Source organism: Rhodococcus ruber (assembly GCF_027270735.1).
In the GTDB taxonomy this organism is placed as follows: Bacteria; Actinomycetota; Actinomycetes; order Mycobacteriales; family Mycobacteriaceae; genus Rhodococcoides; species Rhodococcoides rubrum_A.
In genome coordinates, this window is record NZ_JAPWIJ010000002.1 from 632,152 (window position 1) to 689,822 (window position 57,671).

Genomic DNA, 57,671 nt, shown 5'->3' on the forward strand with positions numbered 1-57,671 from the left:
TCAACGTCAACGGCACGAACACCTGCGTCAGCGAGAGATTGGCCAACCACACCCGGTAGTCGCCGCCCGCATGCGGGAGAAACAGCAGTACCAGCACGACGACGACCCAGTAGGCCGGCAGGATACGTACCGCGCGCGACCAGAAGTAGCGGCGAGCAGACTGCGCCTGCGTGAGCCCCCTGGCCTGCGCGGCATGGGGACGCCACAGCAGAAACCCCGAGAGCGCGAAGAAGATCGCCACGGTGAGATCGAACCTGCCCCAGATCCGACCCATAAGCGGGGATTCGGCGGCACCGGTCTGGAAGGCCACGTGGGTGACTACGATGCCGATCGCGGCCAGCGCGCGCATTCCCTCGAGAGCAGGGACGAACGCACGCAGCGGTACGACGGATGCCGAATCGACTCGAGTACTCATGGTGGCTCAAGTGTGCCGTGTCGAACCGGCTCGGACGAGACCGGCACCACTGTCGACTGTTACTGTCACCTGCGACGTGTCGTAAGAAATCGGGCATCGGGTCGGGGGCGCACGCTGGTCTCGCCTGCGGTGTCTTCCAGTGAAGCGGTCGACTAAGGAGAATCAGCATGGCGGAGCGCTCAGGGCCGAGCCGGATATTGGCTCTTGTACTCATCGGCTTGGGTGCATTTCTGGTGGTCGCCGCCATCCTCATACCTACCTATACGGTCTCGGCGCTCGAGAAGACGCCGCTGGACCTCGAGGTAACCACCGTCTCCACCGGCGAAGGCAGTGTGCTGAACGCAAGCTCCCTCGCCGCCGGCCGCGCGGTCGTCGACCAGAACGTTCCGCTCGTCTCACAGCGATTCGTCACCGTCGAGGATCCCTCCGACGCCGACATCATGACGCTGCAGGCCGGTCAGACCCTGCGCCGCAGCGACAAGCAGGCCGACACGGGACTGCTGACCGCCAGCGTCGACCGCGTCACCATCGACCGCAAGACCTCGATGCCCGTCGAGAGCCCGATCGGCACCATCCAGGTGGCCGGCGACAAGCCCGCCGAAGAAGTTGCCCACACCGGTCTGCAGTACAAGTTCCCGTTCAACTCCGAGCAGAAGAGCTACCCGTACTTCGACGTCAACGCTCGTGCGTCCAAAGACATCGATTTCGTCGAGGCCACCGAGATCAACGGCACGCCGGTGTACCAGTACCAGCAGACCGTCGGTCCGGTCGACCTGTCGACGGTGGTCAATCTGCCGACCAACAAGGTGACCCTGCCCGCCGACACGTGGGGCGTCGAAGGCGGAGCAGCGCCGGTGACGATGACCCGCTGGTACGAGAACACCCGCACCCTGTGGGTCGAGCCCGAGACCGGTGTCGTCGTCAAGGGTGAAGAACAGATTCACCAGTACTACGGACGTGAAGCAGGCAAGCCCGAGGTCGACGTGCTCAACGCACCGATCACGTTCGACGAGAACACCGTCGAATACCAGATCCAGCAGGCCAAGGACGGCCAGGACAAGCTCTCGCTCTTCGGCCGTACGGTTCCGATCGTCGCGGGCATTCTCGGTGTCATCTCCCTGATCGCCGGAGCGTTCCTGCTCCTGCGCGGCGGAAACGGTGGACACCGTCAGCCTGCCCGCACGGACGCGGCTCCGCGCCCGACCCCGAGCGGCGGAACCGCACCGAACCGCGACTGGACCACGGATCGCACGGAAGAAATTCCGAGGACGAACCTCAACAAGGAGTAAGTGCGCTACGCGCAGTGGCGTGGTTGAGTGCCCGTGAATGCACACAACCACGCCACTCGTCTATGCAGGGACGGGGACCGAACTCTGCGATGCTCCTCGAATCGGTACGGTCGTGTTGGCCGGGTCTCGTAGTCGACGGCCCGTTGCCCGGTGGTGTGCGAAACGACATCTGGTCCGGACAGCTCGACGGCGTCCGCGTTGTCATCCGGCACTCACGTCGCAGTCCGGATTCCCGATCCTGGGAGTGGCACCTACTGCGCCACCTCCACGAATGCGGCATCCATGTGCCTGTGCTCATTCCGTCAGCGGCGGGCGACGTGGACGTCGACGGCTGGCACGTCTACGAGTACGTGGAAGGCTCGCACCCCGAACCGAAAGACTCTCGGATCACCGACGCACTGGTAAAAGTCCACGCTGTCACCGTGGGCTGGCCACAGCGCCCAGGGTCGGCGAGTTCGATCGATCTCCCGGTACTCCAAGTCGGTGGCGACGTGAACCTGACCGCTATGCCGACCGTTTTGGCCGGCCAGATCGTCGATGCCTGGAGACGTGCACGGAAGCCGTCCGCCACATGCGTTGTCCATGGCGATGCAAGCGCCCGCAACGCGATCATCGACGAGCACGGCAGCTGCGTGTTGATCGATTGGGACGAAGCGCGGGTAGACCAGCCTCATTTCGATCTACCGGTCGGGCCGACCGAGCTCCGAGCGAACCTGGCGTGGGAGATCGCCACGTGCTGGGTACCCGAGCCCAACTACGCCAGGTCCTTGGTGCAGGACTTCACCGGTGCGCCCCTACCTTGAGCGACTTCGGATTCCGTTGTAGCCGAATGCCTTCCGAACCGGAACTGCGAACAGACCTTTCGATATGGGCGCAACGCACACGACGGGTCGACTTCAAGATCCCCAGCGAGATCCGTCCCTCTGCCGACTGACGGGCCCTTCCCACAACACCAGTGCACACACCACCACCATGGTCACCGCGGCGGTGGCTGCGGCGACGGTGACGAACTGGGCCAGCGTCGAGGCCACGAACAGCAACAGCAACACCTCGGCGGCGAGGGCGAACCAGGCGACAAAAGCAAGGTGGGTGCGCTCGCCTGCGATGGCCCACAGCAGAGCGCTCTGCAACACGGCCAGACATGCGCCCTGCAACACGAACAGCCAGACATAGTTCTGCACACCGGAATACGTGTCGCCGACCACCAGCGGCAGCAACGGCGACGCCAGTGCCCCGCCGATCACCAGCACCGTGCCCAGACCGGCGACGACGGCCAGAGCCGAGCGCACCGCGGCCGCAGAATGCAGGGGGTTCGCCATTCGCGGGTACAGCACCACCCCTACGGCCTGCGGCAACCAGAACGCCGCTTTGGACGCAACGGCACCGACGGCGTACAGCCCGGCCTCGTTGCTACTGAGCAGAGTACGAGCAAGGACCAGATCCAGTGCCGACATCGCGATCAGCACCAATTGCACCTGGGATGCCTGCAGTACGGCCAGGACGGTGACCTTGGTTTCCGACACCGAGCTCACCGGCACGCCTGCCGTCCATCGCGCACCGATGGCCACCGCGCCGATTCCGGCCGCCGTCGCCAGGAGGACCGAACCGGGTCCGCCGCCGAGTGCGAGCACCACCACCGCGGGTGCCACCTTGCCGAAACCGGCCGCAGCCAGCACGAGGCTCAGAGCCCCGAAGCGCCCCCGCCCCTGCAACAGCCCCTGCTCGGCGGCAAGCAGCACCAACACCGGTGCCGCGATGACCGCCGACACGGTTGCGGCCATCGAGATGTCCATGGCGGCGGACAGTGCGGGAGCGAGCGCCACCGCCAGCACGCCCACGACCGCCGCACACCGATACCCGACGGTCCGCAACTCCCTCGAACTGCGCCCGCGCACCACCTCACGCGCGACGACGGACTGCAACGCCAACGCCGGAACAGCGAGAACCAGTTGCGCAGCAAGCAGACTCGCGAATTCGCCGTAACCCTCGACGCCGAGCATCCGACTCGCAAGCACCTGCAGCAGATACGCCGCAACGTTCGCGAACATCGAACCGGCCGTCACCATCCCCATCCCGGCGACCGACGCACCCGGCGTGTGGTCTGCCTCGGACGAGGCGCGGAAAGACATGAGCCCACGGTATAGGGTGCCGATCATGGCGCGGTCGAGGTCGAGGTGGACGCCACCGCTCTACAGTCTGCTGCTCGCGCTGGTGATTCTCGGGCCACTCCTGGGCCCCGGCTACCTCCTGCTGCGCGACGCCGTCAGTACTCCACGTTCCTACTTCACCGACTCGGCCTGGGGAATCGCCGACGCGGCCGCGCGGGCCGTCCCGCAGGACGCCGCAATGGCAGCGTTGACGACGGTGTTCGACGGTGGTCTCGTCGTCAAGATCATCCTGCTGCTGGCGCTGTGGCTGGCCGGTTGGGGCGCCGCCGTCATGGCTCGGGCGGTATTGCCGACGGCCCCATTGCCCGCGCTGCTCGTCGCGTCGACCGTGGCGATGTGGAACCCCTACGTCGCCGAGCGTCTGCTGCAAGGACATTGGAGTCTGATCGTCGGCTACGCCGCCCTCCCCTGGACCGTGGTCGCCGCACTCGCAGTCAGGCGGGCTCGTTCCTGGTGGGCTCTTGCCGTCTGCCTCGCTGCCGCCGGCCTCACTCCCACCGGCGCGCTGCTTGCCGCGACCGTTGCGTTGGTGATTCTCGCCCTCCCCGGGGGTGCCCGACGCGGCCTGCGCGTTTTCGGTTTCCTCGGACTGGCGGTGGTGGCGTCGGCGCCGTGGCTGGTGGCGACAGCGGTGTCCGGCAGTGGCGTCGAGCAGACGGATCCGGCGGGGTGGGCAGCGTTCGCGGCTCGCGCGGAGCCTGGCCTCGGCACCCTCGGCTCATTGGCCGGCCTCGGCGGAATCTGGAATTCCGATGCCGTACCCGTCTCCCGTACAGGCATTTTCGCGTTCGTGGGCACGGCGCTGCTGCTGATCGTCGTCGCGTTCGGTGTTCGGCCGCTGATCAGGCGTCGAAGAAATCCGGTGGTCCTGGGACTCGCTGTCGTTGCGTTGCTCGCCATCGCAGCCCCTGCGCTGGCAGCGACGGGGCCGGGGCTGGCAGCGGCCCGTGCACTGGGTGAGACGCTGCCCGGTGCCGGTCTGCTCCGGGACTCGCAGAAATGGGTCGCGCTGGCGATGCCGATCTATGCCTTGGCCGCCGCGGCTGCGTTTTCTCCCCGGCGTCGACCGAATCCGGTGCAGCCAACCGCGCTGAGCGCGGTCCAGCGCACCCGATTCGGCAGCGTCGTTGCGATATTGGCCCTACTGATCGCACTACCCGACCTGGCCTGGGGCGTCGGGAACTCGATGCGGCCGGTGGCGTACCCGGCGTCCTGGCAGGTGGTCGCAGCCGAATTACAGAGCAGCGCAGGCGATGTTGCGGTACTACCGGCCGGGATGTTCCGCCGCTTCCCCTACAGCGGCACTGCACCCGTTCTCGATCCTGCGCCGCGAATGTTGCCGCTGGACGTGTTGCAGACCGGCGAGCTCATCGTCGCGGGCGGAACGGTGCGGGGCGAGGGCACTCGCGCCACCGGCGTCCAAAATGCTCTTCTCGCAGGTGAATCCGCGGAGACACTCGCAGAATTGGGCGTCGGTTGGGTGCTGGTGGAGAACACGACCCCCGGAGAGCTGGGCGACTCCGCGCAGACGCTGGACCTGTTGGACGCCGTGTACGAGGACGAGCAGCTCACGCTCTACCGAGTACCCGATCCGGTCCTCACCGAGAGCCGATCGAACACGGCCGTCGTTGTCGCCCACCTGGCCTGGGCGCTGCTGCTCCTCGGAGGTCTAGCGATAGGACTGCTGGGCCGAATCCGAGTGCTGCGCACCCACCAACCCTGACGACCACGCTCCACGCGTCGTCGCGTCGAGCACCGAGTAGACGCCTTCTGCGCACTGCTCCCAGGAGAATTCCCCCGCGCGGACGCGCGCTTTCTCACCCAAACGAGTGCGGGCTTCGACGTCCTGCAGCAGCTCCGAAACGGCAGCGGTCAGACCCGAAACGTCGCGGTCCTCGACCGACTGTCCGCCCACCAGAACACCGGTGACGCCGTCGATGACCGAATCGGTCAGCCCTTTGGAGCTTCGATAGCCGACCGTGGGAACGCCGTGCTGGGCGGCTTCGACGACCGCGAGGCCCCAACCCTCCTTGCGCGAGGGCATGACGTGCACCCACGAACGGCCGAGCAGCTGGTGCTTGCGCTCCTCGGCGACGTGGCCGTGGAAGGTTACGTACTGCTCGATCCCCAGCTGGCTCACGTAGTCACGGAGGTTCTGCTCCCACCAGCCGCCACCGATGACGTCGAGGTGGATGTCGGGGATCCGGCCGCGCAGGGCCGCGACGACGTCGAGAGCGTCCTCGATCTGCTTGTGCGGAACCAACCGGGACAGCACGGTGAGCGACGGATACGCGGTGCGGGTGCGCTCGTCACCCTCGGGGACCGACTGCGGGATCTCGTCGGCCCCGTTGCGGACCACGGCGATGCGCTCGCGGTCGACGCCGAGGGCGATCAGCTCGTCCGCGGACGGCAGGGACACCGTCAGGTACTGATTACGACGGTGCACTCGGGGAGACACCGTCGATTCGAGCCACCAGCCGAGCTTGGCCATCATCGGTCCTGCGACCGGCCACTGCTCGCGATGGCAGTGGTGCACCAGCAACGTGACGGGAACGCCGAGCGCGGCACGGGAGAAGAAGGGAATGCCGTTCTGGGTGTCGATCACGGCGTCGGGTGCGATGTCTTTGAGCGGGCCGAAACCGAGTCGCCCGGCCGCGATGGCGGCCAATGCGCGGGGATACACCGACAGGCGGCCGCCACCTCGGCTGATGCGGATGCCGTCGACGATCTCCTCGGCGGGAGCTCCGGGGTACGACGCCGTCCTCAGCGTGACGCGGACGCCGCGTCGAGCCAGACCTGCGCCTACCTGCTCGAGGTAACGCTCGCTGCCGCCGCCCTGCGGGTGCCCGGTATCGCGCCAGCACAGCAACAGAACCTCGCGCACAGCTCGCTTCACCCAATTTCCGCATGCTCGTCTCGACCGCCGTCGATTACCGCTGCCACAGTAACCGCTAGGGTTCGTTTTCGTGACTTCCGCCGTGACACGTCTGTTCGCCTCTCGCGCGACACTGCGCCGCTCGGTGAAGCTACTGAAGGACTTCGGCCACGAGCAGAGCGAGCCGGACATCTTCTACGGCGCCCTGGCGCGCGATTCGGTCGAGCTGATCGGTGATCTGTACCGGGGTCTGACCGGCACGGACATGTCTGCCGCGACGGTGTTGGACGTGGGCGGCGGACCCGGCTACTTCGCCGAGGTGTTCGGAGCGAGCTGCGCACGCTATCTGCCCGTCGAACCCGATGCCTCGGAGATGCATGCGGCGGGACTGCAGATTCCCGGTTCGGTGCGCGGCTCCGGCATGGCACTGCCCTTTCGCGACAACAGCGTCGACATCTGCTTTTCGTCCAACGTCGCCGAACACGTACGCGAGCCATGGACCATGGCCGAGGAGATGCTCCGTGTCACCAAACCCGGGGGTCTCACGGTGCTCTCGTACACCATCTGGTTCGGCCCGTTCGGAGGCCACGAGACCCGGCCCTGGCACTATCTCGGCGGCGAATACGCGGCCCGCCGCTACGCCCGCAAGACCGGACACGAACCGAAGAATCGCTTCGGCGAATCACTGTTCGACATCAGCGCTTCGGACGGATTGCGTTGGGCACGAAGCACTCCCAACGCAACGCTGCTCGCTGCATTTCCGCGCTACCACCCACGCTGGGCATGGTGGATGATGCGCGTTCCGATATTCCGCGAGTTCCTCGGCAGCAATCTCGTCCTCGTTCTCGAACCGAGCGCATAACCTGGATCGATGACGGCACTCGCGCTCGACATCGGCGGCACCAAGATGACAGCGGCACTCGTCGGCGAGGACGGTCGACCGCAGAACCCGGTCACGGTGCCGACTCCCGAGTCCGGGGTATGGGCGGTGTGCGCGGCGCTGCTGCGTGACGTCGCCGAAGGCCACACCGTCGAATGCATCGGCGTCGCCTGCTCCGGGCCGGTGAACCTCGAGACCGGATCGGTCGCCCCGATCAACATCGACGAGTGGAAGAACGGATTCGGTTTGGGCGAGCACATCGCCGCCGTGCTTCCCGATGCCGAAATACGTCTGGCAATGGACGGCAGCGCAGCGGCATTGGGTGAGTATCGCTTCGGTGCCGCCGTGGGGGTGCCCGACGTACTGAGCCTGGTCGTGTCGACCGGCATCGGCGGCGGGTTGGTGCTGGGCGGCCGGATCGTCGCCGGAGCCAGCGGCAATGCCGGTCACATCGGCCACATCGTCGTCCCCGGTTCGACGACGCCCTGCGCGTGCGGCGGAATCGGGTGCGTCGAAACGGTGTCGAGTGGGCCGTCGGCGGTGCGGTGGGCACGTGAGCAGGGGTGGCCGGGGAGTACTGGTGTCGAACTGGCCGCGGACGCCGCCGCAGGCGAACCACGCGCCATCACCGCGCTGCAGCGCGCCGGAGTTGCTCTGGGCCAGGCGATTGCCTCGGCCGTCGCGCTGACGGACGTTCGCATGGTGGTGATCGGCGGCGGCTTCGCTCAGGCCGGCCCGCCGCTGTGGGACCCGATACACGAGTCGATCGCCTTGCACGCCCGGTTGACATTCCTCGACGGCCTGCACGTAGTGCCCGCTGCACTCGGTGGCATGGGAACCCTGTCCGGGGCAGCCGCTCTTACGACCTGACCCACACAGCCAGAACGGGGCCCACCCCTCGGTGAGCCCCGTTCCGTGTCGTGAATACTACGCGCCCAAACGCTGCTTGAGGGCGTCGAATTCGTCCTGAATTCCGGTCGGCAGTTTCTCGCCGACGAAGTCGAACCACTCCTGGATCAGCGGAATCTCTGCCCTCCACTCGTCGGTGTTCACCGCGAGTGCCTCGGCCACGTCGTCGACGGTGGTGTCGAGACCGTCGATGTCGAGTGCCTCGGCCGTGGGGACCACGCCGATCGGAGTCTCGATGCCGGCAGCCTTGTGCTCGATGCGCTCGACGATCCACTTGAGCACGCGCGAGTTCTCACCGAATCCGGGCCACAGGAAGCGCTTGTCGTCGCCGCGGCGGAACCAGTTGACGTAGAACACCTTCGGCAGCTTCGACTCGTCGGCGTTCTTGCCGAGGTCGATCCAGTGCTGGAAGTAATCGCCCACGTTGTAGCCGAGGAACGGCAGCATCGCCATCGGGTCGCGTCGGACGGTACCGACGGTGCCCTCGGCGGCAGCGGTCTGCTCGGATCCGACGGTGGCTCCCATGAACACGCCGTGCTGCCAGTCGCGAGCCTCGGTCACCAGCGGAACGGTGGTCTTGCGACGTCCACCGAACAGGATTGCCGAGATCGGCACGCCCTGCGGGTCGTCCCACTCGGGAGCCATCGACGGGCACTGAGCCATCGGCACGCAGTAACGCGAATTGGGATGTGCGGCATCGGTTCCGGACTCTGGCGTCCAGTCGTTGCCCTTCCAGTCGATGAGGTGATCGGGCTTGCCTTCGAGGCCTTCCCACCACACGTCTCCGTCATCGGTCAGGCCGACATTGGTGAACACCGAGTTGCCCTGATCGATGGTCTTCATCGCATTCGGGTTCGAGTCCCAGTTGGTGCCGGGCGCGACGCCGAAGAAACCGAACTCGGGGTTGACGGCGTAGAGACGACCGTCCTCACCGAAGCGCATCCACGCGATGTCGTCGCCGATGGTCTCGGCACGCCAGCCCGGAATGGTCGGCTGAATCATCGCGAGGTTGGTCTTGCCGCACGCGGACGGGAATGCCGCCGCTATGTAGTAGGCCTTGTCCTCGGGCGAGATCAGCTTGAGGATCAGCATGTGCTCGGCGAGCCAGCCCTCGTCGTGGGCCATCGCCGAGGCGATACGCAGCGAGTAGCACTTCTTGCCCAGCAGAGCGTTTCCGCCGTAACCGGATCCGTAGCTCCAGATCTCGCGGTCCTCGGGGAAGTGCGTGATGTATTTGGTGTCGTTGCACGGCCACGGCACGTCGGCCTGGCCCTCGGCGAGCGGTGCGCCGAGCGAGTGCAGCGCCTTGACGTAGAACCCGTCCTCGCCGATCTTGTCCAACGCGGCCTGACCCATGCGGGTCATCACGCGCATGGAGATGACGACGTATTCGGAATCGGTGAGCTCGACGCCCAGCTTCGGATCGGCGGCATCGAGCGGGCCCATGCAGAACGGAACGACGTACATGGTGCGTCCGCGCATGCAGCCGCGGTAGAGATCGGTCATCAGCGTCCGCATCTCGGACGGGTCCATCCAGTTGTTGGTGGGACCTGCGTCGATCTCTTCCTTGGAACAGATGTACGTGCGCGATTCGACACGAGCGACGTCCGACGGATCGGAGTTGCCGAGGAACGAGTTGGGCTTCTTCTCGTCGTTGAGACGAGTGAAGGTGCCTGCCTCGACCAGCTTGTCGGTCAGGCGCTCCCACTCGGCGTCGGATCCGTCAGCGAACACCACGGAATCCGGTTCGGTCAGTTCGGCTACCTGAGCAACCCAGGCAAGCAGTTCTTTGTGTCGAGTCGGCACGCTGTCGGTGCCGCTCAAACCGGGAATGGTCGCTGAGGTCATCTAACTCTCCTGGGGTTAGCCGGAACCGGGAAGAATTCGCACGATCGCTGTGGGCAAGCACGCACGAGTTGATCTCGGTTTTCCCCTCTCGGCGGGGCGCTGCTCGACCGTTCGAGCTGCAGTACACCATGTTACTGGGTACGGCAAGCCGAGGACCGAGCGCCGGATGTCCTGTTCATCAGGTTAACGCCGAGCGACGTGAATCCAGAAACAGGGTGTTGTCCGATTGGTCACAAGACCGATTCAGATTGGGAAAGATCCGCGCAAGAAGGCCTCGACCAGGGGCGATGCGGTGTCCGTGCCGTGGCGTTACAGCTCGCCCGAATCGGACATTTCACCCCTGCCAATACCGTTCGCCTCGCGAAAAATCTCCCAGCTTCGGTATTGGCCGTCACGTCCGAAGGCGGTGAACTTGTCTGTCACACCATCCCCGTCGACGTCGGTCGCCACTGTGATCCCGGCATCGGTATGCCGCACGGTGGTCTCGTAGTGACCGTCGCCGTCGAGATCCAAGAGATCAGCCGCGACCACGGGCGCACCCGCGTCGAACTCGTGTTGCGCCACGTCATCCGTGGGAAAACCTTCTGCCGCGAAGCCATCCACCGCGATCATCGACGCCCCTCACCCAGTTCGACCGACACTGCACCTACTGACTCCGACGCACGGATACATCGAACGGTTCCACCGGACCGCGGAATCGCTCCAGCCCCCGTTCGAGTGCAGAGAGATCGCGATCGCACGCCGACAGCAGCGCCGATCGGTGATCGGCAAGCCTGCGCAGTTCGACATCCACCTCGGCAAGCGCGACATCGATGCGGGCCGCGGCCTCCCGGTCCGCGATCGCGACGGCGGCCGCGAGCACGGACTCGGCTTCGAGAATGCGCGAGAGCAGCCGCTGCTCCACCGCGGACTTCACCCGGGCCAGGCACTCCTGCGTCCAGCTCCGCAGGTGTGTCCGATCGGCCACCAGCGCCCGCGACCGCGTCAACCACCACGCGAGCGCACCGCCGAGAACAAGGGTGATCACGGTGTTGGCCAGCGCCCATGCATGCACCAGCGCCAACGGGGAGACGATCAAGCGTCCGAGGCCGACCCCAGCCGACGCCCCGACCACGATCATGATGGCGTCCTCGATGCCGCGCCGCCGCGACGGTGCCTCGATGTCGAGCGACGCGTCCTCCATGCTCGCCTGTGCCACCGTCGGGTCGAGCCCCAGATCGGACTCCACCGCTCGCAGTCCCGCGGTCAGCGCAGCGTCGGCTCGACTCTGCGCACCTCGCGCCGACTCGGCGACGTGCGCGGGCAGGTGCTTCAGCTCGGCCCGCCGGGCCCCGTCGATCGACCGCCGCACCTCGACGCCCAGTTCGCGAAGATCCTCCGCGGCGGCATGGAGCAACTCCACCCGAACCCGTTGAATCCGATTGTGCAACAGTGCACGCCGATCCACACCGAGGCTCTCTCGTTCACCGACCAGAGCAGCTCGCCGCGCCCGAAGTGGAACGGAGTCGCTACCCGCGGTCACTGCCCGTGCTTTCGCGACGATCGACGCCCTGGCTCCGACAGCGCAATCCTGCACCGCTGCAGCGTATTTACGCTGCGATCCCAGAGCCGCGGCGTCCAGCAGCAGTGCGCCGAGCCGGTCCGTCACAGCCTCCAAGCCGGATTCGGCGCACATTGCCGCGTCGCCACTGTCCCTCCCCACCCGTGCCAACCGGACCGAGATCGGGTGAAACGTGCACTCCACCGCTCGCGGAACACACTCGGCAACCACGTCACCGTCGGCGGTCATCACCTCACGCCAGTGCCTGTGCACGTCGATCTTGTTCACCACGAACACGACCGGCGTGGATTCGAGTGCCCCTCGCCATCGCTCGATTTCGACACGGCCGACCGGAGCCGACGCGTCGACGACGATCAGCACGACGGCTGCGTCGGTTACCGAATCCGAGAATTCGATGCCACCGAGTCGGGACAGCTCGCGGCGCAGTTCCGACTTCCCCGATCCGGCCGTGCCGGTGAGGTGCACCCCAGCAGGTCGGCTCTCGCGCGCCCGGGCGATCCGGTCGAGAGCCTCCGAGTTCCAGCGCCGAAGAACGCTTTTCATGTCCTCCGACAACGGCGTCATCGCCGCAGCATCCGCACGTAGCCCCGACACAACGCGAGCGCCGACCGACGCACTCCCGAGTCCCCGGCGGCGGCCGCGCGCTGTTTCCACAGTGCTGCCTGCTCCACCACGACCTGCTCGGACCCGGTCTCGATCGGCACGCCCAAATGCAAAGCAGCGCAGCGCATTTCCGCTGCCACGGCCTCGTCCGAGGCCAGGTACGACTCGACGGCACCGCGCACCTGTCGATGCCGAGCGCCGATCTGCTGCAGGCTCCGGTGCAGGTCCGCATCGCGCCCCGCTGCGGCTGCCGACACCGCCGTCGACACCCCGGCCACCACCGCGTCGACACCGGTGGCATCGGTCAGCTCACGCAGCGCATCACCGTCGGACGCAGCGGTTCGCCGGCGCAGCACGTCGATCAGCAGGGCCGCGCCGCGCAGTTCGATGCACTCGATCAGTGCCTCTCGGCGACGCGTCGAGACGGTGATGTCGGCGGCGAGGAAGCGATCCACGGTCAGCAGGTCTGCCGGGCCCACCTCGCTCGCAGCGACGGCGCGCGCATCGGCCATGACGAGCGACACACCGGGTCGCCCCGTGCCGCGCAGTCCCGCTGCGGTGGCACCCATCACCGGCAGCACCGTCCGCGCGAGCTGTTGCGAGGCCGCCGCAGCCGCTGCCGCTGGATCGTCCAGGGTGTCCGCCTTGGTGAGCACAACGACCGTCCTGTCCGACGCGCCGCCGGTAGGAGAACTCAGGAACGCGGTGTCGACCGGCGACACCGCGCCTGCGATCACGTAGACGAGAACGTCGAAGCCCGTGCTGTCGGTGCCGCTGTCTTCACGAACCCGCACATCGAGGCCGTCCGCGTCGAGGTGTGTCGATTCGAGGATCGCGAGGATCGCAGATTTGCCCACTCCGGTTCGACCCGTCACGCGCACGATCACCGGGCGCAGTCGATCCTGCAGCGCGGTGTCGACAGCCTCCCGGGCATCGTCGTTCACCGGTCCCTCGCACGAGCTCGCTGCGGTGCGGTCACGCAATCGGCCGAAACCCGCCACGCTCATGTTCGATCCCCCCAGAACGACCGCCGTCTGCCCCCGGACGCGGCGCACAGCCCCCTGCTGCGGCACCGATTCTGGCACATCTGTGAGCTGTACGACCCGTCCCGGAGAATTGCACCGTTGTAATTAGCCCCGCGCTTCCTGCCCCTGATCAGCGGCAGGACGCCAAGTCTCAACTTCAACTCGAGACCCACGTGTCACACGCCCCGTCGATGCGCGACAATGGAGCCGTGAACGAGTCTCAGGACACCTCTGTCGACACCGAGGAGAACGCAGCGCGCACCCACGAACGGGGCTCACGGCTGTACCCACGAGTGACGAGCTTCCGCTCTCGGCGTGGAGCGCTGACCGAGGCTCAACAGACCACCTGGGACAGTCTGTGGCCGCGAATCGGCCGAGATGTCGCCGACGAGCAGATCGACATCGACGCCTGGTTCGGCCGCAGTGGACCGGCGATTCTCGAAATCGGGTCGGGCACCGGCACGGCCACCACGGCGATGGCCTCGGCCGAGCCGCACGTCAACCTCATGGCCGTCGAGGTCTACCGTCCCGGCCTGGCCCAGACGCTGCAGCAGATCGAACGAGAAGGCATCGAGAACATCCGGCTGCTCCGCGGTGACGCAATGGACGTACTCGAGAACATGCTGTCGTCGGAGTCGTTGACCGGAGTCCGGGTCTTCTTCCCCGATCCCTGGCCGAAGGTTCGCCACCACAAGCGTCGCCTGCTGCAAGGGCCGACCTTCGCGATGATCGCAGACCGACTGAAGCCGGGCGGCGTTCTGCACGTGGCCACCGACCATGCCGAATACGCTGAGTGGATTGCCGAGGCCGGGAACGCCGAACCCGGCTTGACCGTTCTCGATTGGGAATCGCCCATGACGCACGAGCGGCCGGTGACCAAGTTCGAGGGCAAAGCACAGCTGGTCGGCAGCTCGGTGACGGAATTGATCTGGGGAAAGAAGACAGCATGAGCGTCAGTACGGACATGCCCGACACCGTGGTCGACCCCTCCGAACTCGGCGCGATCGGTGAATCGCGCCACAGTAAGCGCGTGCTGCTGGTCTGGGACGCCCCCAACCTGGACATGGGGCTTGGCGCAATTCTGGGTGGCAGACCCACCGCCGCCTACCGCCCACGGTTCGATGCACTGGGCCGTTGGCTGCTCAGCCGCACCGCCGAACTCTCCACCTCGGGCACCGCGACGCTCGAACCCGAGGCGACGGTGTTCACCAATATTGCTCCCGGTAGCGCCGATGTCGTCCGACCCTGGGTCGAAGCATTGCGTAACGTGGGCTTCGCGGTGTTCGCCAAGCCCAAGGTCGACGAAGACAGCGATGTCGACGCCGACATGCTCGACCACATCGACTTCCGCAACCGTGACGGCGGCCTCGCCGGGGTCATGGTCGCGTCCGCCGACGGTCAAGCGTTCAAGGGCCCGCTGGAGGCCATCGCAGCAACCGGAGTGCCGGTCCAGGTACTCGGCTTCCGGGAGCACGCAAGCTGGGCTGTCACGTCGGACATCCTGGAATTCCTCGATCTCGAGGACATCCCGGGCGTGTTCCGTGAGCCACTGCCACGGGTGAGTCTCGATTCGCTCCCCGACGAGGGCGCGTGGCTGCAGCCCTTCCGACCGCTGTCCGCCCTGCTCGTCGGGCGCCAAGGAGTTTCTTAAGTGTTCGCCAGATGGGGAGACATCGTCTACCGGCTGCGGTACACCGTTATCGGTGTCATGGTGGCCGGGCTGCTGGGCTTCGCAGCCTACGGTCTCGATCTCAACAGCCATCTCAGTCAGAGCGGTTGGGACGATCCGACCTCGGAATCGGCCCAGGCTGCCCGTCTGGCGGACACCACGTTCGGTCGCGACAAGCAGGGTGACGTCATCCTGCTCTACACCGCCCCTGCGGGGTCGACCATCGACGACCCTGATTTCCAGTCCAAGATCGTCGCCAATCTCGACTCCCTCGCCGCCGACCACCCCGACCAGATCGAGAAGGTCAACGGCAGCTACTTCCGGACGGCGACTGCTCCGAACCTCGCCGCACTCGGCACCACCGACAAGCAACACGCCATTGCCAGCGTTGCCATCGCCGGTGCCAACGACACCGAGCTGACCAACAACTTCCAAGCCGTCAAGGACGTCTTCTACATCGACGGCGTCGACGTGCAGGTCACCGGACTGCAAGCCGTGGCGGGCGCACTGCAGTCGACCATGGCCGGCGACATCCACCGTATGGAGCTACTCGCGATCCCCGCCGTCGCGGTGCTGCTGTTCTTCATCTTCGGTGGCGTGGTCGCAGCCGCGCTTCCACTGATCATCGGTGGCCTGACCGTCGTCGGAGCCAACGGCATCGTGAAGGTGTTCACCAACTTCACCGAGGTCAACTCCTTCGTTGCGCCCGTGGTCTCACTCGTCGGCCTCGGTCTGGCCATCGACTACGGGCTGTTCATCGTGTCGAGATTCCGAGAAGAACTCGGCGACGGCTATACGACGCCGCAGGCCGTGCGCCGCACCGTCATGACGGCCGGTCGCACCGTGGTGTTCTCCGCGACGATGATCGTCGCGTCCCTCGGTGGACTGCTGCTGTTCCCGCAGGGCTTCCTGAAGTCGGTGGCCTACGGCTCCATCGCCACCGTCGCGCTCGCGGCACTGACGGCCATCACGATCCTGCCCGCCATGCTCGCGATCCTCGGCCCACGAGTGGACGCACTGGGTCTGAAGTTCATGCGCAAGACCAAGTCGAGCGAGGAGATCGAGAACGGCATGTGGGGCCGCCTCACCCGCTGGGTGATGCGCAACCCCGTCAAGGTCACCGTGCCCATCGTGCTCGGTCTGGTGCTGCTGACGCTGCCCGTCGGCAACATCAAATTCGGCGGCATCAACGAGACCTACCTACCTCCAGACAACGTCACCCGCGTCGCGCAGGGCGAGTTCGACACCCTGTTCCCGGGTCAGCGCACCGAGCCGATCAAACTCGTGATCAGCAATGCGCAGGGTCCCAACCTCGCCGCGATCACCACTCAGGCAAACAACGCTCCCGGGTTGGTCGAACAATTCTCCCCGGTCGGTGCCAGCAAGGACGGGATCATCGTCTTCAAGGCCGGTCTGGTGGATCGTAACGATTCCAAACCCGCCATCGACTTCCTGCGCAGTATCGACGTGCCGGACGGAGCGTCGGTCCTGGTCGGCGGCACACCTGCCATCGAGCAGGACTCGATCAGCGCACTCATCGACAAATTGCCGCTGATGGCCGTCCTCGTGGTGTTCATCGTGACGCTGCTGATGTTCCTGACGTTCGGATCGTTAGTGTTGCCGATCAAGGCGGTGCTCATGACCGTCCTCGGCCTCGGTGCGACCATGGGCATTCTGACGTGGATATTCATCGACGGCAACGGTGCGGGGCTGATGAATTTCACCCCTGGTCCGATCATGGCTCCGGTGTTGGTGCTGATCATCTCGATTGTGTTCGGCTTGTCCACCGACTATGAGGTGTTCCTACTCTCCCGCATGGTCGAGGCACGCGAAAAGGGTGCCAGCACAAGCGAAGCCATCCGAATCGGAACATCGCACACCGGTCGCATCATCACCGCTGCGGCCCTGATCCTCATCGTCGTGACCGGAGCGTTCGCATTCTCCGATCTGGTGATGATGAAGTACATCGCGTACGGCATGATCGCCGCACTCATCATCGACGCCACCCTCATCCGCATGTTCCTCGTGCCCGCCACGATGAAACTGCTCGGCGACGATTGCTGGTGGGCTCCGCAGTGGATGAAGCGAATTCAGCGCAAGCTCGGACTCGGCGAGACCATCCTCGAAGACGAACTCCTCCCCATCGCCGATGTGCCAGAGCTCGCCCTCGCCGGGGGTGCGCCGTCCACCACGGTCGCACCGCCGCTGCGTCCGGCACCGCGGCGCAGCGAACCGCTCACCGAGCCCATTCCTGTTGTGGCGCCCCATGGTTCGGGCCCTATCCGGGCGACCCACGCCGCGAAAGAAGAGTCCAGGCGCAGTGTGACGGGACGGCCGGCAACACCACCCGAGCCGACCCGCGAAACTCCAGCAGCGCCCCCGACGGCATCACGTCCACGTCCGACTGCGGCGCCACGTCCGACCGTCGAGCCCGAACCTACCCAGGCCGCAGGCGTAGTTCGGCCCGTGCCGGCGGTCGATCCGGTTGCAGATGCTCCGTCGGCCGAGCCGCCGCGCGCACCGAGTGCACCGCGTCCGCCGGTAACACCGCCCAGCCGACCCCGCCCGGCTCGAGCACCTCGAGCCGAGGAACCGGATTCACGGTCCATCGAGAGCTGGCTCGCCGATCTGCGAGCACCCAGCGCGTCGCCACCGAGTCGGCCGAACACGCCCGTGAACGGTTCCAATCGGAACGGTCGCGGCGAGAGCGGCCCTACACGGAACGGCTCTGCACAGAACGGATCCGACGAAAGCAGCTCGAGTCGAAACGGCAACAGCAGCAACGGATCCGAACACAACGGCAGCAACGGCAGCAACGGCAGCAACGGCAGTGAGCATCGCGTCGCCAACGGCACCGAGCACAACGGCACCAATGGATCCGAGCATCGTGGGCCCGACCGCAACGGCACCAACGGATCCGCTCCGAGCGAGTCGGACAAGCCGTCGGGCCGTCGAGCGGCACCCGCAACCGAGGGCGGCGACAGTGGCCGTCATCGCGGCGGTGAGAACGGCCAGGTACTCAGCGTCAGCGAATTGCTTGCGAGGGAACGCAACCGTTCACGGTGACGGAGCGCCGCCGCGCATGTGAGTGGACCCCTCTCTCCAACTCGTTGCGCAAGCTACACTCTCGCCCGTAGTGGGGGTCGAAGTTCACTCACGTGGCAACGACGCCGCGTACACCGAGGGGGAGTCACACACACGTGTTCGTTCGATGGGGAAACTTCGTCCACCGGCTTCGGTACACCGTTCTCGGGGTGATGGTCGCTGGGCTGGCGATCTTGGCGGCGTACGGCTGGGATCTACCGGATCACTTGAGCCAGAGCGGATTCGACGATCCGACGTCGCAATCGGCCGCGGCCAGCAATCTTGCGGACGAGACGTTCGGGCGTGACACCGAGGGCGACGTCATCGTGCTGTACACCGCTCCCGAGGGCTCGAACATCGATGACCCGTCGTTCGATGCGGCGATCACCCAGAACCTCGACTCGCTGGTCGTCGACCAGCCGGACCGCATCGCGAAGATCAACGGCAGCTATTTCAGAACCGCGGGAGCACCCGTGCTCGCGGCGCTCGGCACCGCCGACAAGCAGCACGCCATCGCGAGCATCGCGATCGTCGGCAGCAACGACACCGAACTGACCGAGAACTTCCAGGCCGTCCGGAACGCCTTCTATATCGACGGTGTCGATGTGCAGGTCGCCGGCCAGCAGGCAGTAGCTGCCTCCCTGCAGTCGACGATGACCGACGACATCCATCGCATGGAGGTCCTCGCCATCCCCGCCGTCGCGGTGCTGCTGTTCTTCGTTTTCGGCGGTGTCGTTGCTGCTGCGCTTCCCCTGATCGTCGGTGCGCTGACGGTCATCGGAGCCAACGGCATCGTGAAGCTCTTCACCCACGTCACCGAGGTCAACACCTTCGTCGCGCCGGTGGTGTCGCTGGTGGGGCTCGGCTTGGCGATCGATTACGGCCTGTTCATCGTCTCCCGTTTCCGAGAGGAGCTGGGCGACGGCAGATCGACGCCCGATGCGGTCCGTCGAACAGTCATGACTGCCGGTCGTACGGTGGCGTTCTCGGCGACGATCATCGTCGCGTGCCTCGGTGGCCTGCTGCTGTTTCCGCACGGGTTCCTGCGGTCGGTCGCCCTGGGTTCGATTGCGACGGTCGCTCTCGCGGCACTGAACGCGATCACCATCCTGCCGGCCATTCTGTCGATTCTCGGCCCACGCGTCGATGCCCTCGGCCTCGCGTTCATGCGCAAGACGAAGTCCTCGGAGGAGATCGAGAACGGCAGGTGGGGCAAGCTCACGCACTGGGTGATGCGCAATCCCATCAAGGTGGTCGTCACCATCGTTCTCGGACTGCTGGCCCTGACGTTGCCCATCGGCAATCTCGCGTTCGGCGGAATCAACGAAACGTATCTGCCACCGGACAATCCGACGCGAGTGGCGCAAGAACAGTTCGACGAGCTGTTCCCCGGCCAGCGCACCGAGCCCATCAAGCTGGTCATCCAGAACGCGCAGGGTCCCACACTCGGGGCCATCACCACCCAGGCCAACAACGCACCCGGCCTGATCGAGCAATTCACCCCTGTCGGTGCCAGCAAAGACGGCATCATCGTTTTCAAGGCCGGGTTGATCGATCGCAACGACAGCGCGCCCGCCATCGAATTCCTGCGCAGCATCGACACTCCGGACGGCACGACGATGCAGGTGACGGGAACGCCTGCGATCGAACGGGATTCGATCGATGCGATGGTCGACCGCCTACCACTCATGGCGGCACTGGTCGTCATCGTCGTCACGGTACTGATGTTCCTGACGTTCGGATCGCTGGTGCTGCCCATCAAGGCGGTACTGATGACGACGCTCGGGCTCGGGTCCACGATGGGCATTCTGACGTGGATCTTCATCGACGGCCACGGAGCCGGTTGGATGAATTTCACACCCGGACCGATCATGGCGATGATTCTGTTGCTGATCGCGGCAATCGTCTTCGGACTCTCCACCGACTACGAGGTATTCCTCCTGTCCCGGATGGTCGAGGCTCGCGAAAAAGGCTCCAGTACAAGCGAAGCCATCCATATCGGCAGTTCTCACACCGGACGCATCATCACCGCTGCGGCCTTGATCCTCATCGTCGTCACGGGGGCGTTCGCGTTCTCCGATCTGGTGATGATGAAGTACATCGCCTACGGCATGATCGCCGCTCTGATCATCGACGCGACCGTCATCCGCATGTTCTTGGTGCCTGCGACGATGAAACTGCTCGGCGACGCCAGCTGGTGGGCGCCGGCTGGAATGAAGCGTATGCAGCGCAAGCTCGGACTCGGCGAGACCGTCCCGAAAGACGACTGACGCGCCTGCCCCCGGGCCCCCACACCGCGTGAATGAACCACTGCACCGCCGAGACGTATGCAATGGTCCATTGACGCAGCAGGGGATCAGGAGGACGCTGCCGCACTCTCCCGATCAGCGAACACTTTGGCGTATCGGGTTCCCGCGATCAGCAGCAGCAGACCTACTGCGATGAAGGCGATGACGCGGAACAGTCCGTCCAGCGCGACAAGGTCGAACAGGAACAGTTTTGCGATGGCCGCCGCTGTCAAGGCCAGTCCGGCCACGAGTGCTACATGGGCGTGCGTGACGCTACGCAACCCGAAGGCCAGGAGCGCGAAGGCTGCGATCATCCACTCGATGGTGGCCGCAGTGTGACCTGCCGTGAATCCTGTTGATTCGCCGCCGATTCCGATGCCGAGCATGACCGTTGCCGCCGTCAGTCCGTAGAGCGCGAGTACACCGCCGACGATGGCGAGGGTCTGCATTCCGTCGTCGACCAGGTCCAATTCGGCCAGTACATAGGCGAAAGCGAAGGCCGTTGCTGCCAGCAGGATTCCACCGACCACGATGCCGGCACTGCCGACGGCGAAATCGGAGTCCAACAGCGCCCGGGGCGGGCAGACAGAGACGAACATCAGTGCACCGATCACGCCGAATCCGCTACCGATCAGGTACGCAAGTGTCGAGCGAGTGCTGTGCGCCACGGCGAGCAGAGCGAGGGCGACAGCGAACAGCGCGACCGGACGGATCTCGAGGCTCGTCGACTCGACTGCAGCCTGCAACGTGGCGAGGGCACCGATCAGCGCGACCGTGATGCGAGCATGTTGCGGCAACCAGCTCACCACAGCCACGATCGCCACTGCTGCAGCAGCAAGGAGCAGTTGGAGGGTGACGGTGATATCGCGGTCGAAGATGTCGACGGAGAGCAGGACCGGCAGCGCCGGCAGGGCGATCATCACGGTCGCAACCACATCGGAGACGTTGCGGCGCAGCAACTCCAGCGACATTCCGATGCCCAGGACAGCCGTGAGCACGATGGCCAGAAGCAGCCAGTAGTTATCGGTCGAGCCGTTCATGTCGGCAGTCGCGACCGCAGCCGACACCGCGCCGACGAGGGGCACGGTCCGAACAATTTGCAGGATCTGCCAATTCCGACCGATCTGGGCGGGGAAGCTGGCGACGTAGGTGGCGATGAAGAATGCGATCAACGCCAGGGTGAGACCCTCGGTCAGTACCGGGCCGCACACCGCGACGCCGGCCAGAATCAATACTGCCATCGGCTGCGACTTCCACTGCACCGCCAGAGCTGTTCCGGCAGCTGCAATTCCGAATGCAACGATCAGTCCGATCACGGGATCGAGCCAGCCGTACAGAACGGACGTCGCAAGCACGTCGAGGTACAGGCCCGCGATGCCGGTGGCAGCGAGAGCAATTCCGCCGACCCGTCCACCGGAACGCCCGAACACCCGAACGCCCGCACCGATCAGCGCGAGTGAGAAGACGGCTCCGGCCGCAACCCGCAGCGGCGGCCCGAACCACCCGGCCTGTGCCGCGAGCACCAACAGCATCACGACACCGACGAGGGTGACGCCGGCCCCGGCAACGGCCAACAGACGACTGATGACCCCGTCGCGCTGCCACCAGGGCTCCCTCGGCGGAGCGGGCGGACGCGGCGCAACAACCGGCCCACGCGGCGCTGCGACCGGCCCAGGGGCAGCAGGCTGAGTGCGACCCACCGGCTGGCTCGCGGGCTGCCCCAGGGTTCGGTACATCGGCTGACCGTAGTTCTGCGGCGGGAGCTGCTGCGGCACGAAAGGCGGCGCATAGGACACCGCAACGGGAGCGGGCGGCATCGGGGCAGGAGCCTGAGAAGCAGGAGCCTGGGGAGCAGGAGCCTGGCGAGCGGCACCGAGTTGCGACTGCAGGGTCTGCAGATCGACGGCCACCTGACGCATGTGGTCGCCCAGGGAATCGAAACGACTGGACAGTCGGGCGACGAGTTGCGGATCCAGCCCGGAGTTCTGGGAAGAAGTCATGGGTTAGATACTGCGAGCATTGCCGCAGAAAAGCGTGAGTAGTGCTACTCGAATCGCTCGAGTAGTCGACCTGTCAGCCGAACATCCTGCGAATCGAACTGCCGAAGGGATGTTTTGCGGTCACCGAGCCCAAACGAACCTTGCCCGACACGACCAGATGCAGCGGCCCGTAGGGCGGGCCGGTTCGGACCTTGTTGGTGGCGCTGCCCGCCACCGTGTCGACACCGTTGAGGTCGACGGTCGCTTCGGTGGGCACGATCAGTGTCACGGTGCTGCAGTAGTCGTCGACGTGTATCTCGACCACTTGCGTCGACATGACTGCCTGGGTGAAGTCGAGCGTCACCGTGGACATGCGGGTGGAGACGCGCAGGCTCGGCGGCACGTTCCACGGTCCCTTGCGGGTGATGGTGGACATGGTGCCGCGCAGTGTGTCCGACGCGCCGCTGCCGTGCCCCCAGTGCTCCTGAACAACACGATGCGGTGCGGACTTCGGGGTCTGCCCAGCCAGAGGCTTCGCGGACGGCCGATGCTCCTCGGCGATCTGCATCCCGGGCAGGTCGGCGAGTACCGAGTTCAGCTCACCGCGGGTCTTCGACGCCAGAGCGGTGTCCATACGCTCGGTGAACTCACCGAGCGAGAGCATGCCCTGCCCCACGGCGCGTTGCAGCAATTGCCCGACGTGTTCACGTTCGGCATCGGACACTCGCAGATCCCTTGCCTCCATGCACTCAGGGTAGCGAAGATCAGGCTGCGCGACCGCCGAGAACCGACAGCATTCCGGACACCGACGCGGGCCAACCGAACTCTTCGGCGCGCAGTCTCGAGGCGGCGCGGCGGCCGTCGACCGGCAGTTCGAGCACTCGCTCGATCTCCGTAGCGAATCCATCGGCGGTGTTCTTCGAGGATCCCCCGCACTGCGGGGTGACGATCTGGGCCAATGCCGAGGATTCCGAGACGACGACGGGTGTACCCGCCGCCAGTGATTCCAGCGCGGCGAGTCCGAAGGTCTCGTGCGGTCCGGGTGCGAGAGCGATGTCGGCCGAGGCCAGCAGCGCGGCGACGGTCGATCTGCCTGCTACGAAACCGAGGAAGTCGACGGGTAGGCCGCGGGCGCGCCGTTCGAGGCCGGCCCGGCGGGGACCGTCGCCGGCGATGACCAACCGAGCACGTATGCCCGAAGCATTGAGCGCCGCAAGAGAATCGATACTTCTCTCGACGTGCTTCTCCACCGACAGCCGGCCACAGTGCACCAGCAGGCGATCGGCGTCGCCCAACCATGCCGATCGGTCGACCACGCGCCGCCGTCGCGGGTGAAACAGGTCGAGATCCACCCCGAGCGGCACCCGATGAACGTTGCCGACGCCGATACGCTCGAACTCCCGTTGCGCGAACTCGGTGGTGCACACAACGGCGTCGTACTGCTCGGCGGTGCGAAAATTCGCCAGATCGGCACAGGGCCGGGCACAGCGCATCGGCATCGTCTGCGCGAGCAGACGGTCGAGGCGTTCGTGGGAGATCATCACGCTCCGCACATCTCGCCGAGCGGCCCACCTACCCATGCCGCGCAGCGTCAGCCGGTCCGACACTTCGATGACGTCGGGCGTCAGACCGCCCGCCACTGCGGACACCCGGCGCGGGTCGGCCACGCGGTAGCCGCCGGTGCCCGGGATCTGCGGTGCGGGCACCTCGATGCGCACCACTCCCGAGGGCAACTGTTCCTCGCTCCACTGTGCTCCTGGCACGATCAGCGTCACGTCGTGACCAGCAGCGACATAACCCGATCCGAGCTGGTCGACCGCCGTCCGCAAACCACCGGACCGCGGGCCGTAGAAGTTTGCCACTTGGACGATGCGCACCCGCTCAGTCTTCTCGTCCGCGCGTCCACCGGGCACCGCGGCGATGGACAGTGGCCCAACCCTCGCCGAATTTCTGTGTGGAGATCGCTACCAGCGGGTAGGTGGAACAGATGCGAGTAACACTGCAATCCACCGGAAACGCCGCAGCGCCCGAGGTCTGGGAGCGCTACATGGAGCCGACGGCATGGAAGACCTGGGCTCCCCAGATCATCGGCGTCGAATACCGCGGGGAGCGACTCACCGCGGACAGCACCGGCCGAGTGCTGGGGCCGCTGGGATTGCCGATCGATTTCAGGGTGCATTCGGTCGACGAGCGATCGTGGACCTGGGCATGGTCGGCGTGGTTCCAGAACCACGCCATCGGGGTCGACCTGACGCACGGCGTCGTCTCACGGCCCAGCGGCACCAGAGCCTGGCTGACGATCGACGGCCCGATGCCCCTGGTCCTGCCGTACGTACCGGTCGCCAAGTTCGCGCTCGGCAAACTGTGCGCGCAGTAGCGCTACTCGGAGCGCGTGACGGTCTTCTCGTCGGATTTGTCGGCGACGTGGGTCGGTTCGGGCGTCGGTAGGGAAGGCTCCTCACCCGATCCGTCGAGATGGCCGTCGAACTCGTCGATCGCCTCGTCGCGTTCGGCACCGGTCTGATCGAGGTCGGCGTCGACACCTTTCGAGTGCTTCGCCGGGTCCACCGTGGAATCCACTGCTTTGTTGTCGGTCATGGAGTCAAGAGTGCCCGTCGGCCCGGGACGCAAACCCCTACAGGCCCTTCTCGATGGCGTAGCGGGTCAGTTCGACGCGGTTGGCCAGCTGCAATTTCCGCAACGTCGCCTGCACATGATTCTCGACGGTGCGGTGACTGAGAGTCAATCGCGTCGCAATCTGCTTGGCGCTCAAACCCTTTGCCACCAGTCGGAGTACCTCGGTTTCCCGGTCGGTCAGCGTCGGGCGAGCGTCGGATTCAGCTTCGGGGGACGACGACATCCGCCGGAACTCCCCGAGGACCAGACCTGCGAGGCCGGGAGTGAACACCGCTTGCCCGGCCGATGTCGCGCGGACGGCGTCGAACAGTTCCTCCGCCGATGCACTCTTGACCAGGTAACCCGTCGCACCTGCCTTGATCGCGTCGAGCACATCGCTGCGTTCGGCAGAGGCGGAGAGCACCAGGATCTTGGTCTCGGGCGACGCCTCCAGGACGGCCACGGTGGCGTCGGCCCCGTTGCCGTCGGGCAGGTGCATGTCCATCAGCACGACGTCGGGAGTGGTGGCTCGGGCGCGGCGCCCGGCAGCGGCGACACCGTCCGCGGTGGCGACGACCCTGAATCCGGCGGCCTCGAGATCACGGGCGACGCCGTCGCGCCACATCGGGTGATCGTCGACGACCATCACTGCGATCTCGGCATTCGTTTCCTCTGTCATCGAAGTCCCTTCGTTCGAGGAAGACGAATCTCCCATTCGGTTCCCTCGCCGTCGGCGGTATCGAGCAATGCTGTGCCACCGAGAGATTCGACGCGACCCAGTATCGATTTCGAGACGCCCATCCGGCCCTCGGCTTCGGCGGCAGCGAGGCGTCCGGCAGGAATTCCGTGGCCGTCGTCGCGGATACTGACGATCAATTCCCCGTCGACGTCCTCGAGCAGCACGTAGGCCTTGGCATCGACACCGGCGTGGAGTTCGACGTTGGACAGCGCTGTGGCCACGACAGCGGCGAGTTCCTCGGCCACCTCGGATTCGACGAGAACCGGATCCGCCGGAGTCGATACGGAGACAGCGGTACTCGCCTGCGTGCGCAGCAGCGCTCGAACGTCGACGATCGAGCCGGTGTGATCGCCGCGCGGAGCGGCCTGTTCCGAGATCAGCACCCGCAGAGCGACTTCCTGCTCACCGGCAAGGTTCGCGAGTTCGGCTGCAGACCCGCCTATTTCGAGTCCTCTTCGGCGCACGAGAGCCAGTACCTGCAGCACCCCGTCGTGCACCTGCCGGGCGAGTCGTTCACGTTCCTCGGTGATCGCGGCCGATCGAGCTGCGCGTTGCAGCTCCTCGTGAGCGCGCCGAGCGGTGTTCGATGCCATCCCCAGCGCCAGCCCGGCCGAGAGCAATACCGGAGCGGTGGCGTCGGACCAGAGGTCCGAGTCGAAGCGGTCGCGAACGAGCGCGCTGACCACCGACATCACGACACCGGACGCAATCCCGCCCTTGGGGCCCAACAGGATTGCCGCGGAGATGACGGCGTTGGTGGCCCACAGCGTGGTCGGCAGGGTCTGGCGGGTGCTGTACCAGTCGTAATCGGCCACCAGTCGCGTCGACGCCATCAGCGCGATGACGATGATCTGATCGGCGAGCACCACCTGCCAGCGCGGAAGCGATGCGCGCGCGAGCATCAACGCCGAGGCCCCGGACCACACGGCCATCAGGGCAACGAACACCCAGCTCAACCGTGGGTTGGTGTAATTGTCGACGGTGGCAGCCTGATAGCTGACGGCGTAGACGAGGGTGATCAGGCGAAAGGCCTGCGAGGCCCGCCACAGCGGGGTGTCGGGATCGGACGAGGTGAGCGTGGTCCGCACCCGATCAGTCCGCATCGGTGTTCTGGCCCGAGGTTTTCGAATCCGAGGTCATCGAGTCCGAGGTCATCGAGTCCGGAATCTTCAGTTCTCCCTTGGCAAGTCGATCGGGCTCGTCGGCACCGGGAGGTGTGTGCGGATCACTGGCGTCGGCGGCGTACAGCGGGTCGGTCGGTTCGAGTTCCTCGTAGACCTCCTCCGGATCGTCGGCGAGCAGCGACCGGACGGCGGTGTTGAGAACTGCGACGATCGGGACCGCGAGCAGGCCCCCGACGATGCCGGCGAGCAGAATTCCGACGGTGATGGACAGCACCACCGCCAGTGGGTGCAGCCGTACCGCACGTCCGAGCAGAAGTGGTTGGAGCACATGCCCTTCGAGCTGCATGACGGCGACCACGATGCCGAGGGTGATCACTGCGGTGATCAGGCCCTTGGTCACCAGGGCGATGAACACGGCCACGAATCCGGTCAACACGGCACCGATGATCGGGATGAACGCGCCGATGAACACCAACGAAGCCAGCGGCAGGGCCAGCGGTACACCGAGAATGGCAAGGCCTGCACCGATGCCGATGGCGTCCGCGGCCGCCACGGCAACCGTCGCGCGCACGTATCCCACCAGGGACCCGAAGCCCTGGATGCCCGCGGTGCGGATCTTTCTGCGGGCTCCGGTCGGCGCGAGCCGGGTGACGAACTGCCAGATCTGATCGCCGCCGTACAGGAAGAAGATGAGGGTGAACAGTGTCAACAGTGCGCCGGTGAGAATCTCACCGATCACCGCGGCAGTCGTCAGCGCACCGCTGGTGACGGCTTCCTGGTTGTCTTGGATGACCTTGACCAGGTTGTCGGTGGCCTGCCGAATCTGGTCCTCGCTGATGTGCAGCGGTCCGTTGCTGAGCCATTCCTCGACGCCGTTGATGGATTGGGTGAATTGATCGCCCACCTGCGGCAGACCTTCGATGAACTGCTCGACGATGAAGGTCATGATCCCGGCGACGACGCCGATGCTGGCGATGATCACGATGATCACCGCGACGGCCCGCGGCACTCCGCGTCGATGCATCCAGTCGACGACCGGCACGAGCATTGCCGACGCCAACAGTGCGAGACCCAAGGGAATGACGACGGTGCTCAGCTTCGCCACTACATACGCGAAGGTGATGAATCCGGCGAACAGGACAAGTAGTCGCCACGTCCATTCCGCCCCGACCCGCACCAGCGGGTGCACCGAATCTGCCGCCGAAGTGGGGCCCGGGGACGCCCCCGTACCTTGCGCCCGCAACTCGTCGGTGCTCACCCGCTAAATTTAACCTGTGCTGGCATCTTTCCGAGCGGTCTCGCTCACCCTGAAGAGTCGCTGGCCGCTCTATATGTTCTCGATGCTCATCGCCAATGTCTTCGGGGCCGTGCTCGTGTTCGCATTCGTGCGCTACGGCCTGCCCATCCCGGAATCGGAATCGATCGTCGCCGACCGCGTCCGCAACGTGTACATATTCGGTGCATATCTGGGTGTCGCCCTGGTGGTCAGCCTGATCTACGCGTACACGCTGCTGCGCTCGGTCATCAGGTGGCAACTCCGCGGTGGCCCGCCCACCCGCAAGGAACAGATGACGACGCTGCACGCGCCGTTGCGTCAGGCGATCGTGCACCTGATTCTGTGGATCATCGGCGGCATCATCTTCGTGCTGCTGACCATCGCAGAGATGCCGTCGCTCTCGATCGCGGTCATCGTCACCGTCGGAATGGCCGCGACGGTCACCTTCGGATTCACCTACATGCTCGGCGAGCGCATCCTGCGGCCGGTCGCGGCCATGGCTCTGAGCGAGGGCCGCTTCGATCGCACGATGACGCCCGGCGTCGGCACCCGTATGGCCATGACGTGGGGACTGGGCACGCTGATGCCCGTCATCGGCATCATCCTGCTGTGCGCCACCCAGCTGACCACCGATCTGGTGTTCTCCCCCAACGCGCTGGCCGTCGCCATCATCCTGCTCAGCGTGCTGGCCATAGTGCAGGCCTTCGTGCTCTCGATGCTCACCGCGAGCCAGATCTCGGACCCGATCAGCCAGCTGCACAGCGCCATCGAACGTGTTCAGCGCGGCGAGACCGACGTCGAGGTCGACGTGTTCGACGGCAGCGAGATCGGGCGCCTGCAGGTCGGCTTCAACCGCATGATGGAGGAATCCGCCGAACGACGCGTCCTGCGAGAGCTGTTCGGCCAGCATGTCGGCGAGGACGTAGCACGTCGCGCACTGCAATTCGGTACCGAACTCGGCGGCGAAACACGATTCGTCGCGGTGCTGTTCGTGGACATGGTCGGCTCCACTGCCACCGCCTCCGAGCGCCCACCGAGCGAAGTCGTGGTGCTGCTCAACGAGTTCTTCCGCGTCGTCGTCGATGTCGTCGGACGTCATCACGGCTTCGTCAACAAGTTCATGGGCGACGCGGCCCTCGCGATCTTCGGAGCCCCACTCGATCGTCCCGACGCGCCCACCGCCGCGCTCGCAGCCGCCCGTGAACTGCGATTCGCCCTCAACGAGATCACCGGTCTCGACATCGGCATCGGCGTCTCGGCGGGTCTTGCCGTCGCCGGCAACATCGGAGCCTCGGAACGCTTCGAGTACACGGTCATCGGAGACCCGGTCAACGAGGCCTCGCGACTCACCGAGCTGGCGAAACTGCGCCCCGGACGCGTCCTGGCGTCGACCTCGGCCCTGTACTTCGCCGACGACGAGGAACAGGAACAGTGGGAGTTGGGTGACCAGGTTCAGCTGCGTGGTCGACGACGGGCCACCCACCTGGCCTGGCCGATCGAGTATCCCGACGCCACACCCGGCGACGGTTAGTCTGACAAGGTGCCCGACCCCAGCTCCACCCGCGGACCCGCAATGCGGCGTCCGCGAAACCGACTCCGGTGGGTCAAGTGGATCGCCGGAATCGCCCTGGTGGCACTGCTGGTGGGCGAGGCGATCTACCTGTGGCCGCGGCTGCACGAATCCTGGACTGCCGTCCGCGAAATCCACTGGGGTTGGTTGGCGGCCTGCGTCCTGGCTCAAGCGGTGTCACTGAGCGCGTTCGGCCGAGTGCAGAAACAACTACTCGACGCCGGCGGCGTGAAAGTACGTCAGCGCAAGTCCGTTGCCGTCATCTACGGCAGTACCGCGATGGCGCTCACTCTCCCCGCCGGGCAGGTCTTCTCGACGGCGTTCACGTATCGCGAGACCCGTCGCTGGGGCGCGAGCCCGGTGGTGGCGTCGTGGCAGTTGGCCATCTCCGGAGTTATCGCCGCAGCGGGACTGGCCGTCCTCGGGGTGGCCGGAGGATTGGTCGTCGGTAGTTCGTTCAACACGTTCACCGTGGTGCTGCCGATCGCCGGAGTCATCGCAATCGTCGTCGCCGTCCGCTACATCTCGAACCATCCTCAGTCGATCAAGACCGTCGCCCGCTGGGGACTGCGCCGCTACAACGCGTTCCGCAACCACGAGCTCGACGCCGGGGCCGAGGGCATCGACAAGATCATCGGCCAGATTCAGTCCGTCCAGCTCGGTAAACGCGACGGAGCGCTGACGCTGTCGTGGTCGGCCGTACATCGACTCGGCGACGTGGCGTGCCTGGCATTCGCGTGCTTCGCCGTCGGCGCGGATCCACGTCTGTCCGGTTTGCTCATCGCCTTCGCTGCGGGCAAGGCCGTCGGATCCGTTCCACTCGCGCCGGGCGGTCTGGTCGTCGTCGACGCGACCCTCATCGCGTTCTTGACCAGCGCCGCATCGATCACTGCGTCACAGGCGGTCGCGTCGGCGCTGGTCTATCGCGGGGTCAGTTTCATCCTTGTCGCCATCGTCGGGTGGATCGTGTTTCTGGTGCTCTTTCGTAAGCATCAGCACGCCGATCTCGAATTCGACATTGCGCTCGAACAGCAGGAGACCGCAGAGCTGGGTCGCACCGAGAACAGCCGGGACGCGAAGGGCGATCCGGAGCCGGCATAAACGCAGACGTTCAGTGGCGTTCGTCACTTTCTGTTCATGCGGAATATATACGGACCCTGGTCCGCTTGTGTACTATGAGCATTGAAACTTCAACCCACTAGGAGTCACCATGACCACCGCCATCGCACTTCCCGAGCTCACCGCAGGCACCTGGGCCATCGACGCAACCCACTCCACCGTCGGATTCACCGTCCGCCACCTGGTGGTCAGCAAGGTCCGCGGCCGTTTCCAGGCCTTCACCGGAACCATCACCGTCGACGCCGACGGCACCCCGTCCGTCGACGCCGAGATCGACGTCACCTCGATCACGACCGACAACGCCCAGCGCGACGGCCACCTCAAGACCGCCGACTTCTTCGAGGTCGAGAAGTTCCCCACCGCAACGTTCAAGTCCACCTCGGTCAAGGCCGACGGCGGAGACTTCATCGTCACCGGTGACTTCACCCTTCACGGCGTCACCAACTCCATCGATCTCAAGCTCGAGTTCAACGGCGTCAACGCCGGCATGGGCAACGGACCGGTCGCCGGCTTCGAGGCGAGCACCGTCATCAACCGCAAGGACTTCGGCATCAGCATCGACATGCCCCTCGAGGGCGGCGGCGCAGTCGTCGGCGACAAGATCACACTGAACCTGGAAATCGAAGCCGGACTGCAGGCGTAATTCGTCAGCTTCCTGCCCTCCCCCCTTCCGGATCCCCCCTCCCCCCTCCGGATCCCCCCTCCCCCCCTCCGGATCAATGCGGCTTTGTTGCAGTCCAAGCGACTGAAACCCACATTGATCCACGCCGGGTGGACCACCGAACGGCCCGTATCGCATTCGCGGTACGGGCCGTTCGCTGCAGGTGTCTACAGTGGGGCGCGTGAAGTTTCGATCCCCCGCAGTTGCTGCCGTCCTCGACCTGCTGATGGTCCTGCTGTTCGCCGCGATCGGCCGTCGCAGCCATGCCGAGACCACCGCGCTGTCCGGCCTCTTCCACACCGCCTGGCCGTTCGTCGTCGGTGCGGCCATCGGCTGGATCGTCACATTCGCGCTGTACCGCAACAAGTTCGACGCGTTCCTCATCGTCCCGACGGGCATCGTCGTGTGGGTGATGACGGTCGCGGTGGGCATGGTGCTGCGGGCACTGACCGGGCAAGGGACAGCTGGGTCCTTCATCATCGTGGCAACTCTGTCCACGGCAGTTCTGTTGCTGGGTTGGCGAGCGCTCGCCAAATTCATCCCCTCGGTTCGGTGACAGGGGCCTCGACGCGATAGGATCATCCACGGTGCGCCGGGAAGTCTGGTCGGCAACTGTTCTGTGCTGCGCACATGCCCTTCCACTCGACGGGTTCGCACGGCACGACGTTGCTATCGAAAGGCCCTGTCACTGTGTCTGATTCACCAAGTCCGACTGGTTCATCCACACCGAAAGCACGATTGCCGCTGTTCTCCCGCGGTTCGTGGTCCGAGGCCGACCGCGTCGCGCAGATTCTCCGCAAGGAGACCGTCGGTGGCGCATTGCTCCTCGTCGCCACTCTTGTCGCGTTGATCTGGGCCAACTCACCCTGGTCCGCGGCATACGACTCGCTGATGAGCACCCGCGTCGGGCCCTCGGCACTGCATCTCGATCTGACGCTCTCGACATGGGCCGCCGACGGGCTGCTGGCCATCTTCTTCTTCGTCGTCGGACTCGAACTCAAACGCGAGTTCGTTGCCGGTGATCTGCGCGATCCGGCACGTGCCGCATTGCCGGTGGCCGCCGCCGTCGGCGGAATGGTAGTTCCCGCAGTCATTTTCGTGCTGTTCAATCTCGGCACCGGGGACGGCGCACTGCTCGGCTGGGCCATACCCACAGCAACCGACATCGCGTTCGCCGTCGCCGTTCTCGCTGTGATCAGCACGCATCTTCCGACTGCCTTGCGGACCTTTCTGCTGACTCTGGCTGTGGTCGACGACCTCCTGGCCGTCAGTGTCATCGCAATCTTCTACACCGACGACATCAACTTCATCGCGCTCGGACTGACGCTCGTTCCGCTGGCGCTGTTCGCCGTCGCCGTGCAGATGCGTATTCGCTCGTGGTGGGTTCTCATTCCGCTGGCCGTGGTGACGTGGGTGCTCATGCACGAGTCCGGCGTCCACGCCACCGTCGCGGGCGTTCTGCTCGGGTTCGCGGTCCCGGTGATCCGGAGCAAGGCCAACGGCGGCCCCGATGCTGGCCCCGGACTCGCCGAACACTTCGAACACAAGATTCGGCCCATCTCCGCGGGAATCGCGGTGCCACTCTTCGCCTTCTGTGCGGCCGGCGTGACCGTAGGAGGCTTCTCCGGTCTACGCAGTGCCCTCACCGATCCGATCGCCATCGGCATCATCGCCGGCCTCGTCATCGGTAAGGCCATCGGCATCTTCGGCACCACCTATCTGGTCTCGCGCTTCACCCGAGCGACGCTGGACGCCGGTCTGAAATGGCTCGACGTGTTCGGTGTCGCAATGCTCGCGGGTATCGGATTCACCGTGTCGCTGCTGATCGGCGACCTCGCTTTCGGCGAAGGAACTGAGCGCGACGACCACGTCAAGGTCGGCGTGCTCACCGGGTCGATCATTGCTGCCACCATCGCCTCGATCATTCTGCGAACCCGCAACAAGGCGTACCGGGACTTCTACATCGAAGAGACCCGCGACGACGACCACGACGGCATCCCGGACGTGTACCAGAAATAGGAGTAGCGATCGTTGGAATCCGACCGCTCCGGTGACACGATGAGTCCGTGAGCGGAACCCTGCGCGAACTGTTGACCCGGCACACCGATGCCGGACTGATGCCGGGGGCGGTAGCGCTCCTGGGTGGCCCTGATACGGAACCCGTCGCGGTCGGGTCATCGGCGGTCGGCGGTCCACCGATGACAGTCGACGCCATCGTCCGGATTCAGTCGATGACCAAGATCGTCACCAGCGTGGCCGCCCTGCGGCTCGTGGAGGCGGGCCGACTGACGCTCGACGACGACGTCGTGCCCTGGCTTCCCGAACTCGCCGGCCGCCCCGTACTCACCCGCCCCGACGCTGCGCTCGACGACACTGTTCCTCAGGGCAGACCGATCACGTTGCGGCACTTGCTCACCAACACCAGTGGGTACGGGATTCAGATGGGAGACACCCCGCTGGCCCGGGCGATGAGGGACAACGACACGGAAGCCGGCCCCGCGCCGTCTCCGCTCGGCGCGGACGAGTGGTTGGCACGCATGGCGGATCTTCCTCTGGCTTTTCCGCCAGGTACCGGGTGGCGCTACCACCACGGCTTCGCGATTCTCGGCATCCTCGTCTCTCGCATCGTCGGCCGGTCTCTGCAGGATCACCTCCGCGACGACCTGTTCAAGCCACTCGACATGCCCGACACCGGACTGTGGGTGCCGACCGACCGATGCCATCGCCTGACGGCGGCCTACCGGTTCGAGGACGGGTCGTTGATCGAGACCGAACCGGCCGCAGGCGGGCCCTACGCGGGGCCGCCCCCTGTCGACGTGAGTCACGGCGAGTTGGTGTCGACGGTGACCGATTTTCACCGCTTTCTTCGTGCGATCGCGACGCTGGTGTCGACCGAGCACTCGGAGCTGATGACACACGACCAGGTACCCGCGTCGATCAAGACCGACGAGAGTTTCTTCCCGGGCTTCTGGTCGGGCACAGGGTGGGGATTCGGCGTCTCGGTCGTCACCGAAGGAGATCACCTCGGTCGGTACGGCTGGTCCGGCGGGCAGGGCACCGACTTCTTCGTCGACCCGGACGGCACAATCGGCATCTTGCTGACGCAGACCGAGTTGTGCGAGGCCACCTTCGCGCTGCTGTCGGAGTTCCAGAAACTGCGCTGACAAGACCTACGCTGAGTCGATCGCAGCGCCTACAGTTGCCGCCGTGATCGAGAACCGGTTTCGGGCGTGACGCAGCCGCTGGCCCGTCGACTCCGCCTTGTCGATGCCATCGTCATCGGTGTCGGCTCGATGGTCGGGGCCGGAGTGTTCGCGTCGTTCGCCCCGGCGTCGGCCGTTGCAGGTGCAGGCCTGCTCATCGGTCTTGCCATCGCCGCGGTCGTGGCGTTCTGCAACGCCACCTCCTCCGCGCAGTTGGCCGCCCAGTACCCGACTTCGGGTGGCACGTACATCTACGGTCGTGAACGACTCGGCGAGTGGCCGGGGTTCTTGGCCGGGTGGAGCTTCGTCATCGGCAAGACCTCGAGCTCGGCGGCCATGGCACTGGTGTTCGCGGCCTATGTCGCACCTGCCGGATACACCGAACTCGTTGCGATACTTGCCATTATCGCGTTGACAGCGGTGAACTACTTCGGCATCACCCGCACGGCCATGCTGACGAAGATCCTCGTCGCCGCGGTGCTGACCGTCCTCGTCGTGGGGGTGGTCCTGGGACTGGTTGGATCCTCCGGGCCGCCCGTCGATGGACTCGACTCGTTCACCGAGAAGGGGTGGTACGGCATTCTGCAATCGGCCGGTCTGCTGTTCTTCGCCTTCGCGGGCTACGCGCGCATCGCCACCCTCGGCGAGGAGGTCATCCGTCCCGAGCGCACCATCCCGCGCGCGATCGTTTCCGCCCTCGGTATCGCCCTGCTGGTCTACGCGGTGGTTGCACTGACGCTGTTGTCGGCCCTCGGCCCCGAACTCCTGGCCTCGTCGTCCGCGCCACTGGTCGATCTGGTCGTCGCTTCGGGACATTCATGGGCCTCGCCACTGATGCGGATCGGTGCCGGCCTGGCTGCGCTGGGAGCGTTGCTCGCGCTGATCGCAGGCATCGGCCGGACCTCGCTGGCGATGGCCCGCCACCACGACCTTCCTTCGTATCTGACCGCCGTCCATCCGCGCTATTCGGTTCCGCACCGGGCCGAGATCACGCTCGCCGTGATCGTCGTCGTGCTGGGCCTGGTGGTCGATCTGCGTGACGCCATCGGCTTCTCGTCGTTCGGGTTGCTGCTGTACTACCTGGTTGCGAACCTGAGCGCCTACACCCAGGACACCGAGAACCGGCGGTACCCGAAGGCTCTGCAGATCGTCGGCAGTATCGGATGCATCGTCCTGATAGCCACGCTGCCTGCGACGTCCATTGCCGTCGGAACCGTGGTGGTCGTGCTCGGTGTCGCGTATCGGCTCGTCCGCGTTCGGCAACTGTTCACTTGACGCCTGATTCGGTATACGTCAATATAGACGAATGTCGAATCAAGACCTACCCGTCGACGGCGAATGTTGCTCGCCACTGATCCGTGAGCCCCTCACCGTGGACTGGGCTGGAGATCTCGCCCGCATGTTCAAAGCACTGGGTGATCCCGTCCGCCTGCGGCTGCTCAGCCTCGTCGCCAGTCACGCCGGCGGAGAAGCGTGTGTCTGCGACATCTCCCCCGCGTTCGACCTCTCCCAACCCACCATCTCCCACCACCTCAAGGTGCTTCGCGAGGCCGGGCTGCTGGACTGCGAGCGTCGAGGCACCTGGGTCTACTACTGGGTGGTTCCAGCTGCCCTGCAACAACTCTCCTCGGTTCTCAGCTCGGCCGACCCGACCGCGGTGATGGCATGAGCACCACCACCGATACTGCCGTAGTCGGCAAGCTCTCCACTCTCGATCGGTTCCTGCCCGTGTGGATCGGCGTGGCCATGGTTGTGGGCCTGCTTCTGGGACGCATGATCCCCGGGCTGAACGACGCCTTGTCGTCCATCTCGATCGACGGCGTCTCGCTCCCCATCGCCATCGGCCTGCTGATCATGATGTACCCGGTACTCGCCAAAGTGCGCTACGACCGCCTCGACACCGTCACCGGCGACAAGCGGCTGCTGATCGGCTCACTGCTCCTCAACTGGATTCTCGGCCCCGCTCTGATGTTCGCTCTCGCTTGGCTTTTCCTTCCCGATCTGCCCGAGTACCGGACCGGCCTCATCATCGTCGGTCTGGCTCGATGCATCGCGATGGTCATCATCTGGAACGACCTCGCCTGCGGAGATCGGGAAGCCGCCGCCGTGCTGGTGGCGATCAACTCGGTGTTCCAGGTCTTCATGTTCGCCTTCCTCGGGTGGTTCTATCTCTCGGTTCTTCCCGGTTGGCTCGGACTCGCGCAGACCACCATCGAGGCGTCGCCGTGGCAGATCGCAAAGTCCGTACTCATCTTCCTCGGAATCCCGCTGATAGCGGGGTTCGCATCGCGCCTTTTCGGCGAACGCGCCAAGGGCCGCGAGTGGTACGAGGAGAAGTTCATCCCCAGGATCGCCCCGTGGGCGCTCTACGGTCTGCTGTTCACCATCGTCATTCTCTTTGCGCTGCAGGGTGATCGAATCACATCGCAGCCGTGGGACGTCATCCGAATTGCATTGCCGCTACTGGTGTACTTCGCGGTGATGTGGGGCGGCGGATACGCCCTCGGTGCCGCGATGGGGCTGGGCTACGAGCGCACCACCACCCTCGCATTCACGGCCGCAGGCAACAACTTCGAGCTCGCCATAGCCGTCGCCATCGCGACCTACGGCGCGACATCCGGGCAGGCCCTCGCCGGCGTCGTCGGACCACTCATCGAGGTGCCGGTACTGGTGGGCCTCGTCTACGTCTCACTCGCATTGCGTAAACGCTTCTCCCCCAGCCTTTCCACGACCACGTCATCCAAGGAATCCTGATGTCCGATACACCAAGCGTGCTCTTCGTCTGCGTCAAGAACGGTGGCAAGTCTCAGATGGCTGCTGGTCTGATGCGCAAGGCCGCAGGCGACACGGTCGAGGTGCACTCGGCTGGGACGAAGCCCAGCGGAACGGTCAACGCACTCTCGGCGGAGGCTCTCCTCGAAGTCGGAGTCGACCTCTCCGGCGAACAACCGAAACCGATCGACCCGGACTTGTTGTCTCACATCGACTACGTGATCACTCTCGGCAGCGAGGCAAAGGTCGATCCGGTCGACGGTCCGATTTTCGAGAATTGGAACACCGACGAGCCGTCCACGCGCGGGATCGACGGGATCGAGCGGATGCGTCTGGTGCGCGACGATATTGCCGGTCGCGTCGAGGAACTTGTGTCCCGATTGCAATCGAGACCACTGACCTGAGTGTCCACTATTTCGTTCCAGAAGCGGGATCGCGCCTCCCGGCCGGAATTGTGGACACTCCTGCACCTGACTATCAGCCGAACGCCTGATACCCCAACCAACCTGCGAGTCCGAGACCCAGAATCCCGACGCCTACGCGCAAAATGATCGGCGAGATCACCTTGACCGTCGGAGGCCCGCAGGCTCCCCCGACGAAGCATCCGATCGCGAGTGCGAGCGCGGCCAGCCAATGCACCTGGCCGGAGAACGAAAAAATGATTGCTGCAATGAGATTGGCGATACCGAGAAAGAAGCTCTTCAGAACGCTTGCACGCCAGAAGGTATCCGACGTGCAGATCAACGCCAAAGCGAGGAAGATGACTCCGGCCCCGGCACCGAAGTAACCGCCGTAGATCGCGACGGCGAACAATGCCAAGGGGTAGAGCGTCGGAAACTGTTTGTCACCGGACAGCTTTCGAATTCTCGGCTGTAGCAAGAGCGCGATGGCAGCCATCGCCACCAAGAAGGGCACGACCACCTCGAACGAGCCGTCCGGCGTGGTGAGCAACAGGATCGCGCCGGTGGTGCCGCCGAGCGCGGAGTAGATCGCGTAGCGGACCAGCTGCTTGCCGTCCTTGGCCAGCTCGGCCGAGGAACTCGCCGTAGCGCCGACGCCAGCAGCGACCAGCGCCACTGTGTTCGTCACGTTCGCCGACACCGCGGGCAGGCCCACCGCCAGCAGCGCCGGATAGGACACGAGAGACGCGAGCCCGGTGACGAACCCGATGAGGCCGGCGAAGAACCCGGCCACCACCAGTAGTCCGAAATCGAGCACAGTCACCGGCCAAAGCTACCGTGACTAACTATCTGGCCGACTCCCTGGCCATTCCGCAGACTCCACTCCTGCCCGAAATCACTCGACCGGGTTCGCCATTTCCTGCAGCAACCGACTCGTCATCCGCACTGCCTGATCCCCACCGTCGGCGTCCTCGATGTACACCGCGAAGGCAACGTCGCCACTGGTGGCGAGGACGAATCGGTCGTCGCCGCTCTCCCCAGCGAAGCCCTGGACGCCATCGAACGTATCGAGGCCACTGCTGCTCGACGAGTCGGCGAGTATGCCGCGCAACCGGTTTGTCGCGTCCGTTCCGATCGGCTCGGCTTCGCGATCGGCGACCGCAGTCTGTCCGGCGACGATCATCGGCGTCGGCGCGCTGCCCCGAGAGATCGCGGCTGCCATCTGTGCGAGTCCGAACGGCGTCACGGTCGCCCCGTCCCCGGAGGCCGTGGACACGGTGCGGATGCCGTCGATTGCACTACGACTTCCGGCGGGAGTTCCGGTGTAGGCGTCGAGCCCGGGCATGGAGTAATGAATTCCCAGGCCGAGTCGCGCGGCTGCGTCCTCGCCGCTGTCGTCACCACGATCGGACTGCACAGCCTTGACCAGGTCGGACGCGGTGCCGGCCGGGTAGGAACCACCGAAGGCCACGTCTCCTTGCTCGTTGGCGTAACTGTTCTGTGCCGCACCGATGATCGCACCGGTCGAGGTGGACAACGCCACGATCGACGCGGACGTCCCCGCCATCACCACAGCGTTCTCTGCCGCGAGTTGCACGCGCGGATCGAGCGTCGCATGCAGATCCGGCCCACCCGGCCCCTGGAATCCGACGCGTCGCTCGCCGGTTCCGTCGACGGTGTAGGTGTCGACGGCCCAGCCTGCGGTGGCGTCGCGCCCTGCTTGCCATGCGGTGCGCAGAGAATCGAGCACCGGTGAAGTGATGCGGCGGTCGTCGACGATGAGCTTCGGCTGCGGGGAGATCACCACACCCGGCACGGCGCGCAGATCGTCCTCGAGAACGGCGAAGTCGTCGTCACGCAGAGTCACCGCGGTGATCGGCGCACCGCCGGCCGAATTCAGTTCAGCCAGCATAGATTCGGAGGTGATGAGCGGCGCGACGACATCGATGACGTCGGCGAGTTGGGTAGTAGACGCAACCGGATCACTGATCTGCGCCGGGTCGAGGGAGATGGCGTTGATGGTCCGCTCACTCATCAGCACGTTGTTCGCGGTGTCGAAAATCAGCGGCGGCGCGGCGTCGGTACGGGTGTAACGGACCGAGCCACCGGAGGTGAGGTCGGGTACCAGGGTGGCCGGATCCCACGCGATGCGCCAGCCCACGCTGAGTTTCTTGGTCGAGCCCTGTGCGCTGTACTTCCAATCCTTGCCCTCGCCGAAGTTCCACGCCGACGCAAGAGTGAAGAAGCCGCTCTCGTCGGAGAGGTCCATGTACTGGGTCAGGTCGAAATCACCAGTGGACGTGCCGTCGGCCGACAAGCCGTCGAACATCTGGTTCAGAGCCGCTGTCGCGGCGTTCGGGTAGGTCGTGAGCGCGGCGGCGGCCGCGACATCGCGGTTGTCCAGCGCATCGACGAACTTCGAGACCAACACTTCGGCTTCGCTCGGTGGCCGATCGACCATCCAGAACACGGCCGAGACCGTCAATGTCGCCGAGGCTGCCACAGCGACGAGGTAGCGACCGCGAACCTTGCGCGGGCCACGACGGACACGACTCATAGAACTCATGAGTCACAATATTCACTGTAGTCACACGAGTAACAAGCACGGTATTCATACGAGCCGGTCACGATTGAGATACGTCGTGGTCGGTTTACCGCAGAAAACGTCCCGCGGCTTCGATGGCCGGCGTCGAGCTCCCCGCGTTGTTCACGAAGACTGCGAACGCGAGATCGCCGGAAATTCCGACGAACCAACCGTGAGCGCCTTCGTTGTTGGCACCGAATTCGGCGGTGCCGGTCTTGCCCAGCAACCCGGGAATATCGTTGAGAGCCGTGGCCGTACCGCCGGTGATCGTCTCGCGCATCATAGTCTTCAGCTGCTCGGTGACCTGAGGGTTCACCGCTGCCGGCTGCATGTTGCCCACGCCGGGCTCACCTGCGACGACCGTCGGCGGAAGTAAGCCATTGTTCGCGATCGACGACGCCACCAGCGCCATACCGAACGGTGACGCAGTCACCTGCCCCTGACCGATGGCGGATTCGACGCGCTGCGCCGGGGTGTCGGCCGACGGCACCGAGCCGGTAACGGTCGTCAGGCCCGGGGTGACGTAGTCGACGCCGAGTCCGAACTGAGCAGCCGCATCGGTCAGACCGTTCGGTGGGAGAGCAACGCCGAGCCGGCCCATCGTCGTGTTGCACGATTTTGCGAACGCGGTGTGCAGCGGCACGTCGCCGAGATCGAAGTTGTCGTCGTTCGGGATCTGCCTGCCTTCGATGTTCTCGGTCGCCGGGCACGGCAACACCGTGTCCGGGGTGACGGATCCGGACTGCAGAGCAGCCGAGGTGGTGACCGTCTTGAATGTCGACCCCGGCGGGTAGAGGCCGGTCAAGGCGATCGGGCCCTCGGCATCCGCGGCGGCGTTCTGAGCTACGGCCAGAACATTTCCCGTCGACGGCCGAAGCGCGACGATCGCTGCCTGCTGCGGCAACGACGCCAGGGCGTTCTCGGCTTTGAGTTGCAGCGCAGAATCGACGGTGGTCGCGATGTCCTCGCCCGTGCTTGCATCGCGTCCGGCGAGCTGGGTGACGGCACCGTCGGCCGCGACCGCTTGGATCGCCCAGCCGCGATTGGCGGCCTGCTCCTGCTCCCACAGCGTCGTCAGATCACTGAGTACCGGCGAGACGAGGTTGCGATCGGTGGCCAACAGCCGCGTCTGCGGCGCGAGCGTGACTCCAGGGATGGTAGCGAGCTGGGCACCGATTGGGTCGATATCCGACTGCCTGAGCGAGACGATCGTCGCCGAGTTACCTTGCGCACCAGCAACAGTCGCAGCGACGGACTCGGCCGTGATACCCGGAACGACGGATCCGACGAGATTCGCGACAGCGACGGGATCGGCCGTCGCATCGACGTTGACGAGGGTGACCACCTGCTGCGACATCAGCTCGACGCCGTTGCCATCGAAGATACGAGGCGCGACGAGCGCGTCCGTCGGAGTGAATCGCACCGACGAGTCGGCCGTCAGGCCCGGCACCAACATCGCCGGATCCCAGGTGATCTTCCACCCCTGCTGGGTCTCCGCCGCGGTCGCAGAGGTCGTGTAGTTCCACTCCTTCGGTTCACCGTCCGGTTCGGCGGTGCCGTCACTGGTCGTCGAGAAACGCCAGCCGGCATTCAACGTGAACGTGCCTGCATCCTCGTTGGCGTCGACAGCCTCGAAATCAGGAGTGGCCGTCACCGTTCCGCCGCCCGACAGCCCGTCGTACAGCGCGGTGAGCGCTGCGCTCGCTCCGGTCGGATCGGTGGTCAACGCGGCTGCCTGCTCGATGTTGGAGCTGTTGACCGCCTCCGCGAACTGCTCGGCGACGGTCTGCGGCTGATCGGGCCCACTCTGACCGCAGGCAGCGAGAACCAGCACCAGAACGGTCAGGATGACGGCCGAAGTCGTCGATTTTCTCGATGTGCGCACGACGTCGATCATGCCTCAGGCCACCGACGAACCGATGGTGGCGCGATTCTGGAAATGAGAGTAATTATGTAATCAGTATTACTTCACATCGAGGAGACCTCATGAAACCCAACGGACGCTCGTTCGGACGCCCCGGCGGCTGGCAGCACGCAGACATCCCTAATGCCACCGATGCAGTCGACTGGTTCGGCGGCAGACTCCCCGATAGCTGGTTCGACGGGGACGCTTCGATCGAGGTCGACCGTGAGGAGATCGTCGTCGTCGGCACGCTGCCCAGCGAACAGGACAGTTCATCCGCCGCCGTCGAGGGCCGCATCGCTCGCTTCCGGGAAACGACCCGTGGTGACCGCATCCAGATCGCAGCCGAGGCCGAGAAGCGATACGGCCGCAAGGTCGCGTGGGGAGTTCGGACCGAGACGGAGGTCATCCTGTTCACCCATCTCGCCGTTCCGGTCATGACGCGCCTGCGTCAGCCCGAGCGTCGCGTCCTGGACACCCTCGTCGATGCCGGGGTCGCTCGCTCCCGCGCGGACGCCTTGGCGTGGGCCGTGAAGCTGGTCGGCGAACACACGCAGGAATGGCTGGACGAGCTCCGCGGGGCCATGGAGACGGTCGACGAGCTGCGCAAGAAGGGGCCGTCGGTCTAATTCGATTGCGCGCTGGCCCGGTTCGGGGTTAGCGTGGGTCTTGCCTTGTTGCCCACAGATTCGGAGAGGCCATTGCTCTTCCAAAGGTTCTAGACGCCTGCAGATCGTCCGCATGCACACCTTTGGAGCGCCCATGCCTCATTCATCCTCCCTTTCTGTCTCGAACCTGACGTACTCCTGGCCCGACGGCGACCCCGTGTTCGACGCCATGTCGGCCATCTTTCCAAGCGGCACAACAGGACTCATCGGATCCAACGGTGCCGGTAAGTCGACACTGCTGAAGTTGCTCGCCGGAGATTTGACGCTGCAACACGGTTCGATCTCGATTCCCGGCGTACTCGGCTATCTGCGCCAGGAGGTCGCACTCGACCCCGATATTCCAGTGGACTCGGTGCTGGCCATCGCCTCTATCCGAGAAGCGTTGCACCGCATCGAATCCGGGACGTCCATCGAGGAGGATTTTGCAATCGTCGGGTCCTCATGGGATATCGAGGAGCGCGCACTGGCACTGCTGGACAAGCTCGGTCTCGGCAATATCGTCGGCTCGATCGACGACCTCGATCGACGAGTCGGCACCCTATCGGGCGGCGAAGCCATGTTGTTGGCTCTCACCGCGCAGTTGTTGAGCGAACCCGATGTCCTGCTGTTGGACGAGCCGACGAACAACCTCGATCAGGTTGCGCGAGAACGCTTGTACACAGCTGTCGACGGCTACTCGGGTGTGCTGATCGTCTGCACCCACGACCTGGAACTGCTCGAGCGAGTCGACTCCATCGCCGAGGTGCGGGCAGAGCGCAGCGGAGTCTCGCGGCTGCGCATGTTCGGCGGCAACTATCGGCACTATCGGTCGGTCATCGACGCAGAGCAGGATGCGGCACGCGCAACCGTCCGCGATGCCAAGAACGACGTCCGCAAGCAGGAACGCGAATTGATCGACACCCGAATCAAACTCGATCGACGTCTGCGCTACGGCAAGAAGATGGAAGTGCAGAAACGCGAGCCCAAGATCATCATGGGTGCGCGAAAACGCGCCGCCCAGGAATCGGCCGGAAAGCTCCGCGGAACCCACACCGATCGCGTCGACGACGCCCGATCATCGCTCTCGGCCGCCGAGGATCTCCTACGCGACGACCGCGAGATACGCGTCGACCTCCCGGCAACGAAAGTCCATCCAGGGCAGGTGGTTCTGACGCACGAGGACGTGCACATCGTGGGCCCTGAGCGCATCGCATTGATCGGGCCGAACGGGAGTGGCAAGACCACCCTGTTGCGCAGTCTGGATGCTGCCGGCGCAGAAGTGCCGTGGAAGTACCTGCCGCAGCGACTCGACGTATTCGACGAATCCCGCACCGTGGCCGAGAATGTTGCCGACGTGGCATTGCGCGCGACGGCCGAACAGATTCGGGGCCAACTCGCCCGATTCCTGTTCCGCGGATCCGACGCCGACGCCGTCGTCGCCACCCTCTCCGGCGGAGAACGACTGCGCGCCGCACTGGCGCGAATTCTGCTGGCAGACCCTGCTCCGAAACTACTGATGCTCGACGAGCCCACCAACAACCTCGACATCACGAGCCGACAACACCTCATCGAAGCCTTGGAGACATTCGAGGGTGCGCTGATCGTCGCGAGCCACGATCGGCCGTTCCTCGATGCCATCGCCCCGACCCGCACCGTCGACCTCACCCCCACCTCCGCGTCCGCCGAGTCCGCCGCAGAAGCGCCCACCCTTGGGGACTCAATGTGACATTTGGTGGCCTTTTGGGGGGTCAATGTCACGTCGAGTGGACTCGAAGGAAGACAATCGCGGGGTGGAGTACGCCTCGAATGCAGACGATGGGACACGGATCGCGTACACGGTGGTGGGGTCCGGTCCGCCGTTGTTGATGGTGCACGGCAGTTTTCTGACGCACACGATCTGGCGGACGTTCGGCTATGTGAAGGCGCTGCGCGGAACTCGGCAATTGATTCTGGTCGACAGTCGCGGGCACGGTCGCAGCGAGAAGCCCCATACTTCCGACGCGTATGCCATGACCAATTTCGTCGGCGATCTGACGGCGGTACTCGACGCGGTGGGTGTCGACACCGTCGACTATCTGGGGTACTCGTTCGGAGCCCGGGCGGGCTTGGCGTTGACCGCGGCCAGGCCCGAGCGAGTGCGATCGTTGGCCGTCGGCGGCGGTAGTCACGGCGCTCAGGCGGGCGCATTCGACAGGCTCTTCTTCCCGGGCTGCGCCGACGTGTTGGAGCAGCGCGGCATGGACGGTTTCATCGAGGCGTGGAACAGCCACCGCATGTTTCCGATCGACGCTGGAACCCGAGCGGTGTTCTCCGCCAACGACGCCCAGGCCATGGCTGCGTACATCCGCGCATGCGACGCCGATCTCGGACTACCCGACGAGGTGTTGCAGCACTTCACCCAACCGTCGCTGTTCTACGTCGGCTCTCAGGACGGCACCAGGCTCGACGACACCCGTGCCGCTGCAGCGCTGGTTCCGAACGCCGAACTGCACGTCATCCGCGGATTCGATCATGCGACGACGATGGCCGCCTCCGCAGAAGTGCTCGAACACCTCGAACGGTTCTGGAACAACTGACCTGAGCGTCCACAATTCGCCCCGAGAATCGGGATACCACCTCCGAGAGCAAATAGTGGGCGCTCACGTCACCTCTTCAGCGCAGGAAACTGGTCGTCGCGCCACTCGGTCTCCAGCGGCCCGACGGCCGCGTCCTCGCGGGCGCGTAACTCCACGCGGCGGATCTTGCCCGAGATGGTTTTGGGTAGCTCGAAGAACTCGATACGCCGAATACGCAGGAACGGGGCCAGGTGCTCCCGGGCATACTTGAGGATCTCGAATGCCGTGTCCTCGTTGGGTTCCCAGCCCGACGCCAGTGCCACATACGCCTTGGGGACGGCGAGTCGCGTCTCGTCGGGAGCTGGCACCACTGCCGCCTCGGCCACTGCGGGGTGTTCGATGAGAACGCTTTCGAGCTCGAACGGGGAGATCTTGTAATCGGAGGCCTTGAAGACGTCGTCGGTGCGGCCGACGTAGGTGATGTACCCCTCGGAATCCCGCGCTGCGACGTCGCCCGTGTGGTAAAATCCGTCGGCCATGACAGCGGCGTTGCGCTCGGGGTCCCCGAGGTAGCCGGTCATCAGGTTGAACGGATTCTGCGCCAGGTCGAGGCAGATCTCGCCCTCGTCGGCGAGTTCGCCGGTGGTGGGGTCGACAATCACTACCGGCACTCCGGGCAGGGGCCGGCCCATGGAACCGGACTTGAGCACGGCTCCGGGCGTATTGGCCACCAGCGCAGTGGTTTCCGTCTGCCCGAAACCGTCGCGAATGTTCAGGCCCCACTCCCGCTGCACCGTGGAGATCACCTCGGGATTGAGTGGCTCACCGGCACCGATTGCCTCACGGAGCGAACCCCCGCCGCCGGTGAGGTCAGCTTGAATGAGCATGCGCCACACAGTCGGCGGCGCGCAGAAGGTCGTCACTTCGACGCGGCGGATCTGCTCGAGCAATGCCGACGCGTCGAACTTGCCGTAGTTGTAGATGAAGATGGTCGCCTCGGCGATCCACGGCGCGAAGAAGCAGCTCCAGGCATGCTTGGCCCAGCCAGGTGAGCTGATGTTCAGGTGCACGTCGCCCGGACGAAGCCCGAGGAAGTACATGGTGCTCAGATGTCCTACGGGATAGGAGATCTGAGTGTGCTCGACGAGCTTGGGCTTGCTGGTGGTGCCGGAGGTGAAGTACATCAACAGGCGGTCGTCGGGTGCAGTGACGGACTCGAACGGCCGGGCCTCCACGGAACGAGCATCGGAGTAATCGAGCCAGCCGTCGTGGGCTGAGGTCGCGATGCGCAGATAGTCTCCGGGCACGTCGTCGAATTTGCCGGTGTCCGAGGGATTCACGATCACCGCGCGGGCATTGCCGCGCACCACCCGATCGGTCAGATCGCTCGAACCGATGGCCGTGGTGGTCGGCATCAGTACCGCTCCCAGCTTCATCACTGCGAGCATCGACTCCCAGAGTTCGACCTGGTTGCCCAACATCAGGATCACCGAGTCGCCGCGGCCGATTCCCTGTAATTCGAGCCACCGAGCCACCTGATCGGAGCGACGCGCGATGTCGTCGAAGCTGTACTTGGCCTCGCTGCCGTCTTCTTCGACGATCCACAGCGCGGTGCCGTCGTTGCCGCGGGCAATCGCGTCGAACCAGTCGATCGCCCAGTTGAACCTCTCACCGAACGACGGCCACTCGAAAGTGTCGACGGCTCGGTCGTACTCGCCGTACGCGTCGAGCAATAGATCGCGAGCGTTCCTGAATGCCGTGTATGCCGACTCGGCCATGTTTCCTCCTGCGCCTGTGATGCCCATCACCGCCACGGTAGGGGAGATGAACAATCCCTCGCTACCCCTGAACGGGGGTGGCAACTCGGCTAGCCTCGATCACCGTGGCCATCAGATACTTCGCGATCGCATGCGCATTGGGGATAGTCCACGCCGCGTTTTCCGCCTATTGGGCTGCGGGCGGCAGATGGATGCTCGACACCGTCGGTGCATTCGCCACCGAGTGGGTCGACACCGAACCGGCAACGGCACGAACGGCACTGCTGGTGCTGGCACTCGTCAAACTCGCCGCAGCAATTCTTCCGGCCCTCGCGTTCATGAACCGGCCGCGCCTGGCAGCACAGAACCGGACCTGGGTGCCGTCGTTCGTCCTCGGCATATCCTGGCCCGGCTCTGTACTACTGATTCTCTGGGGCGGAGCGTCGTTCGTCGGCGCGGTGATCGGTTTGGTCGTCTCGGACGAGAACCGAGGCGTCAAATACGGTCACCTGTTCTTCGACGGGATCTTCCTGCTCTGGGGTGCAACCCTTCTTACCGCCCTGATCCTGTCCAGAAAAGCCGCGTACCAACCGCGCTAGATCCGCTCCCCCGTCTCCGGGTGGAAGAGGTGGATCGCACCGTCGAGTCGCGTCAGGCCGATGCTCTCGCCGATCTTGGCCGGGGCACGCACTGCCGAACGCGCAACCAAGGACACCGGTCCCCCGTCGAGACCCTTGACCTTCGGGTCGTCCAGGTGCGCGTAGAGGTAGGACTCGCTGCCGAGTTCCTCGATGAGATCGACCTTGCCCTCGAAGCCTTCACCGCCGCCGTGCACGATGCCGAGCTGCTCCGGGCGTAGCCCGACGGTGACGTTGTCGAGACCCAGGCTCGCAAGCTTGGTGAGCTCGTCGCGTTCGAGGGGAAGCAGGAAGCTACCGATCTGCACGCCACCCGAGCCGATGGGCACCGTCATCAGGTTCATCGCCGGCGAACCGATGAAGCCGGCCACAAATGCGTTGACGGGGTTGTCGTACAGGTCAGTGGGAGAGGCGAACTGCTGCAATTTGCCGCCGCGTAACACGGCAACACGATCGCCCATCGTCATGGCCTCGACCTGGTCGTGGGTGACGTAGACGGTCGTGGTGCCGAGCCGGCGCTGCAACGCCGCGATCTGCGTACGTGTCTGGACTCGCAGTTTCGCGTCGAGGTTGGACAGTGGCTCGTCCATGCAGAACACCTGCGGCTCACGAACGATGGCGCGCCCCATGGCAACTCGCTGACGCTGGCCACCCGAAAGCTTGCCGGGCTTGCGGTCCAGGTACTCGGTGAGGTCGAGGATCTTCGCGGCCTCGGCCACCTTCTTTGTGCGCTCCTCGAGGGAGACACCGCGCATCTTCAGCGCGAAGCCCATGTTCTCCCCGACGGTCTTGTTGGGGTACAAGGCATAGTTCTGGAACACCATCGCGATGTCGCGGTCCTTCGAGGGCACACCCACCATGTTCTTGCCACCGATCTCGATGGCACCACCGTCGATTTCCTCGAGGCCGGCGAGCATGCGCAGAGCAGTGGACTTGCCGGAGCCGGAAGGCCCGACCAGAACGACGAATTCGCCGTCCTGAATGTCGAGGTCGAGTGAATCGACGGCGAGCTTGTCGGCACCTTCGTAGACGCAGGATGCCTTCTTGTACGTGATTGCAGCCATGAGACTTTCTCCTACTTGATTGCGCCGAAGGACAGGCCGCGCACGAGCTTGTTCTGCGCGAACCATCCGGCAAGGACGACGGGAAGTGCTGCGAACGTCGCAGCAGCGGAAAGCTGGGCCCAGTACAGGCCCTGGCCGGTGATGAATCCGACGAGGTACACCGGAATCGTCTGGGCCTGAACGGCAGTGAGGTTGACCGCGAAGAAGAACTCGTTCCACGAGAAGATCACGCAGATGAGCGACGTCGCCGCGATACCGGGCGAGACGAGCGGCAGGATCACCTCGCGCACCGAGGTCCACAGCGATGCGCCGTCCATACTCGCGGCCTCGAGCAGTTCACTCGGCACCTCGAGGAAGAACGAACGCATCATCCACACGGCGATGGGAAGATTCATCGCGGTGTACAGCACGACCAAGGTCCAGATGTTGTCCAACATTCCGATGTCGCCGACGATGACGTACAACGGAACGATTGCCGCGACGACCGGGAGCATCTTGGTGGAGATGAAGAAGAACAGCACGTCCTTCGTCTTCTTGACCGGTCGCAGCGACAGCGCGAAGGCAGCCGGAACACCGAGCAGCAGAACGAAGATGGTCGAGACGACCGTTGCGAACGCCGAGTTCAGCAGCGTGGTGCCGATGCCACTCTCCAGGACCCCGCGGTACTGATCGAGGGTCGGCGTGAAGAACAGCTTGGGCGGGTCGGAGTAGGCGTCGGCCTCCTGCTTGAAGCCCGTGAGCACCATCCACAGCACCGGGAAGAAGAACGCGATGCCCGCGACCCAGGCCACGAAGGACCAGATGGACCCCGGGCCCCACTTGCTCTTGCGCTTGATCGGCGCGGCGTCGGTCGACTTTTCTACGGTTGCGGTACTCATCACGCTGCCTCCTCGGTTCCGCTGAAGCTCTTGAAGATCAGTCTCAGCGCCAGGGTGCTGACGATGATGGTGGCTACCACGGTGACGACACCCATGGCCGCGGCTTGCCCGATGTCGAAGCCGAGGAACGCGCGCTGATAGATGTAGAAGGGCAGGTTCGCGCTGGCGACACCCGGCCCGCCCGAGGTCATCATGTAGACGGCGTCGAAGGTGTTGACGAGGTAGATCGCACCGAGAACGGCACCGAGCTCGATGAATCGACGCAGATGCGGGAGGGTGAGCTCACGGAAGAGCTTGACCGGGCCAGCACCGTCGACCCGTGCGGCCTCGGCGATGTCCTTGGGCATCGACTGCAGACCGGCGAGGATGAGCAGCATCATGAACGGGGTCCACTGCCAGATCAGGTTCGCCATGACGGCGGGCAATGGGTAACGCGAGACCCAGTCGATCTGATCCACACCGAACGGGCTCAGTACGAAGTTGATCAGGCCGAAGACGGGATCGAACATCGTGGTCTTCCAGATCAACGCGCCGGCAACCGGGGTGATCAGGAACGGCGTGATCAGCAGTGTGCGGATCAGACTGCGGCCGATGAACTTCCGGTCCAGCAGCAGAGCCAGGAACAACCCGAGAACCACCGAGATGATGACGGTTCCGACGATCATGATCACCGTGTTGAGAGCGACCTCACGGAACTGGCTGTCCTGGAAGACTGCGACATAGTTGTTGAGCCAGTTGAACTTCTGCGAACCCGGTCGAACGAGGTTCCACGACTGCGTCGAGTAGTACAGCGTGAACAGGAACGGGACCTGGGTGACGAGAATGGCGAACACCATGGCCGGCAGCAGAGGGCCGCGGCGACGCCACCCTTCCGCCTTCGAGATCGTCCTGGGTCTCGGTACGAATTCCTCGGAATCGGTCTGCGCCGATCGTGTTTCGGTGGTGGTCATCCCTGGCCCTCCTGGTACGTCTTGCCGACCACTTCGGCGTACTGCTGCGCTTGTTCGAGCGCGTCGTGGACGCTGATTCGCCCTGCCACTGCGGCGCTGATCTGTTGGCTGACGCGGGTTCCCAGGTCCTGGAACTCGGGAATGGTCAGGAACTGCACTCCGGTGTACGGAACCGGATCGACCGTGGGATTGTTGGGATCGGCACCGTTGATGGAATCCAGGGTGACCTGCCCATAGGCCGCGGATGCCTGTTCGTACTCCGGGATCTCGTAGGTGGACAGGCGGCTACCGGGAGGTACTCGTTCCCAACCCAATTCGTTGCCGACCTTGTTCAGGTATTCCTTGCTGGTCATCCACGAGACGAACTTCCATGCGTCGTCGGGATTCTCCGACGTCTTCGGGATACCGAGTGCCCAGGAGTACAGCCACCCGTTGTCGCCCTTGGCTGCCGACGGTGCCTTGGCATAGCCGATCTTGCCGACGACGTTGCTCGAGGTGGGATCCTCCAACACCGACACAGCGGACGTTGCGTCGTACCACATCGCGGTGTTTCCCTGTGAGAGCTGCGTGCCGCACTCACTGAAACCGCTTGTCGCTGCACCGGCTTGACCGTGCTCACGAACCAGGTCGACGTAGAACTGAACGGCCTGTTCCACCTCTGGGCTGTTGAGCTGCGCGTTCCAGTTCTCGTCGAACCACCGTCCACCGAAGGCGTTGATGACGGTGTCGAGCGGCGCCAGAACCTCACCCCAACCGGGCTTTCCGCGGAGGCAGATACCCGAGACGTCAGGACTGTCGAGCTTCGCTGCGGCGTCGGCGACTTCCTGCCAGGTGGGCTCCTCGGGCATCGTGATGCCGGCGGCCTCCATCAGGTCCTTGCGGTACATCAGGAACGACGACTCACCGTAGAAGGGCACCGAGTACATGCTGCCCTCGTAGGACAGCGATTCCTTCAACGTGGGGATGAAGTCGTCCTCGTCGTAACCCGGTGTGGCGTCGGCATACTCGGACAGATTGGTCAGCCACCCGTTCTCCGCCCACTGCGGGGTCTCGAAGTTGCTGATCATCACCACATCGAACTCACCACCGCCGGTCGCCACCGACGCAGTGATCTTCGCCCGCGCCTCGTTCTCCGACAGCGACACGAACTTCAGATTGATACCCGGGTTCTCCGCCTCGAACTCCGGAGCAAGGGAAATGGCATCGGACATCTGCGAATTCGAGACGATCGCAACGGTGATCGTCTTGCCATCACCGTCACCACCGAACGAGCCGGCTCCGGCACATCCGGACAGCACCAAGGTTGTCGCGAGCGAGGCCGCGACAGCCACTTTCGGTAAAACCCTCACTGAAATACCTTTCCATTGGAGGTTGCCGTTGCAGGAGCTTGCGCAACGAGCCAACGTGCACTTTCGATGTCGGTCACCAGAATCGAGGCCAGTCCGCCGCGCAGAGCACCGAGCAGCGCCTCGTGTTTACGTTGTCCACCGGTGACGAGCACAGCCCGGTCACACGCCCTGATGGCGTCGAGCCCCACCGACACGGTTCGGCCGGGGAGCGATCCTCCGGTGTCCTGACCGTCGGCGTCGTAGAACCGCCCGCCGATCTCGCCCACCGCGCCGAGTCGGCGCAGTTCGTCGAGCACCTCGAGGTCGATGAAGCTGCCCTCGAACAGCGTGGTGGACGTGGAAACGGGACCGATGCCGTACATCATCACCTCGGCATCGGCCCCGGCTTTGAGGGCGCGAGAGATCACGGAATCCTGCTCCAGCGCAACCACTGTCGCCTGGTCGGCGTACAACGGAGCATTGAGCCGGATGGGCGTCGCCTGTAGATAGGCAGCGCACCGCCCGAGTGTGTACTCGACACCGGTCTGATAGTCGGCCGAGGTGATGGAACCGTCGAGTTGAACCACCGCAGCACATTTGGTGGACCTGGTCTTGAGTGAACTCGCGACGGCCACCGTTTCTGGACCCCAGGTGAAACCGAGAACGTCCTGATCCTTGAGTCGACGGGAGAGCAACGTCGCTGCCGCACGGCCCAGAGACCCGTAGCCAGCGTCCGTTCCGTCGATGACGTCCGAGACGACCAGTACCTCGGTGAGTCCGTACTGCGCCTCGAGCTCACGCTCGACGTCCGCGTGCACGGTGCCCTGCAAATCGTCGGGGACGTTGATCTCGATCGTCACGAGCCCTTGGGAACGGGCCCGTGCGACCAACCGTCCTGCGGTCGGGCGCGAGACACCCAGCTTCACGGCGATCTCTGCCTGCGTCGCACCTTCGAGGTGGTACATGGTGGCAGCGCGCAAAGCCAGGCGGAGATCCTCTCCTGACCGCGCGGACTTCGCCCCAGTGGGCTCCGATCCGTCCATTACGCCTCCCCGCCTGGTGAGCAGATGCTCAGCTCGTGTTCATCTGCTCACTAAGCTAACATTAAGGTGTGATCTACACAACACCCCCTCGCGTCCAGCGACCCGTGCCACAGTCCATGCAGGCCAGCGTGCTCACCGGCGTGCACGAGATCCGACTCGAAGAACGGCCCGTCCCCACACCCGCGTCCGACGAGGTCCTCGTGCAGGTCACGGCCGTGGGAGTATGCGGATCCGATGCGCACTACTACCGCGAAGGACGCATCGGCGACTACGTGGTCGACGGCCCCCTCGTGCTCGGGCACGAGGCCGCGGGCGTGATCGTGGCCGTCGGCTCCGACGTCCCGGGCACCCGCGTCGGGCAGCGCGTATCCATCGAACCGCAACGACCGGATCCCACCAGCGCCCAATCCCGCGCCGGCCGTTACAACCTGTGCCCGGCCATGGAATTCTTCGCGACCCCGCCCATCGACGGCGCACTGGCTGAATACGTGCTGATCCAATCGACGTTCGCGCACGACATTCCGGACACCATCTCCGACGAGGCCGCGGCTCTCTTCGAGCCGCTGTCGGTCGGTATCGCGTCGGCGCAGAAGGCGCGAATCTCGGCCGGTTCGAGCGTGCTCATCGCGGGCGCAGGCCCCGTCGGGATCGTCACCGCACAGGTGGCCCGCGCCTTCGGAGCCACCGAGGTGATCGTCACAGACCTCGACTCCTCCCGCCGTGCCAACGCAACAACATTCGGTGCGACGCAGGTTCTCGACCCCACCACCGAGGACGTGCGTGCGTTGTCGGTCGATGCCTTCATCGACGCATCCGGTGCGGCGCGTGCGGTGTTCGACGGCATTCATGCGGTCCGGCCGGCCGGTACCGTCGTCCTCGTCGGAATGGGCGGATCGGACTACCCGCTGCCGATCTCGGTGATTCAGAATCGAGAGTTGGTGGTCACCGGAGTCTTCCGCTACGCCAACACGTGGCCCATCGCACGCGACCTGGTGGCGTCGGGCATGGTGGATCTCGACGCGATGGTGACGGCACGGTTCGGCCTCGATCGCGTCGAAGATGCCTTGAACGCAGACAAGCAACCCGGCAGCATCAAAGCCGTTGTGATTCCCGGTCTTTCCCAGAGCCCATCGAAGGAGACAAACGCATGAAGTTGAACTCGCGCAATCTCGACGACTTCATCGAGGACGTGGCCGTTCCCACCTACGACCGTTCCGACGTCACCGTGGGCATCGTGCATTTCGGTGTCGGCGGCTTCCATCGAGCGCATCAAGCGATGTACATCGACCGGTTGTTGCAACAGGGGCAAGGGTCCGAGTGGGGCATCTGCGGGATCGGCGTACTTCCAGGAGACCGCCGGATGAAGGATGCCATGGAGGCGCAGAACTGCCTGTACACGTTGGCGCTCAAGCATTCCGACGGCACGTGGGACACCCGCGTCATCGGATCCATCGTCGAATATCTCTTCGCGCCCGACGACGCAGAGGCCGTCATCGAGAAGATGGCCGCGGAGACCACGAGAATCGTCTCCCTCACGATCACCGAGGGCGGCTACAACTTCTCCGCGACCACCGGGGAGTTCGACGTCGAGAACCCCGCCATCGTCGCCGATCTCGTGGACGGGGCCGTTCCGGCAACCACATTCGGGCTCGTCGTGGAGGCATTGTCACGGCGCAAGGAACGCGGACTGAAGCCGTTCACGATCATGTCGTGCGACAACATCGAAGGCAACGGCCACATCGCACAATCGACATTCACCACCTTCGCCCGCCTGAAGGACCCGGCTCTCGCAGAGTGGATCGCCGCAGAAGGGGCGTTCCCCAACTCGATGGTGGATCGCATCACTCCGGTCACGACACCGGAAGTGATCGAGGAACTCTCGGCCCGCTACGCCATCGACGATCAGTGGCCCGTAGCCGGTGAGCCGTTCACACAGTGGGTGCTCGAGGACAACTTCACGCTGGGACGCCCCCCTCTCGAGGACGTCGGAGTTCAGGTTGTCGACGACGTCACGCCGTACGAGCTGATGAAGCTGCGCCTGCTCAACGCCAGCCATCAGGCCCTCGCATACTTCGGCTACCTCAGCGGTTTTCGACTGGTGCACGAAGTCTGCCAGGACCCGCAGTTCGCCGCGTTCCTGCTCGCATACATGGACGAGGAAGCAACGCCCACACTGCAACCCGTTCCCGGCATCGACCTCGCCGAATACAAGCACACGCTCATCGAACGGTTCTCCAACCCGGAAATTCGCGATACCGTCGCACGCCTGTGCGCCGAGTCCTCGGATCGAATTCCCAAGTGGCTCTTGCCCGTCATCCGCAAGAACCTCGAGACCGGCGGTGAGATCACGCGCTCCACCGCGGTCGTCGCGAGCTGGGCCCGCTACGCCGAGGCGGTCGACGAGGCCGGAGATCCGATCGACATCGTCGACCAGCTGAAGGATTCACTCGTTCCGATCGCACAGAGTCAGCGGGAGAATCCGACGGCCTTCATCGCCAACCGCGCCGTGTTCGGGGATCTGATCGACAACGAGCGGTTCGTCGCCGAGTACACGAAACAACTGTCATCACTTCAGGAAAACGGTGCGCGCGCAACCCTCGAATCACTCATGTCGACTCACTGAATCTCTCGGTGTCTCGAACCTGGCCGGAGACGATGACGGTATCGCCCGCACCGATCACCGTCTCCGCTGTTGCATAGGTGAACCCTTCACCCAGACGCTTGACTGCGACGACGGTGACTCCGTGCTTGGTGCGGATTCCGCTCTCGCCCAGAGTCTTTCCTATCAGTGAGGCCGGCGGCGACGTCTTCGCCATGGCGTAGCCGTCGTCGAACTCGATGTAGTCCATCATCCGACCACGTACCAGGTGAGCTACTCGCTTGCCCATGTCGTGCTCGGGCCTGACGACGTGATGGACGCCGATCTGGCTGAGAATCTTGGCGTGCGCGTTGCTCAGAGCCTTGGCCCAGATGGTCGACATCGACAAATTGACCAGAGCCGATGCGGTGAGCAGGCTCGCTTCGAGATTGGAACCGATACCCACGACGGCACGGTCGTACTCGTGCACCGACAGTTGCCGCAGAGACTCCTCGTCGGTGGTATCGGCTACCACAGCGTGCGTCAGACGGTCTGCCACACGCTGCACTACGGCCTCGTCGCTGTCGACGCCGAGTACCTCGACCCCTTGGTCCATCAGTTCGAGTGCGAGAGACTTACCGAAGCGACCGAGACCGAGAACGACAACGACGTCGGAGGATGGTTTCCTAGCCAATGAACGGCCTTTCCGTGGGAAGCGTGTATCGCCGTCCGCGGTCGCGGGCGGCGAGGGCACTGACCAGGGTGATGGAACCGATGCGGCCCAGATACATCAGGACTATCAGAACCACCTGACCCCAGCCGGGTAGCTGCGCGGTGATTCCGGTGGACAGGCCTACCGTCGCGAACGCCGAGACGACCTCGAAGAGAAGGACGTCGAGGTCGAAATTCGTGCCGGCCAACAGCGCCACAACCGGCAGCATGACCAACGCGACCCCGATCAACGCGACGGTCAACGCCTGACGCTGCACACGCGCGTCGATTCGCCGACCGAACACCGACACCTCACGGTCACCGCGGATCTCGGCCAGAATGACGAACAACAACAGGGCGAACGTTGTGACCTTGATGCCACCCGCCGTGCCGCCGCTACCACCACCGATGAACATCAAGACGTCGGTGACAAGCAGGGTCGCGTTGTCCACATCCGCGTAGTCGACGCTGTTGAATCCTGCGGTTCGGGGCATGACGCCCTGGAACGTCGCCACGAGCATCTTGTCCCAGAAGTCGAATCCACCCAGCGTTCTGGACCACTCGAACAACATCACCACCGTGGGCCCGAGGACCAGAAGAACGCCGGTGACGGTCAGCGTCATTCGAGTGTGCAGTGACCATCGCTTGCGTGCCCGAACGCCGCCGGCACGTGCGCGGAGGTGACGGGCGACCTCGAACAGAACCGGAAATCCGATGCCGCCCAACACGACCGCGATCAACAGCGGCACACAGATCCACGGGTCGGTGGCGAACCCGATCATGTTGTCGCTGAAGAGGGCGAAACCGGCGTTGTTGAACGCCGAGACGGCATGGAAGATACCCAACCAGAGTGCGCGCCCGGGTGGCTCGTCGTAGCCGACGACGAAGCGCGCAGCCAGACAGAGGGCTACCACGCCCTCGATGATCAGGCTCGTCCGGAACACCCCGACGACGACACTCC

Annotated in this window: 51 protein-coding genes (2 of these 51 only partly in view); 26 read left to right on the forward strand and 25 right to left on the reverse strand. The window is 64.8% G+C overall.

Features of this window, described 5'->3' with window-relative positions:
• Window positions 1-415 carry the beginning of an acyltransferase family protein gene (locus O4220_RS06705; protein WP_269602900.1) on the reverse strand. The gene continues 734 nt to the left of window position 1, outside the view, so the window shows 415 of its 1,149 coding nt (coding positions 1-415); the start codon lies at window positions 413-415; its stop codon lies off the left edge, out of view.
• Between the two features lie 167 nt (window positions 416-582).
• Here O4220_RS06705 and O4220_RS06710 point away from each other — a divergent pair, with 167 nt between their 5' ends.
• Together O4220_RS06710 and O4220_RS06715 are read left to right on the forward strand one after the other, a co-directional pair.
• On the forward strand, window positions 583-1,704 hold the full coding sequence (locus O4220_RS06710) for a DUF3068 domain-containing protein (protein ID WP_269602901.1): 1,122 nt from the start codon (window positions 583-585) through the stop codon (window positions 1,702-1,704).
• An 89-nt stretch (window positions 1,705-1,793) separates the two neighbouring features.
• The gene (locus tag O4220_RS06715) at window positions 1,794-2,507 is read left to right on the forward strand and encodes an aminoglycoside phosphotransferase family protein (RefSeq protein WP_269602902.1); all 714 of its coding nucleotides are present in this window, start codon (window positions 1,794-1,796) and stop codon (window positions 2,505-2,507) included.
• Between the two features lie 93 nt (window positions 2,508-2,600).
• Here O4220_RS06715 and O4220_RS06720 read toward each other — a convergent pair whose 3' ends face one another.
• Window positions 2,601-3,833 (reverse strand): polysaccharide biosynthesis protein, encoded by a 1,233-nt coding sequence (locus tag O4220_RS06720; RefSeq protein WP_269602903.1) that lies wholly within the window; start codon window positions 3,831-3,833, stop codon window positions 2,601-2,603.
• A 25-nt stretch (window positions 3,834-3,858) separates the two neighbouring features.
• On the opposite strand from O4220_RS06720, the gene O4220_RS06725 reads away from it, so the two are divergent.
• Window positions 3,859-5,595, forward strand: a complete 1,737-nt coding sequence (locus O4220_RS06725; RefSeq protein WP_269602904.1) for a hypothetical protein — start codon at window positions 3,859-3,861, stop codon at window positions 5,593-5,595.
• Here O4220_RS06725 and O4220_RS06730 read toward each other — a convergent pair.
• Window positions 5,542-6,756, reverse strand: a complete 1,215-nt coding sequence (locus O4220_RS06730) for a glycosyltransferase family 4 protein (RefSeq protein ID WP_269602981.1) — start codon at window positions 6,754-6,756, stop codon at window positions 5,542-5,544. The genes O4220_RS06725 and O4220_RS06730 overlap by 54 nt on opposite strands.
• 94 nt (window positions 6,757-6,850) lie before the next feature.
• On the opposite strand from O4220_RS06730, the gene O4220_RS06735 reads away from it, so the two are divergent.
• Both O4220_RS06735 and O4220_RS06740 read left to right on the forward strand, forming a co-directional pair.
• Window positions 6,851-7,609: a class I SAM-dependent methyltransferase gene (locus O4220_RS06735; RefSeq protein ID WP_269602982.1), complete on the forward strand. Its 759-nt coding sequence runs from the start codon at window positions 6,851-6,853 to the stop codon at window positions 7,607-7,609.
• A gap of 9 nt (window positions 7,610-7,618) precedes the next feature.
• The gene (locus tag O4220_RS06740) at window positions 7,619-8,497 is read left to right on the forward strand and encodes an ROK family protein (RefSeq protein ID WP_269602905.1); all 879 of its coding nucleotides are present in this window, start codon (window positions 7,619-7,621) and stop codon (window positions 8,495-8,497) included.
• 57 nt (window positions 8,498-8,554) lie between these two features.
• On the opposite strand, the gene O4220_RS06745 is transcribed toward O4220_RS06740, so the two are convergent.
• From O4220_RS06745 to O4220_RS06760, 4 genes are all read right to left on the reverse strand, one after another.
• Window positions 8,555-10,384, reverse strand: a complete 1,830-nt coding sequence (locus O4220_RS06745) for a phosphoenolpyruvate carboxykinase (GTP) (RefSeq protein WP_269602906.1) — start codon at window positions 10,382-10,384, stop codon at window positions 8,555-8,557.
• A 309-nt stretch (window positions 10,385-10,693) separates the two neighbouring features.
• Entirely contained in the window at window positions 10,694-10,996 is a 303-nt protein-coding gene (locus O4220_RS06750; protein ID WP_269602907.1) for a DUF6802 family protein, read from the reverse strand.
• Between the two features lie 34 nt (window positions 10,997-11,030).
• On the reverse strand, window positions 11,031-12,509 hold the full coding sequence (locus O4220_RS06755) for a hypothetical protein (RefSeq protein WP_269602908.1): 1,479 nt from the start codon (window positions 12,507-12,509) through the stop codon (window positions 11,031-11,033).
• The gene (locus tag O4220_RS06760) at window positions 12,506-13,555 is read right to left on the reverse strand and encodes a hypothetical protein (protein WP_269602909.1); all 1,050 of its coding nucleotides are present in this window, start codon (window positions 13,553-13,555) and stop codon (window positions 12,506-12,508) included. Before O4220_RS06760 ends, O4220_RS06755 begins: the two co-directional genes overlap by 4 nt.
• A gap of 209 nt (window positions 13,556-13,764) precedes the next feature.
• On the opposite strand from O4220_RS06760, the gene trmB reads away from it, so the two are divergent.
• The 4 genes from trmB (at window position 13,765) to O4220_RS06780 (ending at window position 20,596) form a co-directional block, all read left to right on the forward strand.
• Window positions 13,765-14,523 carry a tRNA (guanosine(46)-N7)-methyltransferase TrmB gene (gene trmB, locus O4220_RS06765; RefSeq protein ID WP_032405268.1) on the forward strand — a complete coding sequence of 253 codons (759 nt, stop codon included), beginning with the start codon at window positions 13,765-13,767 and terminating at the stop codon, window positions 14,521-14,523.
• A 14-nt stretch (window positions 14,524-14,537) separates the two neighbouring features.
• Complete coding sequence (locus O4220_RS06770; RefSeq protein WP_230596533.1) at window positions 14,538-15,224, forward strand: NYN domain-containing protein; 687 nt, start codon at window positions 14,538-14,540, stop codon at window positions 15,222-15,224.
• Window positions 15,225-18,308, forward strand: a complete 3,084-nt coding sequence (locus O4220_RS06775) for an MMPL family transporter (protein ID WP_269602910.1) — start codon at window positions 15,225-15,227, stop codon at window positions 18,306-18,308. It abuts the gene before it with no gap.
• A gap of 134 nt (window positions 18,309-18,442) precedes the next feature.
• On the forward strand, window positions 18,443-20,596 hold the full coding sequence (locus O4220_RS06780; RefSeq protein ID WP_332112801.1) for an MMPL family transporter: 2,154 nt from the start codon (window positions 18,443-18,445) through the stop codon (window positions 20,594-20,596).
• 86 nt (window positions 20,597-20,682) lie between these two features.
• Here O4220_RS06780 and O4220_RS06785 read toward each other — a convergent pair whose 3' ends face one another.
• From O4220_RS06785 to O4220_RS06795, 3 genes are all read right to left on the reverse strand, one after another.
• Entirely contained in the window at window positions 20,683-22,614 is a 1,932-nt protein-coding gene (locus O4220_RS06785; protein ID WP_269602911.1) for a DUF2339 domain-containing protein, read from the reverse strand.
• 73 nt (window positions 22,615-22,687) lie between these two features.
• Window positions 22,688-23,338, reverse strand: a complete 651-nt coding sequence (locus O4220_RS06790; RefSeq protein ID WP_269602912.1) for a DUF1707 SHOCT-like domain-containing protein — start codon at window positions 23,336-23,338, stop codon at window positions 22,688-22,690.
• A gap of 19 nt (window positions 23,339-23,357) precedes the next feature.
• Window positions 23,358-24,470 (reverse strand): glycosyltransferase, encoded by a 1,113-nt coding sequence (locus O4220_RS06795; protein WP_269602913.1) that lies wholly within the window; start codon window positions 24,468-24,470, stop codon window positions 23,358-23,360.
• Between the two features lie 110 nt (window positions 24,471-24,580).
• On the opposite strand from O4220_RS06795, the gene O4220_RS06800 reads away from it, so the two are divergent.
• Window positions 24,581-24,970, forward strand: coding sequence for a MarR family transcriptional regulator (locus tag O4220_RS06800; RefSeq protein WP_269602914.1), 390 nt, complete (start codon window positions 24,581-24,583; stop codon window positions 24,968-24,970).
• A 2-nt stretch (window positions 24,971-24,972) separates the two neighbouring features.
• On the opposite strand, the gene O4220_RS06805 is transcribed toward O4220_RS06800, so the two are convergent.
• From O4220_RS06805 to O4220_RS06820, 4 genes are read right to left on the reverse strand one after another with little or no spacing between them, the layout of a single operon-like run.
• Window positions 24,973-25,191: an autophagy-related protein 2 gene (locus tag O4220_RS06805; RefSeq protein WP_269602915.1), complete on the reverse strand. Its 219-nt coding sequence runs from the start codon at window positions 25,189-25,191 to the stop codon at window positions 24,973-24,975.
• A 37-nt stretch (window positions 25,192-25,228) separates the two neighbouring features.
• A complete protein-coding gene (locus tag O4220_RS06810) occupies window positions 25,229-25,855 on the reverse strand; it encodes a response regulator (protein WP_269602983.1) in 627 nt (208 codons plus the stop codon).
• A gap of 29 nt (window positions 25,856-25,884) precedes the next feature.
• Window positions 25,885-27,051: a MacS family sensor histidine kinase gene (gene macS, locus O4220_RS06815; protein WP_420030320.1), complete on the reverse strand. Its 1,167-nt coding sequence runs from the start codon at window positions 27,049-27,051 to the stop codon at window positions 25,885-25,887.
• Window positions 27,041-28,330, reverse strand: coding sequence for an AI-2E family transporter (locus O4220_RS06820; RefSeq protein WP_420030321.1), 1,290 nt, complete (start codon window positions 28,328-28,330; stop codon window positions 27,041-27,043). Before O4220_RS06820 ends, macS begins: the two co-directional genes overlap by 11 nt.
• A gap of 73 nt (window positions 28,331-28,403) precedes the next feature.
• Here O4220_RS06820 and O4220_RS06825 point away from each other — a divergent pair, with 73 nt between their 5' ends.
• The 10 genes from O4220_RS06825 (at window position 28,404) to O4220_RS06870 (ending at window position 38,077) form a co-directional block, all read left to right on the forward strand.
• Window positions 28,404-29,879 (forward strand): adenylate/guanylate cyclase domain-containing protein, encoded by a 1,476-nt coding sequence (locus tag O4220_RS06825; RefSeq protein WP_269602985.1) that lies wholly within the window; start codon window positions 28,404-28,406, stop codon window positions 29,877-29,879.
• 42 nt (window positions 29,880-29,921) lie between these two features.
• Window positions 29,922-31,019: a lysylphosphatidylglycerol synthase transmembrane domain-containing protein gene (locus tag O4220_RS06830; protein WP_269602986.1), complete on the forward strand. Its 1,098-nt coding sequence runs from the start codon at window positions 29,922-29,924 to the stop codon at window positions 31,017-31,019.
• A 109-nt stretch (window positions 31,020-31,128) separates the two neighbouring features.
• Window positions 31,129-31,680, forward strand: coding sequence for a YceI family protein (locus O4220_RS06835; protein ID WP_269602917.1), 552 nt, complete (start codon window positions 31,129-31,131; stop codon window positions 31,678-31,680).
• Between the two features lie 190 nt (window positions 31,681-31,870).
• Complete coding sequence (locus tag O4220_RS06840; protein ID WP_269602918.1) at window positions 31,871-32,254, forward strand: DUF3054 domain-containing protein; 384 nt, start codon at window positions 31,871-31,873, stop codon at window positions 32,252-32,254.
• Window positions 32,255-32,436: 182 nt separating this feature from the next.
• Window positions 32,437-33,717, forward strand: coding sequence for a Na+/H+ antiporter NhaA (nhaA, locus tag O4220_RS06845; RefSeq protein ID WP_269602919.1), 1,281 nt, complete (start codon window positions 32,437-32,439; stop codon window positions 33,715-33,717).
• A 47-nt stretch (window positions 33,718-33,764) separates the two neighbouring features.
• Window positions 33,765-34,862: a serine hydrolase domain-containing protein gene (locus tag O4220_RS06850; RefSeq protein ID WP_269602920.1), complete on the forward strand. Its 1,098-nt coding sequence runs from the start codon at window positions 33,765-33,767 to the stop codon at window positions 34,860-34,862.
• A gap of 66 nt (window positions 34,863-34,928) precedes the next feature.
• Window positions 34,929-36,176 (forward strand): APC family permease, encoded by a 1,248-nt coding sequence (locus O4220_RS06855; protein WP_269602921.1) that lies wholly within the window; start codon window positions 34,929-34,931, stop codon window positions 36,174-36,176.
• A gap of 31 nt (window positions 36,177-36,207) precedes the next feature.
• Window positions 36,208-36,570, forward strand: coding sequence for an ArsR/SmtB family transcription factor (locus O4220_RS06860; protein ID WP_269602922.1), 363 nt, complete (start codon window positions 36,208-36,210; stop codon window positions 36,568-36,570).
• Window positions 36,567-37,655, forward strand: coding sequence for an ACR3 family arsenite efflux transporter (gene arsB, locus O4220_RS06865; RefSeq protein ID WP_269602923.1), 1,089 nt, complete (start codon window positions 36,567-36,569; stop codon window positions 37,653-37,655). Before O4220_RS06860 ends, arsB begins: the two co-directional genes overlap by 4 nt.
• Entirely contained in the window at window positions 37,655-38,077 is a 423-nt protein-coding gene (locus tag O4220_RS06870; protein WP_269602924.1) for a low molecular weight phosphatase family protein, read from the forward strand. Before arsB ends, O4220_RS06870 begins: the two co-directional genes overlap by 1 nt.
• A gap of 73 nt (window positions 38,078-38,150) precedes the next feature.
• Here O4220_RS06870 and O4220_RS06875 read toward each other — a convergent pair whose 3' ends face one another.
• The 3 genes from O4220_RS06875 to O4220_RS06885 form a co-directional block, all read right to left on the reverse strand.
• A complete protein-coding gene (locus O4220_RS06875; protein WP_269602925.1) occupies window positions 38,151-38,897 on the reverse strand; it encodes a sulfite exporter TauE/SafE family protein in 747 nt (248 codons plus the stop codon).
• 72 nt (window positions 38,898-38,969) lie between these two features.
• Window positions 38,970-40,631, reverse strand: coding sequence for an NTF2-like N-terminal transpeptidase domain-containing protein (locus O4220_RS06880; RefSeq protein ID WP_269602987.1), 1,662 nt, complete (start codon window positions 40,629-40,631; stop codon window positions 38,970-38,972).
• A gap of 94 nt (window positions 40,632-40,725) precedes the next feature.
• Complete coding sequence (locus O4220_RS06885; RefSeq protein WP_269602926.1) at window positions 40,726-42,555, reverse strand: penicillin-binding transpeptidase domain-containing protein; 1,830 nt, start codon at window positions 42,553-42,555, stop codon at window positions 40,726-40,728.
• A gap of 89 nt (window positions 42,556-42,644) precedes the next feature.
• On the opposite strand from O4220_RS06885, the gene O4220_RS06890 reads away from it, so the two are divergent.
• The 3 genes from O4220_RS06890 (at window position 42,645) to O4220_RS06900 (ending at window position 45,784) form a co-directional block, all read left to right on the forward strand.
• Window positions 42,645-43,190 carry a hypothetical protein gene (locus O4220_RS06890; protein WP_269602927.1) on the forward strand — a complete coding sequence of 182 codons (546 nt, stop codon included), beginning with the start codon at window positions 42,645-42,647 and terminating at the stop codon, window positions 43,188-43,190.
• Between the two features lie 133 nt (window positions 43,191-43,323).
• On the forward strand, window positions 43,324-44,934 hold the full coding sequence (locus tag O4220_RS06895; RefSeq protein ID WP_269602928.1) for an ABC-F family ATP-binding cassette domain-containing protein: 1,611 nt from the start codon (window positions 43,324-43,326) through the stop codon (window positions 44,932-44,934).
• A 37-nt stretch (window positions 44,935-44,971) separates the two neighbouring features.
• Entirely contained in the window at window positions 44,972-45,784 is an 813-nt protein-coding gene (locus O4220_RS06900) for an alpha/beta fold hydrolase (protein ID WP_420030322.1), read from the forward strand.
• A 68-nt stretch (window positions 45,785-45,852) separates the two neighbouring features.
• Here O4220_RS06900 and O4220_RS06905 read toward each other — a convergent pair whose 3' ends face one another.
• Window positions 45,853-47,568, reverse strand: a complete 1,716-nt coding sequence (locus O4220_RS06905) for an AMP-binding protein (protein WP_420030323.1) — start codon at window positions 47,566-47,568, stop codon at window positions 45,853-45,855.
• A 77-nt stretch (window positions 47,569-47,645) separates the two neighbouring features.
• Between O4220_RS06905 and O4220_RS06910 the strand changes: the two genes are divergently transcribed.
• Window positions 47,646-48,119: a DUF3995 domain-containing protein gene (locus tag O4220_RS06910; RefSeq protein WP_269602929.1), complete on the forward strand. Its 474-nt coding sequence runs from the start codon at window positions 47,646-47,648 to the stop codon at window positions 48,117-48,119.
• On the opposite strand, the gene O4220_RS06915 is transcribed toward O4220_RS06910, so the two are convergent.
• From O4220_RS06915 to O4220_RS06935, 5 genes are read right to left on the reverse strand one after another with little or no spacing between them, the layout of a single operon-like run.
• Window positions 48,116-49,222, reverse strand: coding sequence for an ABC transporter ATP-binding protein (locus tag O4220_RS06915; RefSeq protein WP_032374789.1), 1,107 nt, complete (start codon window positions 49,220-49,222; stop codon window positions 48,116-48,118). The genes O4220_RS06910 and O4220_RS06915 overlap by 4 nt on opposite strands.
• A gap of 11 nt (window positions 49,223-49,233) precedes the next feature.
• The gene (locus tag O4220_RS06920; RefSeq protein ID WP_032377530.1) at window positions 49,234-50,100 is read right to left on the reverse strand and encodes a carbohydrate ABC transporter permease; all 867 of its coding nucleotides are present in this window, start codon (window positions 50,098-50,100) and stop codon (window positions 49,234-49,236) included.
• A complete protein-coding gene (locus O4220_RS06925) occupies window positions 50,100-51,050 on the reverse strand; it encodes a carbohydrate ABC transporter permease (RefSeq protein WP_269602930.1) in 951 nt (316 codons plus the stop codon). Before O4220_RS06925 ends, O4220_RS06920 begins: the two co-directional genes overlap by 1 nt.
• A complete protein-coding gene (locus O4220_RS06930; protein WP_420030334.1) occupies window positions 51,047-52,381 on the reverse strand; it encodes an ABC transporter substrate-binding protein in 1,335 nt (444 codons plus the stop codon). Before O4220_RS06930 ends, O4220_RS06925 begins: the two co-directional genes overlap by 4 nt.
• Before the next feature lie 14 nt (window positions 52,382-52,395).
• Window positions 52,396-53,421, reverse strand: coding sequence for a sugar-binding transcriptional regulator (locus tag O4220_RS06935; RefSeq protein ID WP_269602932.1), 1,026 nt, complete (start codon window positions 53,419-53,421; stop codon window positions 52,396-52,398).
• Between the two features lie 116 nt (window positions 53,422-53,537).
• Between O4220_RS06935 and O4220_RS06940 the strand changes: the two genes are divergently transcribed.
• A complete protein-coding gene (locus O4220_RS06940; protein WP_269602990.1) occupies window positions 53,538-54,572 on the forward strand; it encodes an NAD(P)-dependent alcohol dehydrogenase in 1,035 nt (344 codons plus the stop codon).
• Entirely contained in the window at window positions 54,569-56,044 is a 1,476-nt protein-coding gene (locus O4220_RS06945) for a mannitol dehydrogenase family protein (protein ID WP_269602933.1), read from the forward strand. The genes O4220_RS06940 and O4220_RS06945 overlap by 4 nt, the downstream gene beginning before the upstream one ends.
• On the opposite strand, the gene O4220_RS06950 is transcribed toward O4220_RS06945, so the two are convergent.
• Together O4220_RS06950 and O4220_RS06955 are read right to left on the reverse strand one after the other, a co-directional pair.
• Window positions 56,028-56,693 (reverse strand): potassium channel family protein, encoded by a 666-nt coding sequence (locus O4220_RS06950; protein ID WP_269602934.1) that lies wholly within the window; start codon window positions 56,691-56,693, stop codon window positions 56,028-56,030. The genes O4220_RS06945 and O4220_RS06950 overlap by 17 nt on opposite strands.
• Window positions 56,686-57,671 carry the 3' portion of a TrkH family potassium uptake protein gene (locus O4220_RS06955; protein WP_269602991.1) on the reverse strand. Its footprint extends 328 nt past the window's final position, so 986 of the gene's 1,314 nt are visible here — the last part of the coding sequence; the start codon falls outside the window, past its right edge; the stop codon is at window positions 56,686-56,688. The genes O4220_RS06950 and O4220_RS06955 overlap by 8 nt, the downstream gene beginning before the upstream one ends.

Coding starts and splice junctions, on each gene's coding strand:
- O4220_RS06710 (WP_269602901.1), top strand. CDS start 583: ATGGCGGAGCGCTCAGGGCCGAGCCGGATATTGGCTCTTGTACTCATC.
- O4220_RS06810 (WP_269602983.1), bottom strand. CDS start 25,855: ATGGTCGTCGACGATCACCCGATGTGGCGCGACGGCGTCGCCCGTGAT.
- O4220_RS06915 (WP_032374789.1), bottom strand. CDS start 49,222: ATGGCTGCAATCACGTACAAGAAGGCATCCTGCGTCTACGAAGGTGCC.
- O4220_RS06720 (WP_269602903.1), bottom strand. CDS start 3,833: ATGTCTTTCCGCGCCTCGTCCGAGGCAGACCACACGCCGGGTGCGTCG.
- O4220_RS06895 (WP_269602928.1), top strand. CDS start 43,324: ATGCCTCATTCATCCTCCCTTTCTGTCTCGAACCTGACGTACTCCTGG.
- O4220_RS06880 (WP_269602987.1), bottom strand. CDS start 40,631: ATGAGTCGTGTCCGTCGTGGCCCGCGCAAGGTTCGCGGTCGCTACCTC.
- O4220_RS06770 (WP_230596533.1), top strand. CDS start 14,538: ATGCCCGACACCGTGGTCGACCCCTCCGAACTCGGCGCGATCGGTGAA.
- O4220_RS06890 (WP_269602927.1), top strand. CDS start 42,645: ATGAAACCCAACGGACGCTCGTTCGGACGCCCCGGCGGCTGGCAGCAC.
- O4220_RS06925 (WP_269602930.1), bottom strand. CDS start 51,050: ATGACCACCACCGAAACACGATCGGCGCAGACCGATTCCGAGGAATTC.
- O4220_RS06870 (WP_269602924.1), top strand. CDS start 37,655: ATGTCCGATACACCAAGCGTGCTCTTCGTCTGCGTCAAGAACGGTGGC.
- arsB (WP_269602923.1), top strand. CDS start 36,567: ATGAGCACCACCACCGATACTGCCGTAGTCGGCAAGCTCTCCACTCTC.
- O4220_RS06715 (WP_269602902.1), top strand. CDS start 1,794: ATGCTCCTCGAATCGGTACGGTCGTGTTGGCCGGGTCTCGTAGTCGAC.
- O4220_RS06745 (WP_269602906.1), bottom strand. CDS start 10,384: ATGACCTCAGCGACCATTCCCGGTTTGAGCGGCACCGACAGCGTGCCG.
- macS (WP_420030320.1), bottom strand. CDS start 27,051: ATGCGGACTGATCGGGTGCGGACCACGCTCACCTCGTCCGATCCCGAC.
- O4220_RS06830 (WP_269602986.1), top strand. CDS start 29,922: ATGCGGCGTCCGCGAAACCGACTCCGGTGGGTCAAGTGGATCGCCGGA.
- trmB (WP_032405268.1), top strand. CDS start 13,765: ATGCGCGACAATGGAGCCGTGAACGAGTCTCAGGACACCTCTGTCGAC.
- O4220_RS06905 (WP_420030323.1), bottom strand. CDS start 47,568: ATGGGCATCACAGGCGCAGGAGGAAACATGGCCGAGTCGGCATACACG.
- O4220_RS06790 (WP_269602912.1), bottom strand. CDS start 23,338: ATGGAGGCAAGGGATCTGCGAGTGTCCGATGCCGAACGTGAACACGTC.
- O4220_RS06945 (WP_269602933.1), top strand. CDS start 54,569: ATGAAGTTGAACTCGCGCAATCTCGACGACTTCATCGAGGACGTGGCC.
- O4220_RS06755 (WP_269602908.1), bottom strand. CDS start 12,509: ATGACGCCGTTGTCGGAGGACATGAAAAGCGTTCTTCGGCGCTGGAAC.
- O4220_RS06750 (WP_269602907.1), bottom strand. CDS start 10,996: ATGATCGCGGTGGATGGCTTCGCGGCAGAAGGTTTTCCCACGGATGAC.
- O4220_RS06805 (WP_269602915.1), bottom strand. CDS start 25,191: ATGACCGACAACAAAGCAGTGGATTCCACGGTGGACCCGGCGAAGCAC.
- O4220_RS06885 (WP_269602926.1), bottom strand. CDS start 42,555: ATGATCGACGTCGTGCGCACATCGAGAAAATCGACGACTTCGGCCGTC.
- O4220_RS06760 (WP_269602909.1), bottom strand. CDS start 13,555: ATGAGCGTGGCGGGTTTCGGCCGATTGCGTGACCGCACCGCAGCGAGC.
- O4220_RS06935 (WP_269602932.1), bottom strand. CDS start 53,421: ATGGACGGATCGGAGCCCACTGGGGCGAAGTCCGCGCGGTCAGGAGAG.
- O4220_RS06920 (WP_032377530.1), bottom strand. CDS start 50,100: ATGAGTACCGCAACCGTAGAAAAGTCGACCGACGCCGCGCCGATCAAG.
- O4220_RS06800 (WP_269602914.1), top strand. CDS start 24,581: ATGCGAGTAACACTGCAATCCACCGGAAACGCCGCAGCGCCCGAGGTC.
- O4220_RS06740 (WP_269602905.1), top strand. CDS start 7,619: ATGACGGCACTCGCGCTCGACATCGGCGGCACCAAGATGACAGCGGCA.
- O4220_RS06940 (WP_269602990.1), top strand. CDS start 53,538: ATGCAGGCCAGCGTGCTCACCGGCGTGCACGAGATCCGACTCGAAGAA.
- O4220_RS06835 (WP_269602917.1), top strand. CDS start 31,129: ATGACCACCGCCATCGCACTTCCCGAGCTCACCGCAGGCACCTGGGCC.
- O4220_RS06725 (WP_269602904.1), top strand. CDS start 3,859: ATGGCGCGGTCGAGGTCGAGGTGGACGCCACCGCTCTACAGTCTGCTG.
- O4220_RS06785 (WP_269602911.1), bottom strand. CDS start 22,614: ATGACTTCTTCCCAGAACTCCGGGCTGGATCCGCAACTCGTCGCCCGA.
- O4220_RS06825 (WP_269602985.1), top strand. CDS start 28,404: ATGTTCTCGATGCTCATCGCCAATGTCTTCGGGGCCGTGCTCGTGTTC.
- O4220_RS06860 (WP_269602922.1), top strand. CDS start 36,208: ATGTCGAATCAAGACCTACCCGTCGACGGCGAATGTTGCTCGCCACTG.